The sequence below is a fragment of the Stenotrophomonas sp. GD03877 genome (assembly GCF_029840555.1).
GTDB lineage: Bacteria > Pseudomonadota > Gammaproteobacteria > Xanthomonadales > Xanthomonadaceae > Stenotrophomonas > Stenotrophomonas geniculata.
Genome location: NZ_JAOCCT010000026.1, coordinates 1 through 57,143 on the forward strand (window position 1 = coordinate 1; position 57,143 = coordinate 57,143).

A 57,143-nucleotide genomic window follows, 5' to 3' on the forward strand; every position below is an offset into this window, starting at 1 on the left:
AACCGCAGCGAATCGGCCACATCGGTCTTGGCCGCCACTTCGGTGGCGATGCTGGCGCGGCGGTGCCCCGGGTCATTACGATCGCCCTGCACGATGAAGATGCTCTCTGCCGCATGGCTGCTCTTCGTTGGCTGGCTGAGCAGCACGTGGTCCACGCGCGAGAGATTGTTCTGCTTGGCCAGCACCAGGAGGCTGGCGCTGATGCGCTGGCTGGCCGCATCGAACGGGCGGCCATGCGCAGCGTCCAGCTCGGCCACTTTCTGGATCAGCTGCGAGAACAGGCGATGGTCCGGATGCGAAGGGTCCAGCAGCGTGCCGGCCACTTCAATCGGCGTCGGCGGCGGCTCATCGCTGGCACGGTCGCCCTGGCGATGATGCTCGGCCTCGCGCTCGGGCATCGCGTGGTGGGTTTCGGCATTCAGATCGCTGCCCGGGAACGGCGCGGCAATGCACTGGATTTCCGGCAGGTTGAACAGCACCGCGAACTCGCCCAGGTTGCTGCCGCCATCCAGCGGCGCCGGCAGCGGATGCAGGCCGGCGTAGTGCAGCGCCGCCCAGACGAAATCGCTGCAGCGGTTGATGGTGGCCGGGCGATCCACATCGAATTCGAACTCGGCCGGCTCCTCGGCGAAATCACGCAGGCAGCCGTAATGCTCCTCAGAGATTTCCAAGGTGCGGCTGTAGTACGGGTCCAGATGTTCGTCGGCATCATCGTGGCGCACCTGCGCGTACTGCACGCCGGAGCGGGCTTCGCCCGGCGCGTGGCGCGGTGGTGCGAAGCCATAGCTGTGGGCCTCGTCGCCCGCCGCCACCTGCAGGTACATGTGGCCGCGCGGCGAGGCACCTCCGCTCTTCAGTGGGGTGCCGGGGGCGGCCAGATAAAGGGTTGCGGTGTAGCGTGTTGCCTGCTCCATGCCTGTTCAGCCTTGATGGGTGCTGCGGTCCTGCCTGGATGATGGCATAGGTGGTATGGGGGGCAGGTGGAGGAATAGAGGACGCCGATCGCGACTTGCTGAATATGTGAGCCAGCATGCAGTAATGACCCCGCGGTGGCCGCGGTCCCGGCTGCGACTGGAGCTTGCCATCCCACCGTTCTATAGTCGTTTCGATCATGCAAGGGAATCGCCCATGAGCAGAGCACCGGCTTGCCGGCTTGCCTCCTTCGCCCTGGTGGCCGTGCTGAGCACCACCGCCTGCGCGAAGGCCCCATCCACGGAAAAGGACCCGAACGGAACCCCCATGTCCGAAACCGCAACCAGCCCACGTACGGTGGGCGGACAGACCTACACAATGCAGCCGGTGGAAGCTCGGCTTGGCCCGCACCGCTTCATGTTCCCGGCCAACCTCTACTACAACCAGACGGGCCCCTTGGCCGATGGGGGCGTCATGCTCACTGTGTTCTGGCCTGATTTCGATGCAGCGCCTCCTGGTAATCGCCCGGTGCGCAGCACGCAGGACAGCCGGCGGCAGGTACTGGTCGAGCTTAGGTACATCGATCGCGTTCCCATCCAGAACTATCTGGCACGTCGGTCCAGCAGTGAGGCCACCAGCGCGCCGGGGTCGCTGGAGCGAAGAGACCCGGTAGAGAATCTTGCGCTACGCGTTGCACAACCCGAGCGATGGGGCCTGACGCCCTATTCGATCGACCCATCGTTGATGGAAGCCTATGCAAAGGAGTCAGAGGCTGCGCTGGGCAGGCCTTACGTGCACAACCCGGGGATGGAGCCAGACTGGTATGTGGCCCGCTCGGCGGAGGGGCAACTGACAACGTTCATCAGCTGCGACCCGGCAGATCGCATTCCTGACGGACTTGTAGCTCAGGGAAAGACACTTGAACGCGTCGGAGAAGGCCAGATCGCAATGTGCCGCCATTCCATCGTGGATGTGGGCGACAGCATCGCCATCGAGATGAACTATGTACGCGTAATGCTGAGCGACTGGCAGCGTCTGGAAACCAGCGTGCGTGATCTTCTGAGCCGCTATCGCGTTCAGCCGTAAACCGCATCTCAAGGATGAATCATGAGCGGACTTACCGATAAGGATATTCGTGTCCTGTCCTCCTACGCGAAGGAGGGAAATCGCGAGCTGTATTGGAACTATCTCGCGCAGCTTCCCGACAATGATGGCTACGGCCTGCTTGCGTTGGGTGTTGTGCGCAACGACAGCCTCCCCGGCCGGGTGGCCAACAGCTTTGCAACCGCCGTTGCCGAGCAACAGGCCACGCTGTTCGGCAACGAGAAGAACGTAGCGTTCACCGAGCGCAGGCAAGAAGCCTTCGGCCAGGATCTGATCAGGAACGACCTGGCGGAGCGCAGAAGTTGGGTGGAGGCCGGCAGGCCCGATCTTGCTCTCAACCTGCCCTATACGAGCACGCTCAAGTCCCACGATGTTTCCTTCGAAGCTAACAACCTCAATGTGAACTGCTGGACGCCGCGCTTGCTGCTGGTGTCCACGGAGCATAAACGCGGCGAGCAGGCAGCCGAAAAGGTCTGGCAGAACATGCTCGACAACAGCGCTGCCGGCGCATTCCGTGCTGGCAAGACGGCCGTCAGCGTGCACCTGGATATGCCGCAGCCCGCTGGGCATTTCTACTTCGTTGAGCTGAGCAAGTTCGAGGGCGCAGCGCTCCTGCAGCGCGACGCCGTAGATCCGAACGTGATTGGTACCAAGTTCGACTATCACAGCTACGACGCCAAAGACGGCAGCTGGAACCGCACAGTGGGCGTTCCCCCGCTCGATAGAACAACCAAAGAGACCGATCCCGCCGAGATTTCCGCGTTGAACGAGACCCGCGAGGTTCGCCTGGAACGCGAGGTCAAGGCGAAGCAGTTTCATCCTGAAGATCCCTACAGAGAGATCGCCAAGAGCCCGCGCGTGGTGTCTACGCAGGAGCCCGAGCCTCTCTTTACGGAAGGACGCCGAATCGCGGCGATAGAGCCAGGCAGCCCGGACTATGCCCTCCATCAGCAGATTCGCCAGGGCGTCGCTGCACTGGACGAGAAGCACGGCCGCCCCTTCGACGCGACCAGTGAGAACCTCGCCGCCAGCCTGACAGTGAGGGCACGCGAGCAGGGTCTGGAACAGGTGGACCATGTGGTGCTGAGCAACGCCACAGCCAATCAGGCGGCGGGTCACACCATCTTTGTTGTACAAGGCGACCTATCTGACCCTGCGCACCTGCGTGCAGGAATGCCCACTGCCGTGGCTGCACAAACGCCGGTGGCTGAGTCGCTGCAGCAACTGGCTGTGGTTGGCGATCAGCGCGAGCTCGCCCGCCAGAATGAGCAGCAGGCGCTGGATGCACGTACGCAGGAACAGCAGAGCCACGCCATGCGCATGGGCTGAGCGCCCCAGGTTGAGGCGGCCTCCCTCGGCGCCAGAGATCTCAGTCCCTGAGACCTTCCCAGGTCATCCTCCCCTGCTTCGGGAGGATGACCATGACCAAGATCGACCCCGCATGGCTGGAAGCCTTCGACAGGGAACTTCTCTACCTGTTCGCCATCGACCATAGCGATGCCGGCATGGATGAGTACCTGCTGGGCTGCTACGCAGACCTTCCACCACGCGAGGCGGCGCTGGCGTTCGGCAGCGACTACGACCTGGAGCGCGACGATGCGCTATGGCCACGGCCGGGCCTGCCTGTGTGAACCGTGCGGCCGCCCGGCATGCCGACATTAAAGGCAAGCGATGCCAGGGGATGGCCGCTATGCTTGCAGCGCACCGGAATGGAAACCACGTATGCCCCGCTTCAACACCGCCCTGGCACTGAACCTCGTTCTGATGCTGCTGGGCGTTACACCTGCCATGGCCATGGCGGCGGACCTGCAGGTTTCCACTGAAGTGTTCGTGGAGCGCGGTGACAACCCCACCTTCGAGCTGCAGCAGGCGCCCGCCATTGAGTATTCAACGGCCCCCACCACGCCGCCCGATACCTTCCTGCAGGCTCCCATGCAGGTGCTGCTGGTTGCTCAGCTGGATGAACTGGGCCACGTTTCCAACGTGATGGTGGTGCGGTCCAGCGGACTGCGGGAGCTTGATCGTGCGGCCTTTACCGCTGTGGACCAGTGGCGCTTTGATCCGGTCGTGGTTGACGGCGTCGCGCTGCATGCGCGGGTTCGGGTGCGTTTGAGCTTCGTGCCTTCGGCCGACGCGCCGCCCGGCTGAACCGCCGGTCCAATCTGTCGCGATTGACCCTACTCCATGGCCCTGACTGCGGGCATTCCTGCACTTGGGGCCAATAACGCCAAGCCCTCCAAGACCGTTGCGGCGCAATCGCTTGCCGGCTTAACACCGTGTGCGACAATGCCGAAAGCGTCAGGACTGGCAATCGCTGGTTCTGCAGTTTCTTGGCATTTGGCAGCTACGCGGGTATCTCTTGGCGTGCCACCGGAAAAGGGTGGCGCGGGACTCGAAAACCCGTGTTTATGCCAGCTGTATGCGCTTGCCAGCCGACGTCACCTTTTATGTGGCGTCGGCTGGCAATCCGTTCGCGTTCCATGGCGGGCGGTGCGTGGGGGTCTTCGGACCCGCCGGTCTGGCATTTACCGGTTTTCGAGCCCGCACCGTCCGCCACCTTTATTGGTGGCGCTGCTATCTGTCCTGTACGGAGCATTGCCATGAACACATCGGACTTCCGTTCCCTGCACGCGCTGTACGATCCGGACAACGCCGAACCCGAGCGCGAACCGTCCGTCGATCCCAACGCCTTCGTCGCCACGCTGCATCGCATCGGAACCGGTGCGGCTGCGGACGGCCAGCCTTGGCCGGAACGGCATCAACTGCCTGGGCGTTGTCTTCAGCTGGCGGATGCGGATTGCGCGTTGGCGGGGCTGCGTGTGGTGGCGGAACTGATGCTGGCTGCGGAGCGGACTCGGCAGAACGGCGCGCCCGAGGAGTACCTGGGGGATCGGGTTATGGAAGGGTTGAAGATGGCGTGTGTGGCGTTGACTGCGCAGGCAATTGAGCGGTTGCAGGTTCGGGAGTAGAGCGCGCCTCGCTGCGCACATCGAATGCAATGCCCGGACCGTATTCGCGGTCCGAAGCATTCGCCGCTGTCTGAGCCTTTAGCCTCCAACACTGACCTCACTATGCCGAGCCGGACTTTGCTTGCCCTGACGACGGCAGCGCTATTGGGATTGATCAGTGGAGGGACATACGCGCCAGCCACCACAATGAGTCTTGAGAACTACCCAAGACTCACTGACTCGGAGTTTGCCCTGTTTCAGGCCGACGCCGAGAGCTACGCTGAAGCATTGGCTTGCCAAGGCGTCACCATCGGAAAGCATGATTCCAGTAGACGCTTCTTCGATATAAGCGTACGTGGCGATGCCATTCTGTTCGTGGACAACTCTGGGCCAAGTCTTCTGATAGTCACTATGTCTACGGTCCCAAGCGATGCAATGGAGCTCCAGCGCTGGAAAGATGGATGGGGTTCACCAGAGAGACGCAGGAGGAGCTTGAGCGCACCTGAGAACAGCTGCCCTAGGTCTGCGCCCCAGTAGACTCCCATCTGCACCCTGCCCCGGCAGTCAAACGCGTCAATCAATGACACAAGGAACCTGGTTCTAGCTAGAATCCTGGGCACTTAGCTTCTCGGACAGGGATCTAGGATGGAACTCCCATTCGAGGTGGGCGCGCTCTACAACCGTCAAAAGCAGATCCATGGCGTATTTGGCGGGCAACAGCAAGGCGGCATTTCGACACCCAAGGAGCATCCGCTAGTCATCGCGTTCACTGGCGAGGCCGGCGTTTCTCATGGCTACCATGACTTCTGGGACGACGACGAAGTCTTTCATTACTTCGGCGAGGGTCAAGTCGGAGACATGAAGTATGTGGCGGGCAACCGAGCGATCGGCGAGCACGTCAAAGATGGCAAGACGCTCGTAGTGTTCCAGATGATGGGCAAGGGGCGGCCCTACCGATACCTTGGTAGGTTCATGTGCCAGTCTTCCTACGTTCGGCCTGGCACGCCAGATCGAGAAGGGCAGCCTAGGTCTGCGATCGTGTTCCGCTTGAAATCACTGGAAGCCTCGCTGGGCCTCGCGGCGAGCGATACGGACCAAGCTGAGATCGATGCTGCTACCGATGACGTCAGCGCGACCAGCGCATGGCGCGAAACTGAAGTGCGGACGAAGCAACGCCTTTTCCGAGAGCGCCTGATCGGCGTTGAGAAGGGGTGCCGGCTGACCGGAATCGAGGACCTAAGATTCCTTCGAGCGAGCCATATCAAGCCGTGGGCAGTTAGCACTCATAGTGAGCGAGTTGATGGCGAGAACGGCCTTCTGCTGGCTCCGCATGCGGACCTGCTCTTTGATCGGGGATGGATTAGCTTCTCGTCGAGTGGTCGCTTGCTAGTTTCGGACAGCCTACCGTTTGACGTCCAAGATCGGCTCGGTCTCAAGTTGGATGCATCGCTTCGACACGGAGTTTTCTCGCCGAAGCAACTTGGCTTCTTGGAATTCCACCGAGATGTTGTTTTTGATAGGGCCACCCCCAATAGCAGGGCTATCAGCCGGTAAAGGTTTCGCCCACTTTTTGCGCCAGAGAATTTGCTTGAGGCCTGTGTTCTCGGGCGAGTTCCGCACGGGCATTCCTTGCCAATGCACTGTGGGGGCGCTCCTCGATATGGAAGCGCCCCCACGCTTCGATTTTGCTCCTTGCATCGGCCAGCGACAAGAACCAATGGCCGTTCAGGCACTCCTGCCGCAGTTTGCCGTTGGAGCTCCCCACCATCGCATTGTCCGTCGGTGTACCACGCCGGGAGAAATCCAGCTCCACGCCGTTCTCATAAGTCCAGCGGTCCATCACCTTGCCGGTAAATTCACTGCCGTTGTACACCTTGATCGCGTCCGGCCTGCCTGTTCAGCGACCAGCCGCGCCGCCGACGGCAGCGTCCCTTTCGATCACCGCACCACAGTGTGAGTGCGGCGGCGCTGGTCGGCTGTGAGCTAGCGAAGAGGATGCAACTAGGGCAAACACAATGCAGCCCACGGGCCAGTACGCCCGCTGAGCCAGCTGCAACGCCCGCCTCTCCTTTGATGCTGGAGGTGCCCCTCCATAACAGCATCTTCGGGCCAGTCTTGGCCTATCAAAGAACCTGGGCCCGTCATGCAGGAGGTCTCGAAGCGAGCGGACCGGGTCAATCAGCATCTGGAAAGCGGCAAAAACCCGGCTACCAGAGAGCTCTAGGGGAGCACTTTACGCGGCGGGGAAGTACAGGCAAAGTCAGCCTAGTGTAAAGGGCCAGGCCAAAGATCTAAGATTGGCAAGCTTAAAGGGACGATCAGGTTGAGGTTAGTCGTCAATTGAGCCATCTCCAGCGCCGTGGACTATTTCGAGTACAAGGGAGTTTCGAATATGGGGCATAAAACCATCACCGTCGGTGTGAGCAAGTTGCTACTGGACCGCACAAACGCCCGACACGATGCGATGGACAACGAACCAGAGATCATCGCGCAACTATTGCGTCGTGAGAAAGCTGGGGAGGTAGCCAAGAGTATCGCCCAAGCAGGTGCATTGAATCCCCTAGAACGGATCGGCGTCATCGCTCATCCAGCGATTAAAGACGCGTACATCGTCCTCGAGGGCAATCGCCGCGTCTGCGCCCTAAAGATGCTACATGACCCGGACAAAGCACCCGATGCCTTCAAGAAGAAGGTTTCGGACTACAAGCTGAAGGGACAGCCGATTCCGAGTCGCATCGAAGTGGTGCTCTTTGACAGCGAAGAGGATGCCGAGCCTTGGATTAGCATGCGCCACCGCGGCGAGGATGGCGGAAAGGGCCTGCGCCCATGGGGTGTAGCAGCCAAAGCACGGCACGCCGAAAAGGCAGGCGGCGCCACAGTCAACCAGTTAGCGGCCGGGCTTATAGATCACGCATTGAAGGCTGGTCTTATTACTCAAGAGCAGTACGAAGAAGTGCCGATCACGACCGTGACGCGTTACTTAGGGAACCCCATATTTCGCCATACCTTGGGACTAGCCTCCAACAAGGCGCTAGATTTGGATGTGCCCCAGGATGAGTTCGACGCTGGTTTGAGGGTGTTTCTAGTCGACTCACTTCCCAAGAGCATGACCGGCAAAGAGCCTAAAGTGCACTCTCGCTCCCGCTCAGCAGATTGGAAATCCTACGCTCAAGATCTGAGCAGCCGTGGGCATGCCCCAAAGACGCGCCTTCCGCAAACCGTACCTCTTAAGACCACCAAACCATCGGCTACCAAGAGGGCGCCACGGCTCTCGAATCCGGACAAGCGTACATCCATCGTAAATTCCGGATTCCGGCATAGCTTCAGCGCTGACAACATTCTCAGTCGATTGTTCCGTGAACTTCGCAGCATTGACGCCGACGAGCATTCTTTTGCGGCCGCCTATCTATTGCGTGCGTTCATTGAACGACTGACTAAGCTCTATGCTAAACGCCATCGCCTTGGGATGGAGGGAGATTTGCACAACGTGATTGATCGCTGTGTCAAGCACTTGGAAGTGCACTCAAGCGCGGAGCAAAAGGCTCTCAAGTCAGCCCTGCAACCACTGAAAGGAATGGTCTCGGATCGCTATTCGCGCACCTCGCCTGATTCGCTGGGAAGCTGGGTGCACGGCAGCACCATCCCTACTCGTGCCGAGATCAATCGACGCTGGGATACCTTGGAGCCTGGACTTGAACTGCTCGCGAAAGGCTTAGCCTGACAGGCTGGCCAAGTGAGCTCACTTCGGCTAGATTCTTAGTCCCACACGAAGGTCTGCGACCATGCCAGTCACTGACTCCCCCCTACGCTATCCGGGCGGGAAAACCCAGCTTGCGCCTTTTGTAATAGAAATTCTTCGCGAGAATGAGCTGTTCTATGGGTCCTATATCGAGCCATTCGCTGGCGGATGTGGAATTGCCTGGAAGCTGCTACTTGACGGCTATGTGTCGCAAATCCACATCAACGACATCGATCCGTCGATCTACGCGTTTTGGGCATCAGTACTGCGCAAAACAGACGAACTATGCGAGTTGATCGAAACCACACCTGTCACGATGGAAGTCTGGCATCAGCAAAAGGCCATCCAGCAGAATCGGCGCTCGCGACAGCTGGAACTTGGGTTCTCTACGCTCTTTCTGAATCGCACCAACCGTTCCGGCATCCTCAAGGGTGGTGTCATCGGCGGCAAAAAGCAGGAAAGCGCTTACCCGATGGACTGTCGCTTCAATAAAGCCGAGATTCTGCGGAAAATTCAGCGCATCGCCAAGTACCGTGACCAGGTGTCCCTGACGAAAATGGATGCTGAAGACTTCATCCTTAGCGCGTTGCCCCGCCTACCGAAGCATGCCCTAGTCAATATCGATCCTCCGTATTACAGCAAGGGGCGTGATTTGTACTGCAGCTTCTACAACCATGAAGACCACGTCCATCTCGCCAGAGCTATTCCCAGCATTAAGCAGCGCTGGATGGTTACGTATGACAATGCTCCCGAAATTCAAGAACTATATCGACGTTTTCCCAGCATCAACCTGAACCTCAACTATTCCGCTCAGATTAAGCGTGTAGGCGTGGAGTTGATGGTCATCGATCCCAAGCTAAAATTACCTCCGGTGATCCAACAAGCGGCATAGACGTTGCGGCACCAGCAGCCGTGCTTCTCGAAGCACGTCAAATAGACGATCGCGCCCCAGGGCGATCCCCGCCGCCTGTAGCTTCGGTTCAATCAGATGGTGCAGCTTGCGCGTACCCAACCGCGACTGACCCGCCCGGCAGTTGCTCACCAGCGCCGGTGCCGTGGCTTCAGCAGCATCTCGCCACTAATGGCGCTGCCCGGCCTGATACTACGCCTGCCGACTGATGCCAAAATGACGGCAAGCCCTTGCCACGCTTACGCCCTGGAGGCGCCCTTGCGCGAGGAATTGCCGGAAGGCTTTTTTTTCGATTTTTAACCCCGTAATCCTCTTTGAGGACGTCCACGATGGCCTCAAAGAGCTGCGCCTTCTCGTTTGCCCCCCGCAACTAGACCGCGGGGCCTTGATCTGTTGCTTTGGGGTAAGCGGCTTGGCCGCCCCGGCTTTGGGGACAGTGCTCATGGGAGGAAATGATGCTCCAGCCGCCCAGTCTTGCCTACCATGTCGGCGAAGCAAGGTAAGCACCGTGCTGCGATCTTGAATCCCATAGCGCTCCTGGGCCTTTTGTAGGTCAGCTCCCCGCGTTCGACCTGATCTACCACCGACAACTTGAAGGCCAGCGAGTAATCCCCCTGACTGCGCCTGATTGTTGATTTCATTGAACATTCCTTTTCCAGAGGGAAAAGGTGTCAACCCAATTCAGGACGGGTCAAGCAAAAAAGAAAAGGCCCGCTACGCGGGCCTTTCTTTACCTCTTGCAGCAAATCGATCCAGACCTAATCAAACCCCAACAGGATTAGCCTTCTCCGGATCAATCTTGTACTGCTTGATCGCCCGGGCCACATCCTTCGCGGTCATCTTCCCTTCCTTCGCCAGCGCCGCAATCGCGGCATGGGCGATGTAGTACCGGTCAACTTCAAAGAACCGACGCAGGTTCGCACGCGTATCCGAACGGCCGAAACCATCCGTACCCAGCACCGTGTAGCTCATCGGCACGAACGCACGAATCTGGTCCGCATACGCACGCACATAGTCGGTGGCGGCAATCGCCGGGCCCTGGCGGCCTTCCAGCAGCTCGGTCACGTAGGCCTTGCGCTGCTCACCTTCCGGATGCAGGCGGTTGGCACGTTCCACGTCGAAACCATCGCGACGCAGTTCGTTGAAGCTCGGGCAGCTCCAGATGTCGGCGGTCACGCCGAAGTCCTTGTCCAGCAGTTCGGCCGCGGCAATGGCTTCGCGCAGGATGGTGCCCGAACCCAGCAGCTGCACGCGCAGCTCGCCCTTCTTCGGCTTGCCGGCGTCGGTCAGCAGGTACATGCCCTTGACGATGCCTTCGGCCGCGCCTTCCGGCATTTCCGGGTGGGTGTAGTTCTCGTTCATCAGGGTGACGTAGTAATACTCGTCCACCTGGTCTTCCATCATGCGCTTGGTGCCGTGCTGCAGGATCACCGTCACTTCGAAGCCGAAGGTCGGGTCGTAGCTGCGCACGTTGGGGATGCCACCGGCCACCAGATGGCTGAAGCCATCTTCGTGCTGCAGGCCTTCACCGTTCAGCGTGGTGCGGCCGGCGGTGCCCCCCAGCAGGAAGCCGCGGGTACGCATGTCGGCGGCCTGCCAGGCGATGTCGCCCACGCGCTGGAAGCCGAACATGCTGTAGTAGATGTAGAACGGCAGCATCGGCACGTTGCTGACCGAGTAGCTGGTACCGGCGGCCATCCACGAGCTGATCGCACCCGGCTCGCTGATGCCCTGCTGCAGCACCTGCCCGCTCTGGTCTTCGCGGTAGAACATCAGCTGGTCGGCGTCGACCGGCTTGTACTTCTGGCCGAACGGCGCGTAGATGCCGATCTGGCGGAACAGGCCTTCCATGCCGAAGGTACGGGCTTCGTCGGCCACGATCGGCACGATGTGCGGACCCAGTTCCTTGTCACGCAGGGTGATGTTCAGGCTCTGCACGAAGGCCATGGTGGTGGAGTAGCTGCGCTCGCCGCTGCTCTTCAGCAGGCGCTCGTAGGCTTCCAGCTTCGGCGCCACGAAGGTCTTGTCGGCCTTGCGGCGGCGCTGCGGCAGGTAACCGCCCAGCGCGGCACGGCGTTCCTGCAGGTACTGCACTTCCGGCGAATCCGGGCCCGGGTGGTAGAACGGCACCTGGCCGTCGGCCAGCTGCGCGTCGGTCACCGGAATGTTGAAGCGGTCGCGGAAGTGGCGCACCGCTTCGTCGTCCAGCTTCTTGGTCTGGTGGGTCGGGTTCAGCGCTTCACCGGCGCTGCCCATGCCGTAGCCCTTCACGGTCTTGGCCAGGATGACGGTCGGCATGCCCTTGGTGTTCACGGCCTGGTGGTAGGCGGCGTACACCTTGTGCGGGTCGTGGCCACCACGGTTCAGGCGCCAGATGTCGTCGTCGCTCAGGCCGGCGACCATCGCAGCGGTTTCCGGGTACTTGCCGAAGAAATGCTCGCGGGTATACGCGCCGCCGAAGGCCTTGCAGTTCTGGTATTCGCCGTCGACGGTTTCCATCATCAGCTTCTTCAGGACGCCATTGGTGTCCTTGGCCAGCAGTGCATCCCAGTAACCGCCCCACAGCAGCTTGATCACGTTCCAGCCGCCGCCACGGAACACGCCTTCCAGTTCCTGGATGATCTTGCCGTTGCCGCGCACCGGGCCGTCCAGGCGCTGCAGGTTGCAGTTCACCACGAAGATCAGGTTGTCCAGGCCCTCACGGCCGGCCAGGGCGATGGCACCCAGGGTTTCCGGCTCGTCGCTCTCGCCGTCGCCGATGAAGCACCACACCTTGCGGTCGGACTTCTCGATCAGGCCACGGTTTTCCAGGTAGCGCATGAACTGCGCCTGGTAGATGGCGGCCAGCGGGCCCAGGCCCATCGACACGGTCGGGGTCTGCCAGTAGTCCGGCATCAGCCACGGGTGCGGGTACGAGGACAGGCCACCGCCGTCCACTTCCATGCGGAACTTGTCCAGCTGCTCTTCGCTGATGCGGCCTTCCAGGAAGGAACGCGCGTAGATGCCCGGGGCGCTGTGGCCCTGGATGAACAGCAGGTCGCCCGGGTGGTTCTCGCTCGGGGCGCGCCAGAAGTGGTTGAAGCCCACGTCGTACAGGGTGGCGCCGGAGGCGAACGAGGCGATGTGGCCGCCCAGGTCACCCGGCTTGCGGTTGGCGCGGACCACGGTGGCCATCGCGTTCCAGCGGATGATCGAACGGATGCGCCATTCCAGCTCGGCATTGCCCGGGCTCTTGGCCTCGAGCTGCGGCTCGATGGTGTTGACGTATTCGGTGGTGGGAGAGAACGGCAGGTAGGCGCCCGAACGACGGGTCAGTTCCACCATGCCTTCCAGCAGCTGATGCGCGCGCTCGGAGCCCTCGACATCAATAACGGCCTTCAACGACTCGATCCACTCCTGGGTTTCCACAGGATTCGGGTCGTTGTTCAGCACCTCGTTCAACCAGTTCATTAGCGCTCCCATAACCGCACGCACGCGCGCGACTGTTGTATAGATTTCTAGACCGCAAAGTGTAGCGCACCAAGGGCTTTCGTCACTTGGCTACGCAGGCGTATGGATGCAACCGGCCAGTGTCCGCAAGGGGCTTGCAAGCGCCCTTGACGGCCCTGCGGCGGGCCTTGGCGGCTGCGCGGGCTGTCGCTTGCGGGCCGCTGCGCCCATGTGCAGGACGCAGTGTTACCGCTGCCGATGACGGTTGTAGGGCAGCGCCGGGGCCACGGTGAGCGCCGTTCGGGCTTCGGCACTGAACCGGCGACAACGTGTCGCACCTGCCTCTGGATTGCCGCTGGCCGTGGGACCAGGGTGGCCCGTGAGTGATGGGCCCGGTGGCCCTGCTCCCTTCCACAGCATCGCCGGGGCGCCTCGCAAGGGGCGCCCCTTTTGCTGTGGGAGGGGCTGGCCGTGGCCCAAATTGCACCTGCATGTGGCCGGATCGGGTGTTGTCGCTTTCGACATATCGATATATCGTTTGCACACTCGTTTACCGATATATCGAAATGAGCCGAAGCCCCTCTCCCAGAGCCCGTTCCACCGATTCGACGGTGCCCCGTCGCAACGGCCAGCCGCGCGTACTCAGCCGCGGCGACCTGCGCCTGCTGGTGCTGGCCCTGATCGGCGAGCAGCCGCGCCATGGCTACGAGCTGATGCAGCTGATCAGCAACCAGTTCATGCAGGCCTACACGCCCAGCGCCGGCACCATGTACCCGCTGCTGGCCAGCTTCGAGCAGGCCGGCTGGATCGAGGCCGAGGAAGTGGACGGCAAGCGGATCTTTCGCATCACCGCCGCCGGCGAGTTCGAGCTGAAGGTGCAGCGCACCCAGGTGCGGCTGGCGCAGCGACGCGCCTTCGACCGTGCCCGCGAGATCACCAAGGCCTCGCTGCCGCCGCCGCTGGCCTGCGCCCTGCGCGAGTTCAAGCGGGCACTGGTGCACCACCACGGCCGCTGGGCCGAGGGCGAGGCGGACGAAGTGGCGGCGCTGCTGACGCGGGCGTCTGCCCTGCTCAACGGTACCGCCGGTAGCGAGGCATCACCGCTTTCAACGACCCAGCCAGACTGAATCCAGCCAGGTCTCCCCTACGCCGCGCGCCCCCGCGCGACACCTTTACAGGTAGCCCCCATGACCGAACACAACAACACGCGCCTGCGCCTGGATGTGCGCTTCCGTGAACTGACCGTGCTGCGCACCGAGGAAGTCACCCCACACATGCGCCGCATCGTGCTGGGCGGCGACGCGCTGGCCGGTTTCGATTCGCCCGGCGCCGACGACCACATCAAGCTGTTCTTCCCCAATGCCGCCGGCGAGATGGTGCTGCCGGTGCTGACCGCCGAAGGCCGCAGCTACCCGGACGGCAAGGAGCCCTCGCCCGCCCGCGACTACACCCCGCGCTGGTGGGACCACGAAACCGGCGAGCTGGCCATCGACTTCGTGCTGCACGACCAGGGCATTGCCGGGCCGTGGGCCGAGCGCGCGCAGCCGGGCGACGTGCTGGTAATCGGTGGCCCGCGCGGTTCGTTCGTGGTGGCCGACACCTACGACGCCTATGTGCTGATCGGCGATGAAACCGCGCTGCCGGCCATCGCCCGCTGGCTGGACGTGCTGCCGGAAGGTGCCGAGGTGCAGGCGTACATCGAAGTGAGCGACGAGGCCGAACGCCAGGACCTGCCGCAGTACGAGAACGTGCGCATCCACTGGCTGGAGCGCAACGGCTTCCCGGCGGCGACCAGCACCCTGCTGGAAGACATGCTGACCGACTTCGAGGCACCGGAGGGCGATGTCTACTACTGGATCGCCACCGAATCGCGTCGCGCGCGGATGATGCGCAAGTTCATCGAAGGCCACCTGGGCGTACCGCGCGACTGGATCCGCTCGACCGGCTACTGGAAGGCGCACCCGGACGAAACCGACGGCGATTGACCGGGCAGCCGGTGGGTGCGGACCCTGCTTGGTGGGTGCGGACCGTTGGTCCGCACGCCCTTGACCATGTAGAGCCGAGCCCACGCTCGGCTGCTTTTCGCTCCACCCTCGCGCTACGCGCGATGAGCCGAGCGTGGGCTCGGCTCTACAGGAGCACTGGGCGCCCCCTGCCGCGTCCACCCGAACCGCTTCGCGGCCCATATCTCCAGCGCCACCAGCAGGGCGATGATCAGCACCGGCAACAGCAGCCCGAAGTACACGCCGGGCATCATGCCGTTGATCTGCGCCTTCACCAGCCGCAGCACGCCACGGGTGTGCAGCAGCTCATCCACGTGCATGGTCAGCGCCTCGCGCACCACTTCCGGTTCCAGGCCGAGGGTACCGGCCCGTTCCACCAGCGTGTCTTCCACCATCCCGCACAGCAGACCTTCGCGCACTTCCGTGGGTGATACAGCGGGCCATTGTAGAGCCGAGCCCATGCTCGGCTGCTCTTCGTTCCGCGATCGGCGAACCCTCGCGCTACGCGCGATGAGCCGAGCGTGGGCTCGGCTCTACAGGTATTCCGCCGCCCGGTTCAACGCATCAGCCGCCAAGCAATGCGACAATCGCGCTACTTTCCTGCAGCAACGAGGCCCACATGGCCAAACTGACCCTGGCCAGCGTGGACGCGCTGCGTACCCGCTTTGCCGATGACGCCGCCTGCGATGCGGCGCTGGCCGCCTTCGCCGACACCAAAGCCCTGCGCACGCCGCTGCGCGAGCTGGTGGAGGCACAGCACCGCTACCTGCAGGCCGAGTTCGAAGTGGGGCAGGTGGCCGACGTGCTGCGCCGCGACCAGAAGTACGCACCGGTGGGCCGGCCGTCGGTGCACATCGTGCAGCTGCGCAAGCAGCAGGCCGCGACTAAGCAGGCGGCGCTGATCGCACGCCAGGTAGTGGCGCAGGCAGCGCAGACCTTCGTGCGCGTGAGCGGGATGACGGTGAAGGCCAAGCAGAGCCCGAGCGAAACGTGCGTGGCATGGTTGGGCGCGCTGCGCTGAGCGCGCATACCCGGTAGTGCTCAACCTTGGTTGGCCTGCGGAGTGCTCGTGCGCCAACCAAAGTTGGCATCTACCAACGCGTGTTCCCCAGCACCCAAAAAGAAGGCCCGCTTTTCAGCGGGCCTTCTGCCTTCTCACGACGAGTGAGTTGGATGCATCAAGCCGCCGGCTTTTCGCCGGTGGCTTCGGTGGTGATGCGGATCTTCACTTCATCGCTGACGTTCGGGGCATACGCGCCGACGCCGAAATCGCTGCGCTTCAGGGTGGTGGTGGCATCGAAGCCGGCCGCCGGAACCTTGGCCATCGGGTGCTCGCCGCCGCCGTTGACGGTGACGTCCAGGGTGACCGGCTTGGTGATGCCCTTGATGGTCAGGTCGCCGGTGACGGTCAGCTTGTTGGTGCCGGCCGCTTCCACCTTGGTGCTCTTGAAGGTGGCATCGGCGAACTTGGCGGCGTCGAAGAAGTCGGCGCTCTTCAGGTGCTCGTCGAACTTGGCGGTGAAGCTGTTCAGGCCGCTCAGCGGCAGCTTCACTTCCACGGTGGACTTGGTCACGTCTTCGGCGTTGTACACCAGGGTGCCTTCGACGTTGCCGAAGTGCGCGCTCGGGTTGGAGAAGCCGAAGTGGCTCCACTGGGCCAGCACGTCGGTGTGGGTCGGGTCCAGCTTGTAGGTGCCCGAGGCGATCTTGATCGCTTCGGCGGCCGGCGCAGCGGCGGCGGCATCGGCAGCCGGGGTGGCGGCCTGCTCGGTGGTGGCCGGGGCGGCATCGGCGGCCGGGGCAGCGGTGTCGGCCGGCTTGGAGCAGGCGGCGATGGCCAGGGTCAGGGCCAGCGGCAGCAGCAGTTTACGGGTGGCGCTCATCTCAGGAACTCTCCGGATCGTAGGGTGGGTACACGGTGCAGCAAGAGCCCGCCGCGGGACGGCGGGCCCGAAACCGATACAACGACTTACGCGATGCGCGCCGCTTCGTCGAACGACAGGCGCGGCAGACGCGGGAACAGGCCCGCCGAGTCACCGTAACCCAGGTTGACCAGGAAATTCGACTTGATGGAGGTGCCGGCGAAGAAGGCTTCGTCCACCTTGGCCGGGTCGAAGCCCGACATCGGGCCGGCATCCAGGCCCAGCGCGCGTGCGGCCAGGATCAGGTAGGCGCCCTGCAGGCTGCCGTTGCGGATGGCGGCTTCGTGGCGGCCTTCCTGCGGGCCATCGAACCAGGCCTTGGCATCGGTGTGCGGGAACAGGTACGGCAGCTTCTCGTGGAAGTCCAGGTCGAAACCGATGATGACGGTGACCGGGGCGGCCATGGTCTTGGCCAGGTTGCCTTCGGACAGGGCCGGGGCCAGCTTGTCCTTGGCGTCCTTCGAGGTGACGAAGACGAAGCGGGCCGGCGTGGTGTTGGCGGCGGTCGGACCCCACTTCACCAGGTCGTACAGTTCCTTCAACAGGCTCTCAGGAACCGGCTTGTCGAGGAAGGCGTTCTGGGTACGGGCAGTACGGAACAGCTGATCGAGGGCAGCAGCGTCGAGCGCGTGGGACATCGGTGGATCTCCAGGGCGGCGAAAGGAAGTCAGTGCCCGCGGGCGGCGCGGGGCGAATCGACGAGCCGCAGTGTAGAGTGTCGCGACTGTTGCAACACCCAGCAGGGCTGAAACGAATTAATGCCAATGGTGAAACGATCGAGCGCGCCTTGGACGGTCACGGACGGCCGCGCAGGCAATGTCCGCCAGGCGGTTGCGCTGGCCTCGGCGCTGCGCCAGGGCACCCATCGGCCGCTGGTCCTGCAGCCCCGCGCGCCCTGGCGCTGGCTGTCGCCGCGTCGCCTACCCGGCGATGTGAATGGCTACGGCGAGGCCTTCGCGACGCTGGCTGCCGATGCCCCGGCGCTGGCGATCGGTTGTGGCCGCCAGGCTGCGGGTGCCCTGCGCGTGCTGCGTGCCCGTGGCAGCCAGGTGGTGCAGATCCTCGACCCGCGCATCAACGCTCGCCATTGGGATGTGGTGGTGGTGCCCGAACACGACGCCCTGCGCGGCAGCAACGTGCTGACCCTGCTCGGCAGCCTCAACCCGGTGGACGATGACTGGCTGGCCTGGGGCCGCGCCGCGTTCGCCGGCTTCAGCACCCTGCCCGGCCCGCGCACCGCGCTGCTGGTGGGTGGACCGACGCCGCTGGCGCCGTGGGATGAAACGTCGATGGTCGGTGTGTTCCGCGCGCTGGCCGACCAGATCCACAGCGAGGGCGGCAGCCTGCTGGCCACCACGTCGCGACGCACGCCGCCCGCCTTGGCCGAGATCCTGCGCGCGACCTTCGCGGACCTGCCGCACGTGATCTGGGGCGACGGCGGCGACGGCACCAATCCCTATGGCGGCCTGCTCGGCTGGGCCAACGGCGTGGTGGTGTCGCCCGATTCGGTGAACCTGCTGTCTGAAGCCTGCGCCACGCGCATGCCGGTGATGGTGGCGCTGGCCGATACCGCGCAGGGTCGGCTGGCGCGCTTCCAGCAGCAGCTGCGCGAGCGCGGGCGGTTGCAGGCGCACTGGCTGGACTGGCAGTACGACCGCATCGAGCCGCTGCGCGAGACCGCTCGGGTGGCGGCAGAAGTGAAGCAGCGCCTGGCATTGGGGTAGTGCCGGCCGCTGGCCGGCAATCCTGGGCGCCCGGCATCACGGTGGTGCCGGGTGCGCAGCGATTTCTGAACATTTCGATCCGCGCGCACCGTTAGAGTCCAGCTTCCCCCATCACGCTGAACGTCTTCATGCGCACCCTGCTCCTGCTGCCCCTGGCCCTGCTCGCTGCCTGCTCCACCACGCCCACCGAACTGGACCCGATTTCCTACCAGTGCCAGCAGCAGCTGGACGCGTATCGCGAACAGCCGGCCTTGCGCGATCCGAAGACTGGCGAGCGCCCGCCGCTGCCGATCGCGCCGATCAGCGATGCCTGCGACAGGGAACTCAAGCACAAGGGCGTGGACCGCCCGCTGCGCTGAGCGGCGTATGATCGGCACGCGGGCCTGCCCGCCGTTGAAGGTATCGACATGGATCGTTTCTCCCGCCTGCCCCGCGCCGCCCTGCTGATCGCCAGCCTGTTGGCGACTGCACCGGCCTGGGCCAACAGCACCGAGTGCCGCGAGCGCTACCCGAGCGTGGCGTCGCAGGCGGCGATGCTGGACGTGGCCTGGACCACCGCCGAGCGCCTGGATGCGCTGCCCGATGTGGACGTGGTGGTCGCCGCGCGCGGTGGCCAGGATCTGAGCCGCTACGGCCTGCGACACAGCCATCTGGCCTTCCTTTTGCGCGAGGACGATGGCCGCTGGCGCGCGATGCACCTGCTCAACCGCTGCAAGACCGACAGCTCGCAGCTGTACCACGAAGGGCTGGGCAACTTCGTCGGCGAGAGCGGCGGCCATACCGACCTGCGCATCGGCGTGCCGGCGGCGCCGCTGCGTGCCGCGTTGAAGGCGATGCTGGTGTCGCCCTCGATCCAGCCCAAGGCGCTGCACGAGACCAGGTACAACGTGGTCGCCTACCCGTTCGCCACCGACTACCAGAACTCCAACCAGTGGGTGCTGGAGGTGCTGGCCGCGGCAATGGCGCAGGCCGAAGGCGCGCCGGCCATCGTCAAGCGCGAACAGGCCCAGCAGTGGCTGCGCCAGCAGAAGTACCAGCCCAGCGTGCTGCATATCGGCCTGGGCAAGCGCGTGGGTGCGCGCCTGTTCGTGGCCAACGCCACCACCACCGACCATCCGGCCGGCGAACGCATCTCCGGCAACTATTCGGTGGTGACGGTGGAATCGGTATTCGACTTCCTGCACCAGCACAGCCAACTGCAGCAGGAACTGGTGATCCCCCATGTGCCGGTGGCCGGTGCTGCCGCCGCCACGCCCTGAATCCAGCAAGGAGAACGACATGCGCACCCTGCCTGCCTTCCTGATGCCGATGCTGATCGTCGCGAGCCTGGCCTGGTCCACAGCCGCTCATGCAGAGCGCCGCATCGTGATCATCCATGACCCGGGTCCGCAGGGGCCGAGCCTGGAGATGTCCTCGCAGATGGTGAACTCGGCCCGTGCGGCGGCGGCGAAGGAAGCCCAGGATGCCGCCGATGCTGGCCAGCCGCTGGCGCGCCCGCAGCAGATCAAGCTGCCGCAGATGCAGGTGAGCGCCATCGCCACCACCGTCGACGGCCGCCGCGAAGTGCTGCTGCGTGATGCCAACGATCCGCAGAACACTGCGTCGATGCAGTACCCGCGCGGCATCGGCGATCCCGCCGTGCAGTTCACCGTGGGCCAGACCGTGAACTTCGAGCCCACTGGCAACGACCAGGGCTGGCAGCTGAAGGACAACCAGGGCCGCCCGCTGGAATACCTGCCCGAGGCCACCGGCCCGCGCGACATCTTCGATACCCGGCGCTGAGCCGCCGTCCCCACCCTGACCAGGAGGTCTCCATGTTCCGTTGCCTGCGCGTTCCCGCCACTGCCCTGCTGCTTTCGGCGCTGGTGGTGCCCACTGTCCATGCCGGCGCCGCGCCACAGTTGAACAGCGGCCAGACCAGCGTGCTGGTCACGTCGCTGATCGTGCTGTCGATTCCGTTGGCCACGTCGATGGGATTGGCCGAACTGTCCAAGGCCCCGTTCAAGGCCAGCGAGCGCAACGGCAAGGTCGCCGCACGCACACCGGCGGTTCCGCTGCCGCCGATGGAGGTGAAGCAGGTCGCCACCACGCCAGCCGGTGATCGCCAGGTGCACCTGCAGGTACCCGGCAAGGCCGACCAGACCGCAACGCTGCAATGGCCGGCGGCTGCAGGCGATGACCCGGTCGCCGGCTTCATCGTTGGCCAGCAGGTGCGTTTCGACCCGACCGACGCCGGTGCCGGCTGGACCGTGAAGAGCGCGCAGGGCCAGGCGCTGGCCTATGTGCCGACCGCCTACGCCGCCGGCGACGTGCTGAGCGAGGTGCTGTAAAGCTGAACGACCGGTTTTGGCTTTGCCGCGGGCCGGGCGGATAATGGGCGATCCCCTTTGTCCCCTGGCTCGCCATGTCCGTGCGTCCTGCCCCTGTGTTTGCCCCGCTGACCCCGCGCGCCCTGGTGCTGGCGGTACTGGCGATGGGCGCAGTGGTGCTGCTGTCCAACGTACTGGTGCAGTACCCGATCAATGACTGGCTGACCTGGGGTGCCTTCAGTTATCCGGTGGCGTTTCTGGTCAGCAACCTGATCAACCGCCGTTTCGGCCCGGGCCCCGCCCGCCGCGTGGCGTGGATCGGCTTCCTGGTGGCGGTGCTGCTGTCGGTATGGGTTGCCACGCCGCGCATCGCCATTGCTTCGTGTTCGGCCTTCATCGTGGCGCAGCTGCTGGACATCACCGTGTTCGACCGCCTGCGCCGTGGCAGCTGGTGGCGCGCGCCGATGGTGGCCACCACCTGCAGTGCGACGGTGGATACCACCATTTTCTGGTCGATCGCGTTTGCCGGCTCCGCCCTGCCGTGGGTGAGCTGGGCCGCCGGCGACCTGGCCGTGAAGCTGGCCATCGGCGTCTGCCTGCTGGCCCCGTTCCGCGCGTTGCTGTGGAAGATGGCGCCGCTGCGCGCCACCAGCTGAACGCACATGCTCTGGTAGGTACCGACCGTTGGTCGGCACGCTCCATCAGAGTTCATCACCGCTGACAGATTGTGCCGACCAACGGTCGGCACCTACCAACAGCGGATCATCCCCGGGCAATTGCGCTAATGGGTGCACCCACTCACCCGAACGGCAACGCCGCGGCTCTGCACGCTGCCGTAATCGCGGCACACGCCTCTTCAATCGCGGGCGTGGTCGGTGCCAGTCGCGGACGTCGATCCAGCGTGCAGGCCAGGCCTACGTCCAGCAACGTGGCATGTGCGCCATGCAGCGCCTCTGCGGTGTCTTCCGGCAGGAAACCGACAACCGCCAACGCGTCGATCAACGACGGCGTATCGCGTGGTTGCAGCAGCGCCGCATGCTGCGCGCTGCGCGCCAGCACGCCGGTCTGCAGCAGGAACTCCAGGTCCACTACGCCACCGGCACCCTGCTTCAGGTCCAGCCGCGCGGCATCGCTGCGGTCCAGCTCGGTGCGCATGCGTCCACGCATCTTCAGCACATCGGCATACAGCGTGGCCGGATCGCGCTCACGCCCCAGCGTCTGCGCACGCACCTGTTCGAAGTCGGCCAGCAGGCTGGCATCACCGGCCACGCCGCGTGCGCGCACCAAGGCCTGGTGTTCCCAGGTCCATGCGCGTTCGCGCTGGTATTCGGTGTAGCTGGCCAACGAAGACACCAGCGAACCCTTGCCCCCGTCCGGGCGCAGGCGCACGTCGATGTCGTACAGACGGCCCGCAGCAGTGACCGCACCGAGCAGCGCCATCACCTTCTGCGCCAGGCGCGCATACCAACGCCCCGGCTCCAGCGGACGCGCGCCGTCGCTGGCGTCCACGCCGGCCGGATTGTCGTGCAGGAACACCAGGTCCAGATCGGAGCCGAAGCCCAGTTCCAGGCCACCCAGGCTGCCGTAGCCGATGATCGCGAAGCGGCCACCGGGAATCTCTCCGTGTGCGGCGCGCATGTCCGCCTCGGCCATTGCCAGCACGGTGACCACCACCGCCTGCGCCAGCTCGGCCAGTTGCCGGGTGCTGTCCACCGCCCCCTGGCGCCCGTCCAGCGTGGCCATCGCCATGCGGAAGCTCAGCGCCAGCCGCGTCTCGTTGAGCCAGCGCAGCGCAGATTCGGGATCCTCCACCGCCAGCACCTGCTGGCACTCGGCCAGCATGCCGGCGGCATCGGGCATCGGCCCGGACACGCGCACGTCCAGCAGTTCGTCCAACAGCAGCGGATACGCCGCCAGGCGTTCGGCCAGCAGCGCACTGCGCGCCAGCACATCGACCAGGCGCGCCAATGCACTCGGTTGTTCGTCCAGCAGCGCGAGATAGCTGGTCCGGCGCAGCACCGCCTGCAGCAGGCCAAGCACGCGCTTGAGCGCGGCGTCCGGCTGCGGTGAACGCGTGGCGGCATGCAGCAGCGCCGGCAGCACACGGTCCAGGCGTGCGCGGGCCGCGTCGGACAGTGACTTCACGCCGGTGCCCTGGGCGAAATCGCGCAGCGACTGGTCGGCGCCGTTGGCATCGAGGAAACCGGCTTCGGCCAGCAGCGGTGCATTGCTGCCGTCGGGCAGGCTGCGCCAGTAGTTGGCCAGTGCATCGGGCGCGGCCTGGCCCTTGCGCGGCGCGAGCAATGCGGCGAATTCGGTACTGACCCGTGCCTGCTGCACGGCCAGCGCCGCGCACAGCACGTCCCAGTCCGGATAGCCGAGGCCGACGGCAATGCGCTCGCGGTCCAGCGCATCGCTGGGCAGCACATGCGTCTGCGCATCACGCAACATCTGCAGGCGGTTTTCCAGGCGGCGCAGGAACAGGTAAGCCTCGCGCAGCGCGCTGCCATCCTCAGGCGCGATCTGTCCGGCGGCGACCAAGGCGTCCAGCGCCACCAGCAGGCGGCGCTCGCGCAGTGCTGGTTCACGGCCACCGCGGATCAGCTGCAGCGCTTGGCACAGGAACTCGATTTCGCGGATGCCACCGGCGCCGCGCTTGATGTCTTCATGCAGTTCACGGCGCGCGACTTCGGCGGTGATCGCCGCCTTCATCTCGCGCAGGCCGTCCAGTGCGGTGAAATCCAGGTAGCGGCGGTACACGAACGGGCGCAGGGTCTGCAGCCACGCTTCACCGGCGGCGATGTCGCCGGCCACCGCGCGCGCCTTCAGCCAGGCATAACGTTCCCAGTCGCGGCCTTCGCGCTGGAAATACTGGTCCATCGCTGCGAACGACAGCGCGACGCGGCCGGCGCTGCCGAACGGGCGCAGGCGCAGGTCGACGCGGTGGCTGAAGCCATCGACCGTGGTTTCGTCCAGCAGCTTGGCCAGGCGCTGGCCGAGGCGGGCGAAATACTCTTCGGCGGCCAGCGCGCGCGGGCCATCGGATTCGCCGCCGTGCGGGTAGGCGTAGACCAGGTCGATATCGGAACTGAAGTTCAGCTCGCCGCCGCCCAGCTTGCCGAGGCCAAACACCACCAGCTGCTGCGGAGCGCCTTCGCCATCGCGGACCACGCCGTGGCGTTGGGCGAATTCCTGCTGCAGGGCGTCCAGTGCCAGCCGCAGGCAGTCTTCGGCCAAAGCGGTGGCGCCGGCGAGGGTCTGCGGCACGTCGTCGAGGCCGGCCAGGTCGCGCCAGATCAGCCGCGTGGACATGGCGGTGCGCCAGCGCCGTATCTGCGCCGGCCAGTCGCTGGGCTGTAGCGGATCGAGCACCGGCGCCGGGATCGGCGGGCAACCGGGCGCCGCCAGCTGCGCGAGCAGCGCCGGTTGCCGCACGAGGGTGTCCAGCGCGAAGTCACTGGTCACCGCCAGCCGGGTCAGCAGCGGCAGCAGTTCGGCAGGAACGGGCTCGGGCAGGACCTGGGCCAGGCGCGCCAGGGCGCGGTCGACAACGGGCTGGAGGGCGGCGGACAGTTCGGCGGGGGCGAGGGTCATGCCCTGATTCTCGCGGGGTCGGATCCCTTTGCCAACGGCGAAGGGCTCTGCCCCCGAGATGCCGCCGCTTGATCCCGCGGGTGGGATCAGAGCCTTTTGCCCTTGGCAAAAGGATCCGACCCTGAAGGGGTGCCGCGTATTCATACTGGATGACAGGCAATAAAAAAGCCCGCTTGCAGCGAACTGCCAGCGGGCTCTGCTCCCTCCCCCACGTCGGGATGCAGGGCCATCGTGCGGGCTGCGAAAGCACTTTGCACGCTGCACTGCAAAACAAAACCGGCGGGTATGGGTGAGCCCTCCGGGGAAAAGCCATTCCACGAAGGTAGAACCCCCCGTACGGATGAGGATGGCCGATAATCGGAATTCCCCCCAGCAACACGTGTCGTCATGTCTGTTGATCGCATCGCCAACGCGCGTCTCCGTGACCGCGTGGTCTCCGCAGAGGCCGCAGCCGCGCTGATCCAGCCCGGTGAAACCGTGGCCATGAGCGGCTTTACCGGCTCCGGGTATCCCAAGGCCGTTCCCGTGGAACTGGCCCGCCGCATCGAAGCGGTGCATGCCCAGGGCCAGCCCTTCCAGATCAGCCTGATGACCGGCGCCTCCACCGCGCCGGAACTCGATGGCGCGCTGGCCAAGGCTGATGGCATCGCCATGCGCATGCCGTTCCAGAGCGACCCGGATGCGCGCAACCGCATCAACGAGGGCAAGCTGGATTACATCGACATCCACCTCAGCCACGTTGCCCAGCACGTGTGGTTCGGCTTCTACGGCGAGATCGATACTGCGGTGATCGAAGTCTCGGCCATCCGCGAAGATGGCTCGCTGGTGCCCTCCACCTCGGTCGGCAACAACAAGACCTGGTTGGACCTGGCGAAGAAGGTGATCGTCGAGGTCAACGAATGGCAGCCGGCCGGCGTCGACGGCATGCACGACATCTACTACGGCACCGCGTTGCCGCCGCACCGCAAGCCGATTCCGCTGGTGAACGCCAACGACCGCATCGGCGACACCGCGCTGCGCTGCGACCCGGACAAGATCGTGGCCGTGGTACGCACCAACGGTCCGGACCGCAACAGCCCGTTCAGCCCGATCGATGCGACCAGTGAACAGATCGCCTCGCACCTGATCGAGTTCCTGCAGCACGAAGTGAAGAAGGGCCGCCTGCCGCCGAACCTGCTGCCGCTGCAGTCGGGCGTGGGCAACATCCCCAACGCCGTGCTGGCCGGCTTGGCCAAGAGCGGTTTCCGCGACCTGGCCGCGTTCACTGAAGTGATCCAGGACGGCATGCTCGACCTGCTGCGCGACGGCGTGCTGAGCTATGCCTCGTGCACCGGCTTCGCGCTGAGCCCGCAGGCCAACGAGACGTTCAAGGAGAACATCGATTTCTACCGCGAGCGCATCATCATGCGCACGCAGGAAATCTCCAACCATCCGGAACTGGTGCGCCGCCTGGGCTGCATCGGCATGAACGGCATGATCGAGGTGGACATCTACGGCAACGTCAATTCGACGCACGTGATGGGCACGCGCATCATGAACGGCATCGGCGGTTCGGGTGACTTTGCCCGCAATGGTTTCCTGTCAGCGTTCCTGAGCCCGTCCACCGCCAAGAACGGCACCATCTCGGCGATCGTGCCGATGGCCAGCCATGTCGATCACACCGAGCACGATGTGTCGGTGATCGTCACCGAACAGGGCTTGGCCGACCTGCGCGGGCTGACCCCGCGCAAGCGCGCGCAGGTACTGATCGACAACTGCGCGCACCCGGATTTCCGGCCGCAGTTGCAGGATTACTTCGACCGTGCCAGCCGCGAGAGCTACGGCAAGCACACCCCGCATCTGCTGCCGGAAGCGCTGTCGTGGCACCAGCGCTGGCTGGATACCGGCACGATGAAGGGCTGATTATTCTCGGTTCGCCGGGCATGGCCCGGCGCTACCAGCTTCCAGTGGGTGCGGACCTTGGTCCGCACCCACCACGCGCACCAAAGCGGTGCCGATCAGGCGCGCAGCGCCGCCAGCGATTCCGCCTGCAGCCGCTCGTAGATCTCGAACTCGTCATTCACCGCCACGCCCAGCGCCTGCTCGAAGGCCTCGCGGTTGGCGTGCGCGGCATAGGCGCGCTGTTCTTCGCCGCCCAGGTTCGACTGGAAGATGCCCGCGGCGCTGACCGGCAGGAAATCCTCGTAGACGATCGGGTCGGCCGTCGCCAGGCCCGCGGCCACCAGCACTTCAGCCGGCAGATCCGCCACGCGCTCGGGCGCGGCACGGCCGGCGTCGGTCAGCTGGTAACGGTAATAGCCCAGGCCTTCCTGGCGCAGCGTGTCATGGTCATCCGGGAAGCTGGCGAACACCGCCTGCAGGCGCTGGCCGTAGTCGCCGCCGGTGCTGCCTTCGCCACCGGCATCGCGTGCCTGCGACAGCAGCTGGTCGTACAGCGCGCGGCCCTTCGGGGTCAGCGCAAGGCCGCGCTGTTCGATCTCGCCGAAGCGCGCGGTATGCGTGCCGGCATCGCCACCTTCCGCGTCCGGGAAATGCACTGCCTCTTCCAGCGCCTTGAAGCTGGTCTGGCGCAGCAGGATCGGGCAGGCGCGGCGCGGCGGGCCTTCGATCACCGCCTTGGCCGCCATGCCGTGTTCGATCATCGCCGCCTGCGCAGCGTCGATGTCCAGCGTGCGCGGGGTCAGGTGATTGATGTGCGGGCCGCGGAAACTGACCACGTCGGCCACCAGCCGATGCGCGTTGTGCAGCGCGTGGTAGGTCGGCAGGTCGACCGTGGCATCGCCGTGCCAACGGAAGGTTTCCAGTGCTTGCTCGACGAAGCGCTCGGCATCGGCCTGCGCCAGGCCACCGTCACGCTCGGCCTGGTCGATCAGTGCCAGCGCGCCCTCGGTGAAGATGCGGCGGCGCGCAAGGATCTTCGCCGATTCGGCACGCAGCGCTTCGTCTTCGATCAGCTCCAGGCGCAGCAGCGAGGTGAACACGCGGAATGGATTCTGTGCCAGCGCGGCGCCGGTAAGCGGGCGGAACGCGGTGGAATGCACCGGCACGCCCGCGACCGACAGGTCGTAGTAGCCGACCGGGTACATGCCCATCACGGCGAACAGGCGGCGCAGCGTCGCCAGTTCCTGCACGGTGCCGACGCGGATCGCGCCGTGGCGCTCTTCATCCAGGCGTGCGCGCTCGTCGTTGCGCTGCAGCTGCGCGGCCAGCGCCGGGTCCTGCTCCAGCACCTGCGCGTTGATCCGCTCCACCAGTTCCACCAGCGTGCCGTACAACGGCACTTCGGTGCGGTACATGCGGGACATGGCCTGTGCGAACAGGCGGCGGATCACATCAGGCGAAACGAAAGAGGCGCTCATCAGTCACTCGATTACGGGAACGGGGAACAGCTCGAACCCGTATTGTCGCCGGAGTGCGTGGCGGCGGCGATATGCAGAGCAACATGAAACATCGGTAGCGCCGGGCCATGCCCGGCGGATCCCAAGGCCGCGCTGCGCGCTCGCCGGGCTTGGCCCGGCGCTACCGCTTCAACTGGCGCCTGAGGGTGGCATCCAGGGTGATCGGCCGGTCCCAGTGCTGGTAGCTGGCCACGATGGCATGGCGCACGGCGCGGTAATGCAGGTTGTCCGGCGTGGTGGGCATGCGCTTCACCACCGCCTCCCAGCCGCCCTCCGGGTCCTGGCTGAAGGCGCGCACGCTCTCACGGCAGGTCTGGCCGCTGGCCTTGGCCCAGAAACAGGCGAAGTAGATATCCCCAGCCTGCCAACCGTGGGTGGTGAACAGCGCGCTGATGTAGCCACGCGGCACGTCGGCGTAGCGCGACACTTCGTCGAGGAAGGCGTCGGGGTAGCGCTCGGCGTAGTGGTTGATGTCCTGCAGCTGGGCATCGACCCAGCTGTCACCGGTCTCCACCTCGTAGGCTGCCGAACGCTCGGCGGTCTGCTGGGCCAGCACGGTGGCCGGCACCAGCAGCAGGGACAACAACAGCGCGCGCAATCGGACGTTCATGCCCCGATTCTGCCGCAGCCGCCGGGTCCTGTCAGGCCACCGCAGCGGCCTTGGCCTCGATCGCCGCCAGTGCAGCCGGCCAATCGTGGGCGGTGTCGGCGGTGACCATGCGCGGTTCGTCGTCGGCCACACCATGCTGGGTCTCGTGTGCCCAGGTCACTGCATACGGGGTATGCACGCCCCAACCACCGAGGGTGACCACCGGCTCGATGTCCGAACGCAGCGAGTTGCCGACCATCACGAAGCGCTGCATCGGCAGATCGAATTCGGCCAGCACGCGGGCATAGGTTTCCGGATCTTTCTCCGAGACGATCTCGATGCGCGGGAACAGCTCGGCCAGGTTGGCGACCTTGATCTTCGCTTCCTGGTGGAACAGGTCACCCTTGGTGATCAGCACCACCGGGTAGTGCTCGGCGATGGCTGCCACGGCTTCGCGCACACCGTCGATCAGTTCGACCGGGTGGCGCAGGGTGTCGTGGCCGATATCCAGAATGCGCTGGATATCCTTGGCCTCGATGCGCTGGCCGGTGATGTCGATGGCCGCTTCGATCATCGACAGGGTCATGCTCTTCACACCGTAGCCGAAGGTGCCCAGGTGGCGCTGCTGAACTTCCAGCAGGTGGCGCGCGGTCTGGGTGTCATGCACGTCGACGTAGCGCGACAGCAGGTCAAGGTAATCCTGCTCGGCCTTGCGGTAGTAGTCCTCGCTCTTCCACAGCGTATCGTCACCGTCAAAACCGACCAGGCCGATGGCGCGCGACGGCGCAGGCGTGGAGGTGTTCATCGGCCAAGGATACAGGGGTGGCGATGACGAGAAAAACCCGGGCGGCCGCAGCCGCCCGGGTCCCCATGCACCGGCCTTCCCGAATCAGGTGTGGATCAGCGGCCCTGGGCCGCGCCGGCACCCGCACCGGCCTGCTGCGCGGCCACGTAGGCCTTGTACTCATCGGCGCTCAGTTCACCGTCCTTGTTGGTATCGGCCTGGTCGAACACCTGGGCCAGGCCCGCGTTCACCTGTGCCTCGGTCTTGCTGATGGTGCCGTTGCCATCGGTATCGATGCTGGCCCAGGTCTGGCCACCGCCATTGGCCTGCGCCGATGCCGCGGCGGCCGCATTGGTCGCCTGGTCAGCCGCCTGCCCTGCCTGTGCCGCCGACTGCTGCGCCTGCGCGGCTTCGTTCTGTGCCTGCGCGGCCTGCTGCTTGGCCGACTGGGCCATCGCCGGAATGGCCAGCACGCTGCCGGCGGCGACGATCAGGGCGATCAGGGGCTTGCGGTTGCGAATAGTCATCAGGGGTGTCTCCTACCGATTGGGTGGTGTTGCGCGGCGTGTTGTCTCCGCACGGCACCTACCCTGCCACCGCGTTTCTGAATCGATTTTGCCCCGCGACCAGCGTCAACACGCACGATTAACCACTCGCCTCCACGCATGCTTTAGCGCGGTGGTTAGCAGCAAGTGAGCAGCTCATAAGATGCGCATTCAGCGCTGCCGGATTTAACCGGCAACCAACGAAAAACCTGCGTCAGTCGACGTTCTGTGCCAATGACCGCGAACTGAACAACACCCAGCCGAGGGCAACACCGGCGAGCGCGCCGGCGATTTCCAGCACCACGCGGCTGCCGAGTTCGTTCGGATCATGGATGGTGGCGAGGAACAGGCGCGCGTACAGTGGGGATTCCAGCCGCACGATGCCCATGTAGAACAGCTTCCATGCATCGATGCCGGCGGAGATGATCACGGCGATGACGCAGGACCAGCCGATCGCGTGGCCGACTGTCCAGTGCAGGAGCCGGCACAGCTGCGACCACAGGAAGTACACCAGCAGCCCGACCAGCAGGGCGATGGCGCCCGCTTCCAGGGTACCGAGCAGGCCGAAGTGCAGGGGAAGGTTCATCGGGTGGGCAGGGATGAAGAGGCGGCCAGTGTAAGGGATCTGCCCCGGACCCAATCCGGCAGCCACGGTAGATCCACGCCATGCGTGGATGAATCTCTCGAAATCGAATATCTCGACGATTGAACAAAGAACAGCCGAGCATGGGCTCGGCTCTACAACGGACCGCGCGGGGAATTGTCGAAGGCTGGGTGGGTCCGGTTGCGGGGGCGTGAGCCGCATGGGCCCGAGGCATGCCTCGGGCGGGTTGGGCAGGACGCCCAACCCTGGCCTTGCCGTGCGTGCAGGACTGCGCGCACGAGCAAGCGGCGACCGAGCTTACATGGGTGAGGGCGCTTTGCTTGCGAAGCACTGCTTCGCAAGCGCCCGAACGCACAGCCGCCAGCGGCTGGGCCGGACCCCGGAGGGGGACTTGCAGCGTCCCACGCAACCGGACCCACCCAGCCATCCCACGGAATGCCAGCTGTTGCTTCGGCCGTTGCAGTTGCCTCTGCAGGTGCAGGGCGCAGCCCTGCCGATACCCCTACCGCACTGGGACGTCGTACGCGGTGCCGGGATCCGGTTCGGGCTGGAACGTGTAGTGCCACCACTCCTGCGGATAGTTCACGAAACCACGCCGTGCCATTGCCTGCACCAGTTGCCGCCGGTTCGCCTGCTGCGTCTCACTCAGCCCGCTCGTCTGCGTATGCGCGCGTGGCCCGAAGAAATCGAAGTCGGTGCCCATGTCCAGCGGCGTACATGCTCTGCTGCGGCAATCCAGCAGGCCCAGATCGACCGTGGCGCCGCGGCTGTGGCCGGAGCGCTCGGCGATATAGCCGTCGGCCAGCAGGCGCGGCTTGTCCAGGTCCGGGTACTGCAGCGCCTTGCGCGAGAGTTCGCCGGGGTCGTTCACCCAGGCCATGAAGGCCTGCACCGAACGCACCGGCCGGTAGCAGTCGTAGAGGCGCAGGCCGAAGCCATCGGCGCGCAGATCCTGTTCCACCTGCGCCAGCGCTTTCGCCACCGACGCCAGCAGGTAGCAGGACGACGCCTCGTAGCCGGGCACGCGCGCGCCGGTGAAGTTGTTGGCGCCGGCGTAGCGGATGTCCATGTCGATGCCTGGCGACAACGTGCGGATCTCCACCAAACCAGCGCTGGCCGCGTCGGTGGCCGGTGAAACACGCGGTGGCTCAGCGGCGCTGGCGGTCGCTGCCAGCGCAGTCGCCAGTACGAGTGAAATGCAGGTCCTGGAAGTCATAGCTGAAGTCGATGTCCGGATCGATGGCGCGCAGGTCCAGCGTCGGTACCGGGCCCTCGCCTGGCTGCAACCACGCCTGCGCTTCGTCGCCAAGCGTATCCCAGCGCAGCAGCCAGCGCCCCTGCAACTTCAGCACGGCCGCCTGCAGCGCTGGCGACTTGTCGACGCTGAAGCGCAGGCCGTCCTTGCCCGCGCACAGCGAGGCCGGACCCAGCCAGGGATCGGCGTAGCGGCCCTGCCAGCGCTGCAGATCGGTGACGGCGGCCGGTTGTGCGCCCCTGGTGGAGGGCACAGGACTCCCCGTGGCGGCGCGCACGGCCCGATCAGCCGCCAGTTCCGCTAGGTAGTACCCCACATGCTGCGCGTCTTCCGGCGCGGTGAACTGTTTCAGCGTCGACTGCATCAGCGCGGTACGCGCGTCTTCGGCCTCGCCGTTGATCAGTATCACCACACCGACCTTGCGGTCCGGCAGCAGCGCCAGCGAGGAATACATGCCTGTCAGGGTACCGGTATGGGCGACTTTCCAGTGCCCGTCCATGTCCGACACCCGCCAGCCCAACCCATAGCCGTAGAAACGGGTGTTGTCCCAGTCGCGTTGGCGCTCGCCCAGCGGCATTGGCATGTGCAGCGTCCACAGCATGCGGCGCTGCTCGGCGCCCAACCACGCCGGTACCAGCGCCGGGTCCAGCAGCACCTGCATCCAGCGGGTCATGTCGCGCAGCGAACAGCGGATGCCACCGGCCGCCATCGACGTCAGATCGGGGCTGAGCGCTCCATCACCAGCGACCACCACGTTGCGGCCATCGCGCCGCACATGCGGTTGGGCGACATTGCCAATCTGCTTCACCGACCATGCGCCCACCTGGCAGCGGGTCATCCCCAGCGGCTCAAACACCCGCTCGCGCATCAGCTGGTCATAGGGCTTGCCACCGGCGGCCGCAGCCACCTCACCGGCAACGACGTACATCAGGTTGTCGTAGGCATAGCCGCTGCGGAAACTGGTGACCGGTTTCAGGTGTGCCAGCCCGGCGATGACGTCGCTGCGGGTGAAGGCATTGGGCTCAGGCCACAGCATCAGGTCGCCGGCACCCAGGCCGAGGCCGCTGTTGTGGATCAGCAGATCGCGTACCTGCAGATGCTCGCCCACCCACGGGTCATGCATGCGGAACGCTGGCAGGTGGCGCTGCACCGGGTCAGCCCAACCCAGCTTGCCCTGCTGCACCAGCGTGGCCAGCAGCGCGGCGGTCATCGCCTTGCTGTTGGAGGCGATCTTGAACAGCGTGTCCTCGTCGATGCGGCCACCGTCACCACGCGCGCCTTCAGTGTGGCGATAGACCACCTGGCCATCCTCGACCACCGCCATCGCCAGCCCCGGCAGGTGCTCGTGCTGGTCCACAAAGGCGATGGCGGCATCCAGTCGTGCGCCATCCACTGCTTGGGCAGCGGGGCTCGCCAGTACAGCGACCAGTAGCAACAGACGATGCAAGGCAGTCTCCGTCAGGCGGTGCCGGATCATATCCGGCGATCACAGACCCGCGCCGCCCGGCAGGGCGGCGCATGGATGCGTCCTCAATAGCTCCAGGTCACCGTCAGCTGTGCGTAGCGCGGTGACTGGAATCCAGTGCCATAACCATACATCGGGTTCGGCGTTCCGATGCTGTCCTGCGGCTCGTAATCCTGGTCCACGGTCACCACGCGCTGCTGGTTCAGAACGTTGTACACCGCCAACTTCAGGCGCAGGTCGGTGGGGATCGGCACTTTGTACGAAACACTCACGTCCAGGTCGTAGGTCCACGGCGTGCGCCCATCGCCGCCGCGCGGCGAATGCACGAACACACGTTCGGACGGTACCGTCGCCTGGCAGTTGGACACGCACACGTAGTAGCTGTGGAAGTCGGTGTCGTCGAAAGGATTGCCGGCACCGAAGCGCGTGATCGGGCTGCCCGACTGTATGCCCAGGGTGGCGGCCACGCTCAGGTTCTCGGTCAACGCGTAGCTGCCGCGGAACTTGAACTGATGGCGGCGATCGTTGGCCAGGTAGCCGTAGCCGCGATAGTTGACCCACGGGTTGTCGAAGTTCTCGGTGCGGCCGGCATCGGCGAAGTCGGTATCGGAGTTGACCGGGCCTTCGGCGTTGCCGCGCCCATAGGCCAGGGTATAGGACGCGTTGAAGCCCCACTTGCCATCCCACGCACGGTCGACCTGCAGTTCCAGCGCCTTGTAGTCGCGCTTGGGCTTTACCCAGCCGCGCTGGCCCACGTAGTTGCCATCATCGTCGTACAGCGCCCAGCCTTCCCTGGATGTGTCGATGTTGATCCAGCCATCATTGGTGCCATCACAGTTGGTGTCGCCCCAGACAGTGTTGGTGCGTCCCGGGTTGCCCATGATCCACACCCCGTCGATGGCACCGCATTGGCCGGTGGCGGTGATGTTCATGTCATCGATGGCGTTGTGCAGGCGGCGGTAAGTCACGCTGGCGCCAACCGACCAGGCCTCGTTGATCATCTGCTGGAAGCCCAGGATCGCTTCATCCTGGTAGACCGGATCCATGTCCCGGTTCACTTCAGCGCGCAGGTCCGGCACGCTGCCATCGCCCTGCGAATTGTCCACCGGTCCGATCTGCGCGCCCAGCACCGGCACATTGTTGGCCGCGCCGCTGTAGCCCAGGAACTCATACCAGGTGCGTTCGTCGAGGAAGCCACCGGCCTGCTTGATGTTGATGACGTTGGCCACCGGCAGGAAGTAGCGCCCCAGGTTGCCAAACACCTTGGTGGTGCCATCGCCACGCACGTCCCACGAGAAGCCGAGACGTGGCGCCACCATGTCATCGATCTTGATGTAGCTGCTGCCATCGCCGCCCTTGTTGTCGAAGGCTTCCAGGCGCACGCCCATGTTCAGCAGCAGGTTCGGCGTCACCTGCCAGTTGTCTTCCAGGTACCAGGCCGAGTTGATGGTCTCAAATGCACCCTCCACCTCATAGCGGCGCGTACGCGCCACCAGGCCACTGGCCGGCACCACGCCGCCGTTGAGTGAACTTCCCGGAGTACGCGCATAGATGTCGTAGCGCAGGCCGCCCGGACCGGGGTAGGCACGGCTGTAGTCGGAGGTATTTTCCTCGCGGTCCATGCCGAAGCGCAGCAGGTGATTGCCCAGTGTCCATTCGAAATCGGCGCGGGCGGCCTTGCGGGTATCCAATGCTGATTCCAGCTGCGAGCTGCTGGTGCAGCTGCGGTCACCCTGCAGCGAGGGTGGCACGCCCTGGCTGGCCGTTCGGTTGTCGAACACACGGTTGCAGTTCTCGTCCATCAACGAGCTCTGCATGCGGTTGCGCTTGTTCTCGCCATACATCAGCTTCATGGTCAGGTCGCTGTTGACCTGCCAGCTATAGGTGCCGGACCAGTTCTTGCCGCCCACCGTGTTGTAGATCTGGTTGCTGCGCTCACCCACAGTCTGTCCCGTGGCGTAGTCGTAATCGTAGACATCGGTGAGCGTCTTGCTCTTGTCCGAGAATCCGAACAGCGACAGCATCTGGTTGTCGGTGATCTGCCAGTCGATCTTGCCGCCCCAGAACGGATCATCGGCCTTGCCCTGGCTCAGGCGGGTGCCAGCGTCGTTGGTCGATGTCGGGCGGTAGTCGCGAGCTTCATACATGCCGAAGAAGAACAAGCGGTCCTTCACCAGCGCACCGGACGCGAATACGTTCAGCGCACTGCGACTGTAGTCATCGCGGCTCGCTGTGATGTAGCGGCTGCCGCTGCCGTCGTAGCGGTCGCGCGCCTGCGACTGCCAGGCACGCGGTTCGAACACCAGTTCGGCACCGGCCTTGAAGTCGTTGCTGCCCGACCGGGTGACTGCGTTGATGACACCGCCGGTACTGCGCCCGAACTCTACCGAATAGCCGCCAGTCTTGACCTGGAATTCCTGGTAGAACGAGAACGGCACCGACGAGAAGCCGACCCGGTTGTAGAAGTCGGTAACGTTCAGGCCGTTGATGTAGACGGTGTTCTCGGCCACCGACGAACCTCCGAAGGAAATGCCCTGGCCGCCCAACGAGCCCTTGCCCTTCACCGCGCCGGGCGCGAGCAGTGCCACGGCGGTGATGTCACGGTCCACCGGCAGACGCGAAAGCTCTTCGCGGGTGATGTTCGTGGCCGATTCGGTGGACTTGACATCCACCATCGACACCACCTGCGGTGCACGTACCTCGACCGTACCCAGCGTGCTGACCGCACCCAGCGGCACGTTCACCGTCGTCGCACTGCCAAGGCTGACGGTGACCTGGCCAACACGGCTGGCCGCTCCACCCGGCAGGCTCACGTCCATCTCGTAGGTGCCGACCGGCAGCAACGGGATGCGGTAGCTGCCATTGGCGTCGGCCTGCACCGATCGGACAAAGCCCGTGGCGGGGTTGCGTACGGTAACCGTGGCACCGGCCGGCACCTGGCCGGCATCGCTGACCAACCGGCCGACCACCGAACCATCCTGTGCGAATGCGCTGGGCGCGATCACGCCCAGACACGCCCCGAGGGCGACGCACAACGCCGCCCGCTTGATGCTGTAAGCCTTCATCCCCTGCTCTCTCCTGCAAGAATTGAATGGTGTGAGTTGCGATGTGTCGCGCTAGCGTTGCCCGGCTGGCAGTACCCGCCACTGGAAGTCGTAGCTCCATTGGTCGAAGTACAGGTTGCCGCCTGCCCACTCGGCCTCGCCGCGCTGCGAGTCGACCGTTTCCGAGCGGTAATGCTGCTTGGCCGGCACGAAGGGCTGGCCGAAATCGTCGTTGAAGGCGATGCGGTAGCCGTCGAGGCCACCCAGATAGAAATTGCGCAGTGCAGGCACATCGCTGGCGAGCGCGCCGGTGGTCACGTCCATCGGCAACCAGCCGTAGGGCGCCAGGTAGACCTGCCCCCAATCATGCAGGTTGTTGTAGCCACTGCCATCGTCGGAGAACACCATCCCCGACTGCCAGCGCGCGGGAATGCCGTTCATGCGTAGCAATGCGATCAGCAGCAGGGTCTGCTGGCCGCAGTCAGCATGGCCAGCGCGCAGGGCGTAATCGCTGATGTTGCTGAGCGTGGAGTATTCGCGCGCGCCCGCCCATGGAATGCGATCGACCGCTGAGAACAGCTTGCGCACTACTTCATACGGGCGCGCCTCGCCCTGCAGCACCTGGTCGGAGAACAGCTTCAGCGCGGGGGTGAAGCGCACATGCGGCAGCTGTTCGGCCAGGTAGGGCTTCAATGCGGGATCGTTCGGTGTGGCCTGCACCTTGGCGGGATCGATCGCGGTATGCCGCGCGAAGATCGTCACCGCGTAGCGGATCTCGAAGCGGGTCGGCTGCCCGGCCACCGCTTTGGCTTCCAGATAAGCGGTGCGCTGCAGGGTGCTGGCTGGCGCCATGCGTGCCTTACCGGGCGCGCTGCCCAGCCACTGCACCTGCTCCTGCTGGCCCGGAATCTCGCGCGGGTACGGAATCCAGGCGCGCACGGTTTCGCCGGCCGGTACGGCGTCGGCCTTCACCGTGAGCGACTGGGTGAATTCAATGCGCTGCGGCAGTACCGACGCCTGCCCACTCTGCTGGGCCGCGGCAAGCACGTGCGCGTGATGTGCATTGAGCACCTCGTTCGGGCCCGGCGCCGGCACCGGTGCATCCGCGCGGCGGCGTGCGCGTGCCTCATCGCTGAGCAGGAACAGGTTCGACGGTGCGCGCTTGAAGTACCAGCGCGTGCCGTCGATATCGAGGTGTTCAATCAGGCCGAGCTGGTCCCAGCGCGCGAATTCCTCGTCGGTGAGGTCGGGAATCCAGCGGCGCACGGCGGACTTGGCGGCGGTTTCGTCGAGGGAAAAATCCAGGCGGATGCGGCGCATGCGTTCTTCCTGGAACGCGATGTCGTCGAAACTGACGCCAGGCTCCGCCGCGTCGGCAGCCGACCAGGTGTTCAGTTCGCTGTGAGCTTCAAAGAACCGTCCCGCGTCGATCATCTGCACGACGCGCGCAAACTGGATGGCTGAGGGCGGCGGCTCCGCTCCCGCCGACCACGCCCACAGCAGCAGCGCGGCACAGAGACCGGCGGCGGCAGGCAGACACGGTTTGCGAACGGCAGACTCCACAGCGACACTTCCCCAGCGCGGGTGGTAACGGCTGTGTAACACGGGCCGGGATGCTGGTCAATAATTTATTCTTGATTTCGAAGCCAAAAGGAATAAATATTCCAACAGGCATTCGAGGAGGGTGTGCACCGCATGAGCCTGGCTTCCCGCGAACCGCGCCGGCGTTGGCCGCGCCGGTTGACCCTGGCCCTGTGCCTGCTGGCCGCCCCGGCCTTTGCACAGCCTCCCGTGGCACCCGATCCCGGCGCACCGCTGCCCTATGTGATCGGCCTGCACGAGGCCTACCTGACCCCGCAATACTGGGCCGCGCGCCTGGACAACGCCGATGCGCCGATCCTGAATCGCGCGCAGATCGAAGCACAGAACGCGCGGATGCGGGCACAGGACAGCCACATCCAGGACATCGCCGCACTGCCCGCCCAGCTTGATGCAGCGACGGTGCGTGCCAGCATCACCGCGCTGTCGAGTTGGCCCACCCGCGCCCTCTACAACGACAAGGGCCAGGCGATCGCGACCGCACTGCGCAGCGCGATCGAAGCCAACCTCGGCCTCGATGCGATTCCTGCCCAGGTGGCACCGGCCTACGGGCTGGTGGTGAAGCGCGCGGCACTGCGTACCTTCCCCACCCGCGAGCGGGTCTTCAGCACTGCCGGTGACACCGACATCGACCGCTTCCAGGAATCGGCACTGTTCCCCGGCGACAAGGTCGCGGTGGTCCATCGCAGTACCGATGGCCGTTGGCTGTTCGTGCACAGCGAGCGCTACAGCGCATGGATCGAGGCCGATGCCATCGCCAGCGGCGACAAGGCCACGGTGCTCGGCTATGGCACGAAGGGCCCGTACCGCATCGTCACCGGCGCCACCGCGCAGACCGCCTACACCCCGGAGGAACCGCGCGTCTCGCGCCTGCAGCTGGACATGGGCGTGCGCCTGCCGGTGCTGGCCGACTGGCCCGCTTCAGAACCCGTGAACGGCCAGCAGGCGCACGCGTCGTGGGTGGTGCAGCTGCCGGTGCGCGAGGCCAACGGGCGCCTGAAGCTGGTGCCGGCGCTGCTGCCGCGCTCGCAGGACACCGCCGCCGACTACCTGCCGCTGACCCCGCGCCTGCTGCTGCAGCAGGCCTTCAAGTTCCTGGGCGAACGCTACGGATGGGGCCACGACTACGACACCCGCGACTGCAGCGGGTTCGTTTCCGAGATCTACCGCAGCTTCGGCGTGCTGCTGCCGCGCAATACCAGTGCACAGGCGGTCAGCCCCGCGCTGGATCGCCTGCCCTTCACCGGCAAGGACGGCAAAGCGGTACGCGACCGCGCCGTCACCGACCTGCAGGTGGGCGACCTCGTCTACATTCCCGGGCACGTGATGATGGCCATCGGCCATGTCGACGGCCGCACCTGGGTGATCCACGATACGGCGGGCGGCAGCTGGTTCGGTACCGACGGCACGCGCGTACAGGCCCACCTCAATGGTGTTTCGGTCACGCCGCTGGAGCCGATGATGGCCAGCGATACCGTCCGCTACATCGACCGCATCACCAACATCCAGCGCCTGCGGGCCAAGACTCCTGAATGAAGATCACTGCCATCGAACTGGGCATGCTGCGCGTGCCGCTGAAGACGCCGTTCAAGACTGCCCTGCGCACGGTGGAAACCGTGGAAGACGTGGTGGTTCTGATCCGCACCGACACCGGCCACACCGGTTACGGTGAAGCCCCGGCCACTGCGGTGATCACCGGCGATACGCACGGCTCGATCATCGAAGCGATCCGCCACTTCATCGCCCCGCGCCTGATCGGCCAGGACGTGGTCAACCTCAACCATCTGTGCACGCTGGTGCAGACCGCGATGGAGCGCAACACCAGCGCCAAGGCCGCGGTGGAAATCGCGCTGTACGACCTGTGGGCGCAGCTGCACGGTGCGCCGCTATATCAGATGCTCGGTGGCGGCGACCCGGTGATTACCACCGACATCACCATCAGCGTGGACTACATCGACAAGATGGTGGCCGATTCGCTGTCGGCGATCGAGCGCGGCTTCGAGTCGCTGAAAATCAAAGTCGGCAAGGACATCGGCCTGGACATCGAACGGGTCAAGGCGATCCATGCGGCGGTGGAAGGCCGCGCCCTGCTGCGCCTGGACGCCAACCAGGGCTGGACCGCCAAGCAGGCGGTGCATGCGATGCGCACGCTGGAAGAGGCCGGCGTGGTACTGGAGCTGCTGGAGCAGCCGGTGAAGGCAGCGGACATCAGTGGCCTGAAGTACGTCACCGACCGCGTCAACACGCCGGTGATGGCCGACGAAAGCGTGTTCAGCCCCAGCCAGGTGATGGACCTGATCCAGCAGCGCGCGGCCGACATCATCAATATCAAGCTGATGAAGACCGGCGGCCTGTCCAACGCGATCCGCATCGCCGACATCGCCGGCATCTACGGCGTGCCATGCATGATCGGCTGCATGATCGAATCCAGCATCAGCGTTGCCGCCGCCGTGCACCTGGCGGTGGCCAAGAGCGATGTGATCACCAAGGTCGACCTGGACGGCCCGTCGCTGGGCCAGTTCGACCCGGTCAGCGGCGGCGTGCATTTCAACGAATCGGAGATCAGCATCAGCGATGTGCCGGGGTTGGGCATCACCGAAGTGCGTGGGCTGGAGATGCTGGGTTGATCTCTGCCTTGCGGCTGGCCTTGCGTGCCACTGACGTTGGGTCGGGCGTTGCTTTTCTTTTCGCGAAAAGAAAAGTAACCAAAAGAAACGCTCCGCCGACCGCGAGCCGGTGCTACGAACCGGTTCCCTGCGCTCCTCGGCCCGTCGAGGGACGGCGCGGGAACTCGCTACGCTCAGGCACCCGCGCCTCTTCGCCCTCGCCGGACCTGCGGTGCTCGGCTCGCTTGAAGGCGGACTCAACGTCAAAGGCAACAACTGCACTCCGTAACCTCTTCGCGGCTGGAACCCGCCCGACCCATTCCATGGCACGCTCTACGCTGCCAACCGCAACGCGCCTACACATGCCCGGACACCCCGCATGCCGCCCCTGCTGAAGATCCGTTCCGAGCGCGGGCAGATGTCGGCCATCGAGCGCCGTATCGCCGACTTCATCCTCGACAACGCCCACCTGCTGCGCGACTACTCGTCCCAGCAGCTGGCCAGCGCGTTGGGCATCAGCCAGTCCAGCGTGGTGAAGTTCAGCCAGAAGCTCGGCTTCAAGGGCTACCCGGACCTGAAGTACTCGATCGGCCAGGATGTGGCTCGCGCCGGTGCCAATCCACAACAGGCCCCCAGCGAACCCGACAGCGGCGATGACTACCTGCGCCTGGACGACGCCCTGCGCCGCAGCAAGGCGCAGGCCGAAGAGGAAACCCGCCAGGCCAACCCACGCGAGGAAATCGAGCGCATCGTCCAGCTGCTCGACGGCGCACCGAAGCTGTTCGTCCATGGCCTGGGTGACGATGGCCTGTTCGCCCGCGAGTTCGCCATGCGGCTGTCACTGCTCGGCCTGCTGGTAGTGCCGCATACCGACCCGATCCTGATGCTGGCCAATCTGTCGGCCGCGCGCCCGGGCGATGCGCTGCTGATGTTCTCCGAGTTCGGCAACCTGCCCCAGCTTTCGCAGCTGTCACGGCAGTTCCAGGACATGGGTGGCAAGGTGATTTCCATCACCCGCCACACCGCCAACCCGCTGCGCGCGCATGCTGATGCTGCGCTGGTGGTGTGTGCGCACGATCGCACGCCGCAGGTCGCGCAGCTGCTGTACCGTAGCGCCATGCACGCCCTGCTCGATTTCCTGTTCGTGCTGCTCTGCCACACCAATCCGGATCGCCAGCAGCAGCTGGCGGTGAACCTGGAGCGGATCGACCACCTGCTGGATTCCTGACCGGAGCACCTGTTGATGAAATCGCTGGTTCGCCTCGCTACCGCTGCGCTGCTGCTTGCTGCGGCGGTGTCCGTCCACGCCGCGCCGCTGGAGGGTGCGCGCCAGCTGATCGTGGTCACCAGCGATGGCTGGGACAGCACCCAGGGCCAGCTGCAGGCCTATGTGCGCGATGGCAAGGGCTGGCACGCGCATGGACAGGCGTTCCCGGTGGCGCTCGGCCGCACTGGCAGTGCCTGGGGCCTGGGCCTGCACCCGGCGCAGGCCGACGGCCCGCAGAAACAGGAAGGCGATGGCCGCAGCCCTGCGGGCGTGTTCGCGCTCGGCAGTGCGTTCGGCTATGCCGTCACCCGCCCGGGTACCGCAATGCCCTACCAGCCGATGCTGGACAGCAGCTACTGCATGGACGTACCCGGTTCACCGTTCTACAACCGCATCGTCGATGAAAGGAAAGTCGGCAGTGCGGCGATCAAGGGCTCCACCGAGCCCATGCGGCTGGACCTGCACAACAAGGGCGACGTGCGCTACCAGGAAGGCTTCGTGATCGCCCACAATCCGGACAACCAGCCGGGCAAGGGCAGCTGCATCTTCGCCCATCTGTGGCGCCAGCCGGGTGAGGCCACCGCCGGCTGCACCGCCATGCCGCAGGCGCGCATGCAGGCCCTGCTGAACTGGTTGCGGCCGCAGGATGCGCCGCGCTTCGTGCTGCTGCCGCGTGCCGAGTACACGCGCCTGCAGGCCCAGTGGCAACTGCCCGCACTGAGCGGAGACGCCCGTTGAGCGCGCAGGACGAACCGCAGCTGCAGCGCGCGGTCAGCCGCTGGCAGATCGTCGGCCTGTCGATCAACGATGTGATCGGCAGCGGCATCTACCTGCTGCCGGCCGCCACCGTCGCCCTGCTCGGTCCCTTCAGCCTGTGGGGCGTGGTCGCCGCCGGCATCGTGGTCGCGCTGCTGGTGCTGTGCTACGCGCAGGCCGCCAGCTACTTCGATGAACCCGGTGGCAGCTACCTGTATGCACGCGAGGCGTTCGGGCGATTCGCCGGGTTCGAGATCGGCTGGATGATCTGGTTGACCCGCATCAGTTCGGCGGCCGCACTGAGTAATGCACTGGCCGATGCGGTCGCGCGCTTCTGGCCGTGGGCCGGCGCCGGCATGGGCCGCATCGCGGTGATCGTGGTGTCGCTGGGCTTCCTCACCGGCGTCAACATCATCGGCGTGCGCTCGGCCGCGCGTACCGGCGTGGTGCTGGTGATCGGCAAGATGCTGCCGCTGCTGCTGTTCGTGGCCATCGGCGCGTTCTACATCGATCCGCAACTTGCGTTCTCCGGCCAGCGCCCGGACCCGCATGACCTGCAGCGCATGGGCGAAGCCGCGCTCCTGTTGCTGTACGCCTACGCGGGCTTCGAGAACATCCCGGCCGCGGCCGGCGAGTACCGCAATCCGCGCCGCGACATTCCGTTCGCGCTGATCACCATGATCATCACCGTCACCGTCATCTACGGCGCGGTGCAGGTGGTGGCGCAGGGCACGCTGGCCGGCCTGTCCAGCTCGGCCACGCCGCTGGCCGATGCCGCCGCCGGCTTCGGTGGCGAAGCGCTTGCGCTGATCCTGACGGTCGGCGCCACCATCTCCATCCTCGGCACCAACAGCAACACGATGATGATGGGCCCGCGCTTCCTGTTCGCGCTGGCCCGCGATGGCTACGGGCCGAAGATCCTGGCGCAGGTGCACCCACGCTTCCACACCCCGGCCGCCTCGATCCTCTGCCAGGGCCTGATCGCGCTCGGCCTGGCCCTGTCCGGTTCGTTCGTGCAGCTGGCCCTGCTGTCGATGACCACGCGCTTGTTCGCCTACATCGGAACGGCCGCTGCGGTGCTGGTGCTGGCCAAGCGCTACGCCGACCGGCCAGGTGCGCTGAAGCTGCCGGGTGGCCCGCTTATTCCGGTGCTGGCGCTGCTGCTGTGCCTGGCGCTGTTCGCCAGTGCCAGCTGGCAGAACATCGCCGCGGCACTGGTGGCGTTTGCCATCGGCGCGGTGATCTACAAGCTGCCGCGCAAGGATGCCGACGCCGGGTGATCGGTAACGCCGCGGCATGCCCGGCGGATTGATCTGGTTATCACGCTGCCGGACCGGGCCGTTAACCGCCACGCAGGCACGATCGGGCTTCGTCCACAACGGAGCCTTCCATGACCGAGTACCAGATCCCCGGCCGCGTACCGGACGACAGCACCCCGCGCGATGCGGTCAGCAACTACTGGCGCGAGCGCTACACGGCCGAGCCGTACTACGACGACCAGTTGTTCTTCGAGGACTACGAGCCTGCCTACCGTATCGGACATGCGGCTCGCGCACAGGACATGATCCGCGCCTACGAACAGGTCGAAGCCGAGCTGGAATCGCGCTGGGCCAATGAACGTGGCCGCAGCCGGCTGGAATGGGCGCAGGCGCGCGGTGCTGTGCGCCGTGGCTGGGAAGATGCACAGCTGGCGGATCCGCGGTTGAAGCGATAGCGCCATGCTCCTGTAGAGCCGAGCCCATGCTCGGCTCTCGCACCACGTCTGTAGAGTCGAGCCATGCTCGACTGAGCCGAGCATGGCTCGGCTCTACACCGGATCGATCACTCCTGTTCCGGCAGCGGCGGCACGCCTGCGCTGCGCTTGCTCTCACCGCCACCGGCGGCGATCAGGTCGCGGGTGTTCTTCTGCACCGCCACCGCACCGAACAGCGACAGCGCGTAGGCCATGCCATAGAAGCCCTTCTCGCTCGATGCCAGGGTGGCATTCCACAGCCCAACCAGCAGCAGCATCAGCGCCGACAGCAGCGCGAACCAGCACAGCGCGTAGTACAAACCACTCACCGGAATACCCTCGACGCGGTCACGCACACTCTTCTGCAGCGACACCGCCGCGAACAGGCCGAACAGCAGCAGGGTCAGGTAGTAGCCCTTCTCGTTGAGCGCCATCGTGGCGGCGTTGAACAGGCCGATCAGGTAGGCCGCCGCGCCCAGCAACAGGGCCACCCACGAGGCGGCGATGAAGGCGGTGGACGGCTTGTGGGGCATGGCAGTGTTCATTGCAGATCCTTGGCAGGCAGTCGGGCACGCGTTGCCCGGGCGTGCCCACCCTAGACGATCCCGCCGCCGTCGCACAGGGGGGCGCAGGACCTTCGGGCCACGACGATCACGCCTCCAGTGGTATACAAGGGACAGCCCGGCCATCCGCATCCCCGCCCTGGAGATACCCATGACCCGCATGCCCCTGCTGCTCGCCCTCGGCCTGGTGCCGATCCTCGCCACCTCCGCCTGCAATGCCGCCGACCCTGGCGCCAACGGCGCCCAGACCAGCGCGCCCGCAGCCTCCTCCACCGCCGACCAGCGCCCGTTCACCGCCACCGAAGTCAGCCGTTTTGACCAGCCGTGGGCGATGACCTTCCTGCCCGACGGCAGCCTGCTGGTCACCGAGAAGCGCGGCAAGCTGCAGCACCTGGATCTGGCCAGCGGCCAGAAGCACGAGATCACCGGCGTTCCGAAGGTCGCCTACGGTGGCCAGGGCGGTTTCGGCGACATCATCCTGCATCCCGATTTCGCCCGTAATCACGTTGTGTACCTCAGCTACGCCGAGGAAGGCACGCTGGACACCCGCGGTGCTGCCGTGGCCCGTGCCACGTTGGCGCTGGACGCCAACGGCGCCGGTCAGCTCAAGGACCTGAAGGTGATCTGGCGGCAGAGCCCCAAGGTCAGCGGTGAGGGTCACTACGGCCACCGCCTCGCTTTCGGCCCGGACGGCAAGCTGTGGATCAGCTCCAGCGAGCGGCAGAAGTTCGATCCGGCGCAGGACATGGGCGGCAACCTCGGCAAGATCATCCGCCTCAACGATGACGGCAGCCTGCCGGCCGACAACCCGTTCGCCTCGCAGGGCGGCGTGGCCGCGCAGGTGTGGTCGCTGGGCCACCGCAACATCCTCGGCATGGCCTTCGACGCCAACGGCAAGCTGTGGGCACACGAGATGGGCCCGGCCGGCGGCGACGAACTGAACCTGATCGTGCGCGGCGCCAACTACGGTTACCCGATCGTCTCCAACGGCGACCATTACGACGGCCGACCGATTCCTGACCACGAGACGCGTCCGGAATTCGCCGCCCCGAAGGTGACCTGGACGCCGGTGATCTCGCCGGCCGGCTTCGTGATCTACAGCGGCAGCCTGTTCCCGCAGTGGAAGGGCAGCGGCTTCATCGGTGGGCTGTCGTCGACCTCGCTGGTGCGTGTGGCGTTCGACGGCGACAGCGCGCGCGAGGCCGAACGCTTCAACATGGGCGAGCGCATCCGCGAAGTGGAACAGGGTCCGGATGGCGCGCTGTGGCTGCTGGAAGATGGCAGCAAGGCGCGCCTGTTGAAGCTGACGCCGAAGGCCTGATCGGCACCTTTTCCCGGAACGGCCCCGCATGCGGGGCCGTTTCCGTTTACTGGATGGTGATGACCTTCACCTCGGTCTTCGTGCAGGCCTGGTCCAGGCACTGCCCGTTCAACCACACCTGTCCATCGCCAATCATCACGCCCTGCTGGTTGACGAAGACCTTGCCGAAGTCCTGTTCGGACACCGCCTTGACCACCGCCGGGGTGATGATCTTCTCGTAGTTGCGCTGGAACTCACCGGGGCCGGTGATCTTCTTTCCGCCGCTGATGTTCAACGGGAAGTGCACTTCCTCGACCACGGCAGCACGATCACCGCCGACCACCGCGGTCTTGAACGCGTTGAACACCTTTTCGTACTGCGCCGCATCGCCAAGCAGCGACTCGATGCGCGCGCGTGCGTCTTCGGCGGGCGCTTCCGCTTCGGACGCGGCCGGTGCGGCGGCGGTGGGCTCAGCGGGGGGTGCCGCAGGCGTCGCTGCAGCACTGGCCTCCATCGGCGGCGGAGCATCCGCCGCAGGCTCGGCCGGCGGCGCCGGCTGCGAACAGGCGGCCAGCAACAGGGCGGGAATCAGACAGGCCATCCGGCGCATGCGCGCGCTCCATCGAAACAGGGAACCCGATGGTAGCGCCGGGCCACGCCCGGCGTGTTCGTGCAATGTGAGCACAGCAACACCGGGCGTGGCCCGGCGCTACCGCTTGCCGTAGATCCACGCCATGCGTGGATGAGGGCGCAATCAGCCCTTCAGCAGCTCGAACTGCACCGCTTCACCCGCCGCCGACGAGGCGCATACCCACACGTCGAACACGCCCGGCTCGGCGCGCAGCACGCCGTCGCGGCCGGTGAACGACAGCTGCTCGCGGGTGAGGGTGAACACCACCTCGGTCGACTCGCCCGGCTGCAGTGCCACCTTGCGGAAGTCCTTCAACTCACGCACAGGACGCACGCGGCTGGCCACGCGGTCATGGATGTACAACTGCACCACTTCCTCGCCGGCCACATCACCGCTGTTGGTCAGCGTGGTGGTGAGGGTCAGGGTGTCGTCCCAGCCCAACTGCGCCGCGCTGAGCTGCGGCACGCCGTAGGCGAAGCTGGTGTAGCCGATACCATGGCCGAACGGGTACAGCGGTTCGTTCGGAATCTCGCGCCAACGGGCCTTGAACTCCGACATGGTCGGCAGTTCCGGGCGACCGGTGCGCGGGTGGTTGTAGAAGTACGGCTGCTGGCCGGATACCTGCGGGAAGCTGACCGGCAGGCGGCCGGACGGACTGTAGTCGCCGAACAGCACATCGGCCACAGCGTGGCCGGTCTGCGTGCCCAGGTACCAGGTCACCGCCACCGCCTGTGCATTGCGCACCGCGCCCTGCAGCGCCAGCGCGCGGCCATTGCGCAGCAGCACCACCAGCGGCTTGCCGGTCATCGCCACGGCCTCGGCCAGCGCCTGCTGGGCCGGCGGCAGGGTGATCTCCACGCGCGACTGCGCTTCACCGCTGTAGCGCTGCGGTTCGCCCAGCGCCAGCACCACCACGTCGGCGCGCAGAGCGGCAGCCACGGCTGCTTCGGTGCCGCCCGGAATGGCAGTTTCCAGTTCGCAGCCCGGCACGATTTCCAGCAGCGCTTCGTCACCGATGGCGGCACGGACGCCGGTTTCCAGATCCACGTAGCGCTGCTTGTCACCGAACAGCGTCCAGCAGCCTTCAATGTTCTCGCGGTCCTGCACGAACGGGCCGATCAGCGCGATTTTCTGCCCGGTCTTCTGCAGCGGCAGCACGTTGTCGCGGTTGTTCAGCAGCACGATCGAACGGCGCGCGGCGTCGCGCGACAGTTCGTCATGCGCGGCGAGGTGCGAGGTATCCGCTTCGCGCGCCGGGTCCAGCGAACGGTACGGGTCGTCGAACAGGCCGATGGTTTCCTTCAGCCACAGGATGCGGCGCACGCCCTCATCCAGCACCGCCATTGGCACCTCGCCGCTCTCGACCAGGCCCGGCAGGTGCTCGGCGTAGAAGCCGCTCTGCATGCTCAGGTCCAGGCCGGCGGTGAATGCCTTGGCGGTGGCATCGCGATCGTCGGCGGCATAGCCGTGCGCGACCAGTTCCATGTCGGCGGTGTAATCGGAGATCACCACGCCCGGGAACTTCCATTCGCCGCGCAGGATGTCGGTCAGCAGTTCGGCATTGGCGCTGGCCGGCACGCCGTTGATGTCGTTGAACGAGGACATCACGGTGATCGCGCCGGCGTCGAAGGCGGCCTTGAACGGCGGCAGGTGCACGTCGCGCAGGGTCTGCGGCGAGATGTCCACCATGTTGTATTCCATGCCGGCCATCACCGCGCCATAGGCGGCGAAGTGCTTCGGCGTGGCCAGCAGCGAATCGGCGGCACGCAGATCGCCGCCCTGGAAGCCGCGCACGCGGGCGGCGGCGAACGCACAGCCCAGCACCACGTCCTCACCGGCACCTTCGGCGCCACGGCCCCAGCGCTGGTCGCGGGCGATGTCCACGGCCGGGGCATAGGTCCAGTGCAGGCCGGCAGCGGTGGCCTCGATGGCAGTGGCACGCGCGGTGCGCTCGGCCAGGTCCGGTTCGAAGCTGGCGGCCTCGCCCAGCGGGATCGGGAACACGGTGCGCATGCCGTGGATGACGTCGGCAGCCAGGATCACCGGGATGCCCAGGCGGCTCTCCTCGGTGGCGACCTGCTGGATGCGGCGGCCCAGCTCGGCGCCGACACCATTGAACAGGGACCCGACCTTGCCCTCGCGCACCTGCTGCAGCACCTGGTCGGCATTGCGCACGTTGGCTTCCGGGTTCACGTCCGGGGCGAACGGGCGGACCATGTCTGCGAAGACACCCAGCTGGCCGACCTTTTCCTCGACGGTCATCTGGGCAATGAGGGATTCGATGCGATCGGAGGCCACCGGCAGTCCTTGATGAAAACGTTTACAAGCCCGGCATTCTAGCGATCCCGAGCCGTTTGGCGAGAGGTTTCTTCATTCAGTTTCAGCCACCAGCGGGGACCGTATGGCCCCGCCGGGGGCACCGCAGCTTACTCCGAGCCGGCCAACTGGCGCTGCCCGGCCATCAACATGGCGTCGCTGGAGGCCTGGAACACCCGCAGGCCAAACGCCGGCAGGATCGCCAACAGGTGGTCGAAGATGTCCGACTGCACCGCCTCGTACTCGCCCCAGGCAGTGCTGCGGGTGAAGCAGTACAGCTCCAGCGGCAGGCCCTCGGTGGTCGGCTGCAGCTGCCGCACCAGCAGGGTCATGTCGGTGTGGATGCCCGGGTGGCTGCGCAGGTAGCGCTCCACGTAGGCGCGGAAGGTGCCCAGGTTGGTCACGCGGCGGCTGTTGACCTCGGCCACGCCCTGCTCGCGCAGGCGCCCGTTCCACTGCCCCAGTTCCTGTTCCTTGTCCTGCAGGTAGTCGCGCAGCAGCGCGAACTGGCCGAGGAAGGCCAGGTCGCCCTCGTCCAGGAATCCGACGCTGTGCTGGTCCAGGTACAGCGCGCGCTTGATGCGGCGGCCACCGGCCTCCTGCATGCCGCGCCAGTTCTTGAACGACTCGGTCACCAGCTTCTTGGTCGGGATGGTGGTGATGGTCTTGTCGAAGTTCTGCACGGTGATGGTGTGCAGGGCGATGTCGATCACATCACCATCGGCGTTCTGGCTGGGCATCTCGATCCAGTCGCCGATGCGCACGCGGCCATCGCCGCTGATCTGCACGCTGGCCACCAGCGACAGGATGGTGTCCTGGAAGATCAGCATCAGCACCGCGGTGGCCGCGCCCAGGCCGGTGACCAGTGGCCCCAGGGCGACCCCCAGCAGGGTGGCGATGATGGACAGGCCGGCGGCCACGAACACCACGATCTTGACTACCTGCAGGTAGCCCTTGATCGGCTTGTTGCGCGCGTCGGGCTTGCGCTCGTACAGGCTGTTGGCCGCGTCCAGCGCATGCGAGAACGCCATCGACACGGTCAGTACCGCCCACACGATGCACAGCTTGATGATGACGTTGACCAGGCCGGGCGGCAGATCTGGGATCAGAGTGATGCCCGAGGCGATCACCTGGCTGGGCACCACGTTGGACAGGCGCGAAATGACCCGCATCAAATGGCTGCCACGCCCGGACTCGGCACCCGGCAGGCGCTGCAGCAGGCGCCGCAGGCCACGCACCAGGATGCGCTTGGTCACCCAGTTGGCCAGGCCCGCTGCGATCAGCAGCGCCGAGATCATCAACGCCAGGTAGGCGCCGGGATAGGGTTCCAGTGTGTTCTGCAGCTTTTCCAGCCACTGTACCGCCACCACCGCGTCCACCATCAGTTGTCTCCTTCTTCCTTCATTGCTGTTGAGGTTGCCGGCCAGCGGCCGGCACTACAGGGTCAGTCCCGCGTGCGCTCGATGATCACGCCTACCGCGCGCGCGCCGCGCACCGCGCCGGGCTTGCTCAGCTTCAGGCGCAGCCACTTCACGTCGAATTCGATCAGTACGATCTGCGCGCAACGCTCGGCCAGGGTCTCGACCAGACCGAATTCCGATTCGCGCACGAACTGCTCCAGGCGCTTGCTCACCGCCTTGTAGTTCAGGGTGTGGGCGATGTCATCGGTAGCCGCAGGGCGACGGTTGTCGAAGCCCATTTCCAGGTCGAACACCAGGTCCTGGCGGATCCGTCGCTCCCAATCGTAGATACCGATCAGGGCGTCGATCGTCAGCCCCTCGATGAAAACCTTGTCCATTGCGCTTACCCGCCCGAATACAGGGGGCCATGGTAACGGCACGGCGGTGACCCTGCCCGGAACGGGCGATGGGTGGCCGGCACGGGGCGGGCCCGGAAAAGACAAAGGGCCCCGCTAGCAGGGCCCTTTGGTACTACCGTTTGTCCCCAGGGGGAGCTGGAATCCAGCCGCGAGTCCCGGTGGCGCAGGCACGCAGATTAGGCAAGGACCAGATCGCCGGTCAAGGCCAATTCCGACAGGGCAGGTCAGGTATTCGCCCGAGGCGAAACGCAGGAAATCAGCCGCGCGGACAACTACGTTCCCTGATGGTGGTCGCCGCCCACTCTCGCGAACATTGAGCCCTCCTTCACCACCGCACATGACGATGGCTCCATACGATGTACTGCGGCGCGCGTTGTCAGCGGAGCGCCTGTCGACTTACGAGAGAATCGCATCGACCTGCAGCCCTGACGTCACTGCCGATTCCCTGTATCTCTGGAACATGCGGATGTGCGGTGCGCTGATGATGCCGGTCCATCTGTGCGAGGTGGTCATTCGCAACGCCGCTGCAGCTGTGCTTACCCGACAGCACGGCCCGCGTTGGCCGTGGAATGATGCCTTCCGACGCAGACTGCCAACTTCATCCAGTACTTCTCCACGCACGGCACTGGAACAACTTGCCAGCCGCGCAACCGATACACCTGAGATCGTCGCCAACCTGCCAATGGTGTTCTGGCAGCAGCTCTTTACATGTCGCTTCGACTCCACCCTGTGGATACCCGCACTTGGTGGGGTTCTACGTCATGCGCCTTCGGCACATCCCAGTGTCATCAGGAAAGCCATCCACGCAGACATTGGACGCATCCGCCACCTGCGCAACCGGATCGCGCACCACGAACCCATCCTGGAACGCGACCTCGGTGCCGACCTGGCCGCGATCGGGCGGCTGATCCACGCCCGCTGCCCGCACACCCTGGGCTGGCTGCAGCGCCATGAGCGGGCGACGACCGTGTTGGCGGCGTCGCCGTTGGCAGGGCGTCGGTAATACGTCCGCCCGGCGTGGCCCGGCGCTGCCGGATCAGACCGCCGGCAGGGTCGCCATGTCCCAGCGCGGGGTCACGTCCACCTTCGGCGGGCTGTGCTGGCCGGCCTGCAGGCGCAGCGCGCCAGCGAAGGCGATCATCGCGCCGTTGTCGGTGCACAGCGCGGGGCGCGGGAAACAGGCGCGGCCGCCCAGGCGCTCGGCCATCTGCTGCAGGCGCGCGCGCAGGCGCTTGTTGGCGCCCACGCCGCCAGCCACCACGATCACGTTGGTCCCGGCCGCTTCCAGCGCGCGCTCGCACTTGATCGACAGGGTCTCGACCACCGCGTCTTCAAAGCCACGGGCGATGTCGGCGCGGGTCTGTTCGCTCTGGTCGCTGTCGCGCCAGGCCATCAGCACCTGTGTCTTCAGGCCGGAGAAACTGAAATCCAGCCCGGGGCGGTCGGTCATCGGCCGCGCGAAGCGGTACGCGCCCGGCGTGCCCTGCTCGGCCAGCCTGGCCAGCTGGGGACCACCCGGGTACGGCAGGCCCATCAGCTTGGCGGTCTTGTCGAAGGCCTCGCCGGCCGCATCGTCCAGGGTCTCGCCCAGCAGGCGGTACTGGCCGATGGCGTCCACGGCCACCAGCTGGGTATGGCCGCCGGACACCAGCAGCGCCACGAACGGCGCTTCCGGCGGATCGTCTTCCATCAGCGGGGCCAGCAGGTGGCCTTCCATATGGTGTACGCCTACCGCCGGCACCTCCAGCGCCCAGGCCAGCGAGCGGGCCACGCCGGCGCCCACCAGCAGCGCGCCGACCAGGCCCGGACCCGCCGTATAGGCCACCCCGTCGATGTCGTCTACGCCCAGACCGGCGTCGGCCAGGGTCTGGCGCACCAGCGGCAGCAGCTTGCGGACGTGGTCGCGGCTGGCCAGCTCGGGCACTACACCGCCGTACTCGGCATGCAGGGCGATCTGGCTGTAGACCGCGTGGGCGCGCAGGGCCGCGCTGCCGGCCAGGTCGGTGTCATACACCGCCACGCCGGTCTCATCACAGGAAGATTCGATGCCAAGGACTCGCATGCCTGCTATTATGACGCCCCTGCCGCCCCCTCGGGGGATGTGCAGATCTCACTGCTTTCGAACTTCCGGCCCGTATTCAGGGTTGGCCGCTTGCAGTTTGTCTATTCGCCGCTATAATGTGCGGCTCGCCGGGCGTGACCCGGTTCTACTGTGTCCCGGAGATTCCATGCCCAGCGTCAAAGTCCGCGAGAACGAGCCCTTCGAGTTTGCTCTTCGCCGCTTCAAGCGCACTTGCGAAAAGGCCGGTGTGCTGGCCGAAACCCGCAAGCGCGAGTTCTACGAAAAGCCGACCCAGGAGCGCAAGCGCAAGGCCGCCGCTGCTGTGAAGCGTCAGCTGCGCCGCTCGTCGCGCGACGTCACCAAGCGTCAGCGCCTGTACTGATCGGACGCATCTTCATTGCGGCGGGCTTGCCTGTCGCGATGGAGCCGAAGCCGGCACGCGCGAGCGTCGCCGGCTTTTTGCGTTTCCGGGTTCGGGCATCCGCCCCGCCCCACCTACCACCACGAGGTTCCTCATGAGCATGAAGCAGCAGCTCACCGAAGACATGAAGGCCGCCATGAAGGCGGGCGAGAAGCACAAGCTGGGCGTGATCCGCCTGATCAATGCCGCCATCAAGCAGCGCGAAGTGGACGAGCGCATTGAACTGGATGACACCGCCGTGATCGCCGTGCTCGACAAGATGGTCAAGCAGCGCAAGGACTCGGTCAACCAGTACGAGGCCGCCAACCGCGAGGACCTGGCCGAGATCGAGCGCGCCGAGATCGTGGTCATCGAAGCCTACCTGCCGGCGAAGATGGGCGAGGCCGAGATCGTGGCCGCCATCCAGGCCGCCATTGCCGAGACCGGCGCCTCCGGCCCGGCCGACATGGGCAAGCTGATGGGTGCGCTGAAGCCCAAGCTCGCCGGCCAGGCCGACATGGGCCTGGTATCCAAGCTGGTCAAGCAGCTGCTGGCATAAGCCATTGCCGGGGTCGGATCCCTTTCGCATCGCGGAAGGGCTCTGACCCCATTGATGCATCCGCTTCACCGCACCTTCGACCCCCGGCTGCTACAACATCCCCATGGTCGAGCAATCCAACGCCCCCACCGGCTCGCGTCCCCACGGCTTCCCCGCACGGCTTCGCCACTACGCTGACCGCCTGCAGGACAGCTTCCCGATGGCGGTCGCCAAGCGCTTCGTCGAAATCGATGTACTGACCCAGGCCGCCTCGGTCTCCTTCTACGCCCTGCTGTCGATGGCGCCGCTGCTGGTGCTGCTGTTGTGGCTGACTGCCTCGCTGTACCCGCCTGCACAACAGACGTTGATCAGCCAGATTGGCTCGGTGGCCGGCAGCAGCGTGGCCAGCGTCGCCGACACCGTGCTGCACAACGCCAACAGCCAGCCCAGCGTGGGTTCGCTGGCCGGGCTGTGGAGCACACTGCTGCTGTTCATCGGCGCCACCGCCGTGTTCGCCCAGCTGCAGAACGCGCTGAACCGGATCTTCCACACCAGCGGCCAGCGCCTGGAAGGCGTCAAGGCCTGGCTGCGCAAGCGCGTGTTCTCGTTCGGCGTGGTGCTGGCACTGGGCTTCCTGCTGATCCTCTCGATGACCGCCACCACTGCACTGCAGGTGGTGTTCGCGCAGCTGCCCTCGGTGCTGCCGGCGATCGGCTACCTGACCTCGCTGCTGCTCTACACGCTGGCCTTCGCCTTCCTCTACCACTACCTGCCGGACCGCCGCGTGGCGTGGCGCCAGGCCTTCATCGGCGGCGCCATCACCTCGGTGCTGTTCACCTTGGGCCGGTATGGCATCGGCGTCTACATCGCCACCGTGGCCCCGGGCAGCGCTTACGGCTCGATGGGTGCGCTGGTGATCGCACTGGTGTGGATCTACTACGCCACCGCCGTGTTCTTCGTCGGCGCGCTGATGACCGCGGTGATCGACGAGCGCCTGCATGCACGGGCTCAGCTGGCCAAGGCCGGGGTCGAGGCCGAACAGGCCAGTCCCGGCGTCGCCAGCGAGTAAACTAGGGGAACCTGCCGCCCCTGCTGCGCGCCCTGGCGGCCGCGCCCCGTTCTGTTGCCCATGGCCCGTATCCCCGACGCTTTCATCGACGATCTGCTCGCCCGCTCCGACATCGTCGAGGTGGTGGGCAGCCGCGTGCCGTTGAAGCGACAGGGCAAGGAATATGCAGCGCGCTGCCCGTTCCATGACGAGCGCTCGGCGTCGTTCACGGTCTCGCCCACCAAGCAGTTCTATCACTGCTTCGGTTGCGGCGCGCACGGCACCGCGATCAGCTTCCTGATGAACTACGACCGCCTCGAGTTCCTCGACGCGGTGGATGAACTGGCCAAGCGCGCAGGCATGGAAGTGCCGCGCAGCGAGAACCCACGCAGCCCCCAGCAGCAGGACGACAGCCGCGAGCTGTATTCGGCGCTTGAGGCGGCCACGAAGTTCTTCCAGAGCAACCTGCAGGGCAGCGAAAAGGCACGCAGCTACCTGGATGGGCGTGGCGTGGACGAAGAGAACCGCGCACGCTTCCAGATCGGCTACGCGCCGGATGGGTACAGCGGCCTGCGCGATGCGCTCGGCAAGGACGAGCGGCGCATGAAGCTGCTCGACCGCGCCGGCCTGTTCTCCAAGAACGACCGCGGCCACGTCTACGACAAGTTCCGCGACCGGGTGATGTTCCCGATCTTCGACCGTCGTGGCCGGGTGATCGCCTTCGGCGGCCGCGTGTTCGAGAAGGACGACGGCCCCAAGTATCTCAACTCGCCCGAAACCGCGCTGTTCCACAAGGGCCGCGAACTGTACGGCCTGTGGCAGGTGCGCCAGGCCAACCAGAAGATCGAGCGGCTGATCGTGGTCGAGGGCTACATGGACGTGGTCTCGCTGTTCCAGTTCGGCGTCACCCAGGCGGTGGCGACGCTGGGCACGGCGACCACGCCGGACCATGCCGAGCTCTTGTTCCGCAACGCGCCGGACGTGTTCTTCTGCTTCGACGGCGACGCCGCCGGCCGCCGTGCCGGCTGGAAGGCGCTGGAGTCGGTGCTGCCGCGCATGAAGGATGGCCGTCAGGCCTTCTTCCTGTTCCTGCCCGATGGCGAGGACCCGGACACCATCGTGCGCAAGGAAGGCGCCGAGGCCTTCAACGAACGCCTGAAGCAGGCCACGCCGCTGTCGCAGTTCTTCTTCGACGAGCTGACCCGCGAGATCAACCTGGGCACGCTGGACGGCAAGGCGCGCCTGGCCGAGCGGGCCAAGCCGATGCTGGCGCAGATTCCCGACGGTGCCTTCGGCGACCTGATGAAGCAGCAGCTGGCGCAGCTGACCGGCCTCGGCGGCAACGCCCAGGCTGCACGCGCTTCGATGCCTCAGCGCCAGCCGGCACGCACTATTCAACCGGTGGCCAAGCGCAGCCTGGTGCGCGGCGCGATCGCCGTGCTGCTGCAGCAGCCGTCGCTGGCGCTGACCCTGGGCGGCAAGCACCACTTCCAGGGCCTGCGCCTGCCGGGCGTGGAGCTGCTGCTGGAGCTGCTGGGGCTGGTCGAACAGCGCCCGGACATCAGCACCGGCGCCCTGTTGGAACACTTCGACGGCCGCGAGGAACAGGCCTCGTTGCATACGCTGGCGGCACAGACGCTGCCCGGCACCGAGGCCAGCTGGACCCAGGAACTGCATGACGCGGTGGCCCAGCTGGAAAAACAGCTGCTGGTGCAACGTCTGGAGGAGTTGTTGGCAAAGCAGCGCCAACAGGGTCTGGACGATACTGACAAATACGAACTGCGCGAGCTGTTGAAGGCCCGCGCCGGGCTGCGCCTGTAGAGGGGCAGACGCTTTCACGGAGAGGACCATGCTGCTGCGCCTGACCTGCCTGCTGTTGTTGTCGCTCTGCCTGCCGCTGGCCGTCCTGGCCGCGGATACCCCGCTCAATGAAGTCCGCCCCGGCCTGTATGCCGGCGGCCAGCCCAGTGCCGCACAGCTGCGCGAACTGGCTGCACAGGGGGTGCGCACGGTGATCGACCTGCGCCAGCCCGACGAAGACCGCGGTTTCGATGAAACCCACGTGGCCGAATCGCTGGGCCTGCGCTATGTGCGCATTCCGGTGGCCGGCGCAGAGGGGCTGGATGCGGCCAATGTGCGCGCCGTGCATCAGGCCCTGCGGCAAAGCCAGGGACCGGTGCTGCTGCACTGCGCCTCCGGCAACCGTGCCGGTGCCGTGCTCGGCTTGG

52 protein-coding genes and 2 pseudogenes (1 of these 54 running past the window's edge) are annotated in these 57,143 nt (G+C 65.6%); 32 read left to right on the top strand and 22 right to left on the bottom strand.

Annotated features, from left to right (window positions below; genetic code table 11):
- On the bottom strand, positions 1-914 hold a 914-nt coding region (locus tag N5D20_RS17455), incomplete at its 3' end, for an XVIPCD domain-containing protein (protein ID WP_279948132.1).
- A gap of 214 nt (positions 915-1,128) precedes the next feature.
- Here N5D20_RS17455 and N5D20_RS17460 point away from each other — a divergent pair.
- The 6 genes from N5D20_RS17460 to N5D20_RS17485 all read left to right on the top strand — a co-directional run bounded on the left by N5D20_RS17460 (position 1,129) and on the right by N5D20_RS17485 (position 6,518).
- Positions 1,129-1,998: a hypothetical protein gene (locus N5D20_RS17460; protein WP_279914750.1), complete on the top strand. Its 870-nt coding sequence runs from the start codon at positions 1,129-1,131 to the stop codon at positions 1,996-1,998.
- 21 nt (positions 1,999-2,019) lie between these two features.
- The gene (locus N5D20_RS17465) at positions 2,020-3,345 is read left to right on the top strand and encodes an XVIPCD domain-containing protein (RefSeq protein WP_279914751.1); all 1,326 of its coding nucleotides are present in this window, start codon (positions 2,020-2,022) and stop codon (positions 3,343-3,345) included.
- 92 nt (positions 3,346-3,437) lie between these two features.
- Positions 3,438-3,647, top strand: a complete 210-nt coding sequence (locus N5D20_RS17470) for a hypothetical protein (RefSeq protein ID WP_197577015.1) — start codon at positions 3,438-3,440, stop codon at positions 3,645-3,647.
- A gap of 91 nt (positions 3,648-3,738) precedes the next feature.
- Entirely contained in the window at positions 3,739-4,164 is a 426-nt protein-coding gene (locus N5D20_RS17475; protein ID WP_197577014.1) for a TonB family protein, read from the top strand.
- Between the two features lie 452 nt (positions 4,165-4,616).
- On the top strand, positions 4,617-4,985 hold the full coding sequence (locus tag N5D20_RS17480) for a hypothetical protein (protein WP_233653304.1): 369 nt from the start codon (positions 4,617-4,619) through the stop codon (positions 4,983-4,985).
- A 624-nt stretch (positions 4,986-5,609) separates the two neighbouring features.
- Positions 5,610-6,518, top strand: coding sequence for an HNH endonuclease signature motif containing protein (locus N5D20_RS17485; RefSeq protein ID WP_279914752.1), 909 nt, complete (start codon positions 5,610-5,612; stop codon positions 6,516-6,518).
- Here N5D20_RS17485 and N5D20_RS17490 read toward each other — a convergent pair.
- Positions 6,508-6,858, bottom strand: a pseudogene (locus tag N5D20_RS17490) (integrase core domain-containing protein); the annotation flags it as partial. The gene N5D20_RS17485 and the pseudogene N5D20_RS17490 overlap by 11 nt on opposite strands.
- Here N5D20_RS17490 and N5D20_RS17495 point away from each other — a divergent pair.
- From N5D20_RS17495 to N5D20_RS17505, 3 genes are all read left to right on the top strand, one after another.
- A complete protein-coding gene (locus tag N5D20_RS17495) occupies positions 6,858-7,238 on the top strand; it encodes an ATP-binding protein (protein WP_279914770.1) in 381 nt (126 codons plus the stop codon). The pseudogene N5D20_RS17490 and the gene N5D20_RS17495 sit on opposite strands and share 1 nt — an antisense overlap.
- An 85-nt stretch (positions 7,239-7,323) precedes the next feature.
- Positions 7,324-8,685: a hypothetical protein gene (locus N5D20_RS17500; RefSeq protein ID WP_279914753.1), complete on the top strand. Its 1,362-nt coding sequence runs from the start codon at positions 7,324-7,326 to the stop codon at positions 8,683-8,685.
- Positions 8,686-8,746: 61 nt separating this feature from the next.
- On the top strand, positions 8,747-9,595 hold the full coding sequence (locus tag N5D20_RS17505) for a DNA adenine methylase (protein WP_180856280.1): 849 nt from the start codon (positions 8,747-8,749) through the stop codon (positions 9,593-9,595).
- A gap of 780 nt (positions 9,596-10,375) precedes the next feature.
- Here the strand turns inward: N5D20_RS17505 and aceE are convergent.
- Positions 10,376-13,063 carry a pyruvate dehydrogenase (acetyl-transferring), homodimeric type gene (gene aceE, locus N5D20_RS17510; RefSeq protein ID WP_019660853.1) on the bottom strand — a complete coding sequence of 896 codons (2,688 nt, stop codon included), beginning with the start codon at positions 13,061-13,063 and terminating at the stop codon, positions 10,376-10,378.
- Between the two features lie 545 nt (positions 13,064-13,608).
- Here aceE and N5D20_RS17515 point away from each other — a divergent pair.
- Entirely contained in the window at positions 13,609-14,169 is a 561-nt protein-coding gene (locus tag N5D20_RS17515; RefSeq protein WP_279914754.1) for a PadR family transcriptional regulator, read from the top strand.
- Between the two features lie 60 nt (positions 14,170-14,229).
- Positions 14,230-15,027, top strand: coding sequence for a siderophore-interacting protein (locus N5D20_RS17520; protein ID WP_279914755.1), 798 nt, complete (start codon positions 14,230-14,232; stop codon positions 15,025-15,027).
- A gap of 113 nt (positions 15,028-15,140) precedes the next feature.
- On the opposite strand, the pseudogene N5D20_RS17525 reads toward N5D20_RS17520, so the two are convergent.
- Positions 15,141-15,467 (bottom strand): annotated as a pseudogene (locus tag N5D20_RS17525) (hypothetical protein); the annotation flags it as partial.
- Between the two features lie 197 nt (positions 15,468-15,664).
- Between N5D20_RS17525 and N5D20_RS17530 the strand changes: the two are divergent.
- Complete coding sequence (locus N5D20_RS17530; RefSeq protein WP_099560563.1) at positions 15,665-16,066, top strand: hypothetical protein; 402 nt, start codon at positions 15,665-15,667, stop codon at positions 16,064-16,066.
- A gap of 157 nt (positions 16,067-16,223) precedes the next feature.
- Here N5D20_RS17530 and N5D20_RS17535 read toward each other — a convergent pair whose 3' ends face one another.
- Together N5D20_RS17535 and N5D20_RS17540 are read right to left on the bottom strand one after the other, a co-directional pair.
- On the bottom strand, positions 16,224-16,928 hold the full coding sequence (locus N5D20_RS17535; RefSeq protein ID WP_100050666.1) for a YceI family protein: 705 nt from the start codon (positions 16,926-16,928) through the stop codon (positions 16,224-16,226).
- Between the two features lie 86 nt (positions 16,929-17,014).
- Positions 17,015-17,605, bottom strand: coding sequence for a malonic semialdehyde reductase (locus tag N5D20_RS17540; protein ID WP_049412235.1), 591 nt, complete (start codon positions 17,603-17,605; stop codon positions 17,015-17,017).
- Between the two features lie 126 nt (positions 17,606-17,731).
- Here N5D20_RS17540 and N5D20_RS17545 point away from each other — a divergent pair, with 126 nt between their 5' ends.
- The 6 genes from N5D20_RS17545 to N5D20_RS17570 all read left to right on the top strand — a co-directional run bounded on the left by N5D20_RS17545 (position 17,732) and on the right by N5D20_RS17570 (position 21,656).
- Complete coding sequence (locus tag N5D20_RS17545; protein WP_279914758.1) at positions 17,732-18,691, top strand: mitochondrial fission ELM1 family protein; 960 nt, start codon at positions 17,732-17,734, stop codon at positions 18,689-18,691.
- Positions 18,692-18,819: 128 nt separating this feature from the next.
- Entirely contained in the window at positions 18,820-19,050 is a 231-nt protein-coding gene (locus N5D20_RS17550; protein WP_109814302.1) for a hypothetical protein, read from the top strand.
- Positions 19,051-19,098: 48 nt separating this feature from the next.
- Entirely contained in the window at positions 19,099-19,950 is an 852-nt protein-coding gene (locus N5D20_RS17555; RefSeq protein WP_010484195.1) for a DUF2145 domain-containing protein, read from the top strand.
- Positions 19,951-19,969: 19 nt separating this feature from the next.
- Positions 19,970-20,473, top strand: a complete 504-nt coding sequence (locus tag N5D20_RS17560; RefSeq protein ID WP_029379931.1) for a hypothetical protein — start codon at positions 19,970-19,972, stop codon at positions 20,471-20,473.
- A gap of 32 nt (positions 20,474-20,505) precedes the next feature.
- Complete coding sequence (locus N5D20_RS17565; RefSeq protein WP_049480269.1) at positions 20,506-21,021, top strand: hypothetical protein; 516 nt, start codon at positions 20,506-20,508, stop codon at positions 21,019-21,021.
- Positions 21,022-21,095: 74 nt separating this feature from the next.
- The gene (locus N5D20_RS17570; RefSeq protein WP_004153940.1) at positions 21,096-21,656 is read left to right on the top strand and encodes a queuosine precursor transporter; all 561 of its coding nucleotides are present in this window, start codon (positions 21,096-21,098) and stop codon (positions 21,654-21,656) included.
- 142 nt (positions 21,657-21,798) lie between these two features.
- On the opposite strand, the gene glnE is transcribed toward N5D20_RS17570, so the two are convergent.
- Positions 21,799-24,594, bottom strand: coding sequence for a bifunctional [glutamate--ammonia ligase]-adenylyl-L-tyrosine phosphorylase/[glutamate--ammonia-ligase] adenylyltransferase (gene glnE / locus N5D20_RS17575; RefSeq protein ID WP_279914759.1), 2,796 nt, complete (start codon positions 24,592-24,594; stop codon positions 21,799-21,801).
- 387 nt (positions 24,595-24,981) lie between these two features.
- Here glnE and N5D20_RS17580 point away from each other — a divergent pair, with 387 nt between their 5' ends.
- The gene (locus tag N5D20_RS17580) at positions 24,982-26,496 is read left to right on the top strand and encodes an acetyl-CoA hydrolase/transferase family protein (protein WP_099551328.1); all 1,515 of its coding nucleotides are present in this window, start codon (positions 24,982-24,984) and stop codon (positions 26,494-26,496) included.
- Between the two features lie 95 nt (positions 26,497-26,591).
- Here N5D20_RS17580 and N5D20_RS17585 read toward each other — a convergent pair whose 3' ends face one another.
- From N5D20_RS17585 to N5D20_RS17625, 9 genes are all read right to left on the bottom strand, one after another.
- Positions 26,592-27,953 carry a VOC family protein gene (locus N5D20_RS17585; protein WP_010484201.1) on the bottom strand — a complete coding sequence of 454 codons (1,362 nt, stop codon included), beginning with the start codon at positions 27,951-27,953 and terminating at the stop codon, positions 26,592-26,594.
- A 160-nt stretch (positions 27,954-28,113) separates the two neighbouring features.
- Complete coding sequence (locus N5D20_RS17590) at positions 28,114-28,602, bottom strand: hypothetical protein (RefSeq protein ID WP_171953738.1); 489 nt, start codon at positions 28,600-28,602, stop codon at positions 28,114-28,116.
- Positions 28,603-28,633: 31 nt separating this feature from the next.
- Positions 28,634-29,386, bottom strand: coding sequence for an HAD family hydrolase (locus tag N5D20_RS17595; protein WP_171953737.1), 753 nt, complete (start codon positions 29,384-29,386; stop codon positions 28,634-28,636).
- Between the two features lie 95 nt (positions 29,387-29,481).
- Positions 29,482-29,892: an EF-hand domain-containing protein gene (locus N5D20_RS17600; RefSeq protein ID WP_004139214.1), complete on the bottom strand. Its 411-nt coding sequence runs from the start codon at positions 29,890-29,892 to the stop codon at positions 29,482-29,484.
- Positions 29,893-30,124: 232 nt separating this feature from the next.
- Positions 30,125-30,496, bottom strand: a complete 372-nt coding sequence (locus N5D20_RS17605; protein ID WP_099560566.1) for a hypothetical protein — start codon at positions 30,494-30,496, stop codon at positions 30,125-30,127.
- A 520-nt stretch (positions 30,497-31,016) separates the two neighbouring features.
- Positions 31,017-31,730, bottom strand: a complete 714-nt coding sequence (locus N5D20_RS17610) for a M15 family metallopeptidase (RefSeq protein WP_279914760.1) — start codon at positions 31,728-31,730, stop codon at positions 31,017-31,019.
- A complete protein-coding gene (locus tag N5D20_RS17615) occupies positions 31,663-33,216 on the bottom strand; it encodes a serine hydrolase (protein ID WP_279914761.1) in 1,554 nt (517 codons plus the stop codon). The genes N5D20_RS17610 and N5D20_RS17615 overlap by 68 nt, the downstream gene beginning before the upstream one ends.
- Positions 33,217-33,299: 83 nt before the next feature.
- Positions 33,300-36,299 carry a TonB-dependent receptor gene (locus N5D20_RS17620; protein WP_143994099.1) on the bottom strand — a complete coding sequence of 1,000 codons (3,000 nt, stop codon included), beginning with the start codon at positions 36,297-36,299 and terminating at the stop codon, positions 33,300-33,302.
- 51 nt (positions 36,300-36,350) lie between these two features.
- Positions 36,351-37,841, bottom strand: coding sequence for a transglutaminase domain-containing protein (locus N5D20_RS17625; RefSeq protein ID WP_279914762.1), 1,491 nt, complete (start codon positions 37,839-37,841; stop codon positions 36,351-36,353).
- A 132-nt stretch (positions 37,842-37,973) separates the two neighbouring features.
- On the opposite strand from N5D20_RS17625, the gene N5D20_RS17630 reads away from it, so the two are divergent.
- The 6 genes from N5D20_RS17630 (at position 37,974) to N5D20_RS17655 (ending at position 44,220) form a co-directional block, all read left to right on the top strand.
- Positions 37,974-39,413, top strand: coding sequence for an SH3 domain-containing protein (locus tag N5D20_RS17630; RefSeq protein ID WP_191850521.1), 1,440 nt, complete (start codon positions 37,974-37,976; stop codon positions 39,411-39,413).
- Positions 39,410-40,504, top strand: coding sequence for a dipeptide epimerase (locus N5D20_RS17635; RefSeq protein WP_012478950.1), 1,095 nt, complete (start codon positions 39,410-39,412; stop codon positions 40,502-40,504). The genes N5D20_RS17630 and N5D20_RS17635 overlap by 4 nt, the downstream gene beginning before the upstream one ends.
- A 358-nt stretch (positions 40,505-40,862) precedes the next feature.
- Positions 40,863-41,711, top strand: a complete 849-nt coding sequence (locus N5D20_RS17640; protein ID WP_279914763.1) for a MurR/RpiR family transcriptional regulator — start codon at positions 40,863-40,865, stop codon at positions 41,709-41,711.
- A gap of 15 nt (positions 41,712-41,726) precedes the next feature.
- Positions 41,727-42,488 carry a L,D-transpeptidase family protein gene (locus N5D20_RS17645; protein ID WP_109815303.1) on the top strand — a complete coding sequence of 254 codons (762 nt, stop codon included), beginning with the start codon at positions 41,727-41,729 and terminating at the stop codon, positions 42,486-42,488.
- On the top strand, positions 42,485-43,786 hold the full coding sequence (locus N5D20_RS17650; RefSeq protein WP_010484214.1) for an amino acid permease: 1,302 nt from the start codon (positions 42,485-42,487) through the stop codon (positions 43,784-43,786). The genes N5D20_RS17645 and N5D20_RS17650 overlap by 4 nt, the downstream gene beginning before the upstream one ends.
- Before the next feature lie 110 nt (positions 43,787-43,896).
- Positions 43,897-44,220, top strand: a complete 324-nt coding sequence (locus tag N5D20_RS17655; RefSeq protein ID WP_010484215.1) for a hypothetical protein — start codon at positions 43,897-43,899, stop codon at positions 44,218-44,220.
- Positions 44,221-44,327: 107 nt separating this feature from the next.
- Here the strand turns inward: N5D20_RS17655 and yiaA are convergent, their stop codons facing one another.
- Entirely contained in the window at positions 44,328-44,783 is a 456-nt protein-coding gene (gene yiaA, locus N5D20_RS17660; RefSeq protein WP_010484216.1) for an inner membrane protein YiaA, read from the bottom strand.
- Positions 44,784-44,952: 169 nt separating this feature from the next.
- Here yiaA and N5D20_RS17665 point away from each other — a divergent pair, with 169 nt between their 5' ends.
- Positions 44,953-46,122 (top strand): PQQ-dependent sugar dehydrogenase, encoded by a 1,170-nt coding sequence (locus tag N5D20_RS17665; protein WP_224328891.1) that lies wholly within the window; start codon positions 44,953-44,955, stop codon positions 46,120-46,122.
- Positions 46,123-46,168: 46 nt separating this feature from the next.
- On the opposite strand, the gene N5D20_RS17670 is transcribed toward N5D20_RS17665, so the two are convergent.
- The 4 genes from N5D20_RS17670 to folB all read right to left on the bottom strand — a co-directional run bounded on the left by N5D20_RS17670 (position 46,169) and on the right by folB (position 50,846).
- On the bottom strand, positions 46,169-46,711 hold the full coding sequence (locus N5D20_RS17670) for a hypothetical protein (RefSeq protein ID WP_010484218.1): 543 nt from the start codon (positions 46,709-46,711) through the stop codon (positions 46,169-46,171).
- 144 nt (positions 46,712-46,855) lie between these two features.
- A complete protein-coding gene (locus tag N5D20_RS17675; RefSeq protein WP_197654667.1) occupies positions 46,856-49,030 on the bottom strand; it encodes a glycoside hydrolase family 3 N-terminal domain-containing protein in 2,175 nt (724 codons plus the stop codon).
- Between the two features lie 128 nt (positions 49,031-49,158).
- Entirely contained in the window at positions 49,159-50,430 is a 1,272-nt protein-coding gene (locus N5D20_RS17680; RefSeq protein ID WP_010484220.1) for a mechanosensitive ion channel domain-containing protein, read from the bottom strand.
- 62 nt (positions 50,431-50,492) lie between these two features.
- Positions 50,493-50,846, bottom strand: coding sequence for a dihydroneopterin aldolase (folB, locus tag N5D20_RS17685; RefSeq protein WP_197654668.1), 354 nt, complete (start codon positions 50,844-50,846; stop codon positions 50,493-50,495).
- A 358-nt stretch (positions 50,847-51,204) separates the two neighbouring features.
- On the opposite strand from folB, the gene N5D20_RS17690 reads away from it, so the two are divergent.
- Positions 51,205-51,870 (top strand): hypothetical protein, encoded by a 666-nt coding sequence (locus N5D20_RS17690; RefSeq protein ID WP_149500641.1) that lies wholly within the window; start codon positions 51,205-51,207, stop codon positions 51,868-51,870.
- Positions 51,871-51,903: 33 nt separating this feature from the next.
- On the opposite strand, the gene tsaD is transcribed toward N5D20_RS17690, so the two are convergent.
- Positions 51,904-52,929: a tRNA (adenosine(37)-N6)-threonylcarbamoyltransferase complex transferase subunit TsaD gene (tsaD, locus tag N5D20_RS17695; protein WP_010484223.1), complete on the bottom strand. Its 1,026-nt coding sequence runs from the start codon at positions 52,927-52,929 to the stop codon at positions 51,904-51,906.
- A 166-nt stretch (positions 52,930-53,095) separates the two neighbouring features.
- Between tsaD and rpsU the strand changes: the two genes are divergently transcribed.
- The 5 genes from rpsU to N5D20_RS17720 form a co-directional block, all read left to right on the top strand.
- Positions 53,096-53,311 carry a 30S ribosomal protein S21 gene (gene rpsU, locus N5D20_RS17700; protein WP_002808376.1) on the top strand — a complete coding sequence of 72 codons (216 nt, stop codon included), beginning with the start codon at positions 53,096-53,098 and terminating at the stop codon, positions 53,309-53,311.
- 133 nt (positions 53,312-53,444) lie between these two features.
- Entirely contained in the window at positions 53,445-53,888 is a 444-nt protein-coding gene (locus N5D20_RS17705) for a GatB/YqeY domain-containing protein (RefSeq protein WP_043400028.1), read from the top strand.
- A 103-nt stretch (positions 53,889-53,991) separates the two neighbouring features.
- Entirely contained in the window at positions 53,992-54,936 is a 945-nt protein-coding gene (locus tag N5D20_RS17710) for a YihY/virulence factor BrkB family protein (RefSeq protein ID WP_019336363.1), read from the top strand.
- A gap of 60 nt (positions 54,937-54,996) precedes the next feature.
- Positions 54,997-56,736: a DNA primase gene (gene dnaG, locus N5D20_RS17715; RefSeq protein ID WP_043400033.1), complete on the top strand. Its 1,740-nt coding sequence runs from the start codon at positions 54,997-54,999 to the stop codon at positions 56,734-56,736.
- Positions 56,737-56,764: 28 nt separating this feature from the next.
- Positions 56,765-57,143 carry the 5' portion of a protein tyrosine phosphatase family protein gene (locus tag N5D20_RS17720; RefSeq protein ID WP_010484227.1) on the top strand. It continues 122 nt past the right edge of the window, so only the first 379 of its 501 coding nucleotides appear in the window; the start codon lies at positions 56,765-56,767; its stop codon lies beyond the right edge, outside the window.

Coding starts and splice junctions, on each gene's coding strand:
- N5D20_RS17460 (WP_279914750.1), top strand. CDS start 1,129: ATGAGCAGAGCACCGGCTTGCCGGCTTGCCTCCTTCGCCCTGGTGGCC.
- N5D20_RS17480 (WP_233653304.1), top strand. CDS start 4,617: ATGAACACATCGGACTTCCGTTCCCTGCACGCGCTGTACGATCCGGAC.
- folB (WP_197654668.1), bottom strand. CDS start 50,846: ATGGACAAGGTTTTCATCGAGGGGCTGACGATCGACGCCCTGATCGGT.
- N5D20_RS17580 (WP_099551328.1), top strand. CDS start 24,982: ATGTCTGTTGATCGCATCGCCAACGCGCGTCTCCGTGACCGCGTGGTC.
- N5D20_RS17470 (WP_197577015.1), top strand. CDS start 3,438: ATGACCAAGATCGACCCCGCATGGCTGGAAGCCTTCGACAGGGAACTT.
- N5D20_RS17670 (WP_010484218.1), bottom strand. CDS start 46,711: ATGCGCCGGATGGCCTGTCTGATTCCCGCCCTGTTGCTGGCCGCCTGT.
- N5D20_RS17565 (WP_049480269.1), top strand. CDS start 20,506: ATGTTCCGTTGCCTGCGCGTTCCCGCCACTGCCCTGCTGCTTTCGGCG.
- N5D20_RS17665 (WP_224328891.1), top strand. CDS start 44,953: ATGACCCGCATGCCCCTGCTGCTCGCCCTCGGCCTGGTGCCGATCCTC.
- aceE (WP_019660853.1), bottom strand. CDS start 13,063: ATGAACTGGTTGAACGAGGTGCTGAACAACGACCCGAATCCTGTGGAA.
- N5D20_RS17520 (WP_279914755.1), top strand. CDS start 14,230: ATGACCGAACACAACAACACGCGCCTGCGCCTGGATGTGCGCTTCCGT.
- N5D20_RS17540 (WP_049412235.1), bottom strand. CDS start 17,605: ATGTCCCACGCGCTCGACGCTGCTGCCCTCGATCAGCTGTTCCGTACT.
- N5D20_RS17535 (WP_100050666.1), bottom strand. CDS start 16,928: ATGAGCGCCACCCGTAAACTGCTGCTGCCGCTGGCCCTGACCCTGGCC.
- N5D20_RS17485 (WP_279914752.1), top strand. CDS start 5,610: ATGGAACTCCCATTCGAGGTGGGCGCGCTCTACAACCGTCAAAAGCAG.
- N5D20_RS17590 (WP_171953738.1), bottom strand. CDS start 28,602: ATGAACGTCCGATTGCGCGCGCTGTTGTTGTCCCTGCTGCTGGTGCCG.
- N5D20_RS17505 (WP_180856280.1), top strand. CDS start 8,747: ATGCCAGTCACTGACTCCCCCCTACGCTATCCGGGCGGGAAAACCCAG.
- N5D20_RS17600 (WP_004139214.1), bottom strand. CDS start 29,892: ATGACTATTCGCAACCGCAAGCCCCTGATCGCCCTGATCGTCGCCGCC.
- N5D20_RS17550 (WP_109814302.1), top strand. CDS start 18,820: ATGCGCACCCTGCTCCTGCTGCCCCTGGCCCTGCTCGCTGCCTGCTCC.
- N5D20_RS17680 (WP_010484220.1), bottom strand. CDS start 50,430: ATGGTGGACGCGGTGGTGGCGGTACAGTGGCTGGAAAAGCTGCAGAAC.
- N5D20_RS17610 (WP_279914760.1), bottom strand. CDS start 31,730: ATGACTTCCAGGACCTGCATTTCACTCGTACTGGCGACTGCGCTGGCA.
- N5D20_RS17515 (WP_279914754.1), top strand. CDS start 13,609: ATGAGCCGAAGCCCCTCTCCCAGAGCCCGTTCCACCGATTCGACGGTG.
- N5D20_RS17475 (WP_197577014.1), top strand. CDS start 3,739: ATGCCCCGCTTCAACACCGCCCTGGCACTGAACCTCGTTCTGATGCTG.
- glnE (WP_279914759.1), bottom strand. CDS start 24,594: ATGACCCTCGCCCCCGCCGAACTGTCCGCCGCCCTCCAGCCCGTTGTC.
- dnaG (WP_043400033.1), top strand. CDS start 54,997: ATGGCCCGTATCCCCGACGCTTTCATCGACGATCTGCTCGCCCGCTCC.
- N5D20_RS17640 (WP_279914763.1), top strand. CDS start 40,863: ATGCCGCCCCTGCTGAAGATCCGTTCCGAGCGCGGGCAGATGTCGGCC.
- tsaD (WP_010484223.1), bottom strand. CDS start 52,929: ATGCGAGTCCTTGGCATCGAATCTTCCTGTGATGAGACCGGCGTGGCG.
- N5D20_RS17645 (WP_109815303.1), top strand. CDS start 41,727: ATGAAATCGCTGGTTCGCCTCGCTACCGCTGCGCTGCTGCTTGCTGCG.
- N5D20_RS17555 (WP_010484195.1), top strand. CDS start 19,099: ATGGATCGTTTCTCCCGCCTGCCCCGCGCCGCCCTGCTGATCGCCAGC.
- N5D20_RS17635 (WP_012478950.1), top strand. CDS start 39,410: ATGAAGATCACTGCCATCGAACTGGGCATGCTGCGCGTGCCGCTGAAG.
- N5D20_RS17705 (WP_043400028.1), top strand. CDS start 53,445: ATGAGCATGAAGCAGCAGCTCACCGAAGACATGAAGGCCGCCATGAAG.
- N5D20_RS17595 (WP_171953737.1), bottom strand. CDS start 29,386: ATGAACACCTCCACGCCTGCGCCGTCGCGCGCCATCGGCCTGGTCGGT.
- rpsU (WP_002808376.1), top strand. CDS start 53,096: ATGCCCAGCGTCAAAGTCCGCGAGAACGAGCCCTTCGAGTTTGCTCTT.
- N5D20_RS17545 (WP_279914758.1), top strand. CDS start 17,732: ATGGTGAAACGATCGAGCGCGCCTTGGACGGTCACGGACGGCCGCGCA.
- N5D20_RS17560 (WP_029379931.1), top strand. CDS start 19,970: ATGCGCACCCTGCCTGCCTTCCTGATGCCGATGCTGATCGTCGCGAGC.
- N5D20_RS17690 (WP_149500641.1), top strand. CDS start 51,205: ATGACGATGGCTCCATACGATGTACTGCGGCGCGCGTTGTCAGCGGAG.
- N5D20_RS17620 (WP_143994099.1), bottom strand. CDS start 36,299: ATGAAGGCTTACAGCATCAAGCGGGCGGCGTTGTGCGTCGCCCTCGGG.
- N5D20_RS17465 (WP_279914751.1), top strand. CDS start 2,020: ATGAGCGGACTTACCGATAAGGATATTCGTGTCCTGTCCTCCTACGCG.
- N5D20_RS17605 (WP_099560566.1), bottom strand. CDS start 30,496: ATGAACCTTCCCCTGCACTTCGGCCTGCTCGGTACCCTGGAAGCGGGC.
- N5D20_RS17710 (WP_019336363.1), top strand. CDS start 53,992: ATGGTCGAGCAATCCAACGCCCCCACCGGCTCGCGTCCCCACGGCTTC.
- yiaA (WP_010484216.1), bottom strand. CDS start 44,783: ATGAACACTGCCATGCCCCACAAGCCGTCCACCGCCTTCATCGCCGCC.
- N5D20_RS17570 (WP_004153940.1), top strand. CDS start 21,096: ATGTCCGTGCGTCCTGCCCCTGTGTTTGCCCCGCTGACCCCGCGCGCC.
- N5D20_RS17655 (WP_010484215.1), top strand. CDS start 43,897: ATGACCGAGTACCAGATCCCCGGCCGCGTACCGGACGACAGCACCCCG.
- N5D20_RS17630 (WP_191850521.1), top strand. CDS start 37,974: ATGAGCCTGGCTTCCCGCGAACCGCGCCGGCGTTGGCCGCGCCGGTTG.
- N5D20_RS17585 (WP_010484201.1), bottom strand. CDS start 27,953: ATGAGCGCCTCTTTCGTTTCGCCTGATGTGATCCGCCGCCTGTTCGCA.
- N5D20_RS17530 (WP_099560563.1), top strand. CDS start 15,665: ATGGCCAAACTGACCCTGGCCAGCGTGGACGCGCTGCGTACCCGCTTT.